This is a genomic window from uncultured Aquimarina sp., from assembly GCF_947500065.1.
Lineage (GTDB): Bacteria > Bacteroidota > Bacteroidia > Flavobacteriales > Flavobacteriaceae > Aquimarina.
The window spans coordinates 1-57,671 of record NZ_CANMQT010000007.1 but is presented as its reverse complement, the minus strand read 5'-3'; the positions used below and the strand labels follow the sequence as shown (position 1 = coordinate 57,671).

46 protein-coding genes and 1 tRNA gene (1 of these 47 running past the window's edge) are annotated in these 57,671 nt (G+C 31.9%); 23 read left to right on the top strand and 24 right to left on the bottom strand.

The genetic code is table 11. The annotated features are described in order from the left end of the window. The 3 genes from Q0975_RS19265 to Q0975_RS19255 all read right to left on the bottom strand — a co-directional run. A protein-coding gene (locus Q0975_RS19265; protein ID WP_299439668.1) for an InlB B-repeat-containing protein crosses the window boundary here: on the bottom strand, positions 1-2,990 show its 5' portion. 913 nt of this gene lie to the left of the window's left edge; 2,990 of the gene's 3,903 nt are visible here — the first part of the coding sequence; its start codon is at positions 2,988-2,990; the stop codon falls past the left edge of the window. Between the two features lie 104 nt (positions 2,991-3,094). Beyond that, positions 3,095-3,847, bottom strand: coding sequence for a LytTR family DNA-binding domain-containing protein (locus Q0975_RS19260; RefSeq protein ID WP_299439667.1), 753 nt, complete (start codon positions 3,845-3,847; stop codon positions 3,095-3,097). Positions 3,848-3,850: 3 nt separating this feature from the next. After that, a complete protein-coding gene (locus tag Q0975_RS19255) occupies positions 3,851-6,769 on the bottom strand; it encodes a sensor histidine kinase (RefSeq protein WP_299439666.1) in 2,919 nt (972 codons plus the stop codon). Between the two features lie 174 nt (positions 6,770-6,943). Here Q0975_RS19255 and Q0975_RS19250 point away from each other — a divergent pair, with 174 nt between their 5' ends. Continuing rightward, positions 6,944-8,401 (top strand): sodium:solute symporter, encoded by a 1,458-nt coding sequence (locus Q0975_RS19250; protein ID WP_299439665.1) that lies wholly within the window; start codon positions 6,944-6,946, stop codon positions 8,399-8,401. Here the strand turns inward: Q0975_RS19250 and Q0975_RS19245 are convergent. The 3 genes from Q0975_RS19245 to Q0975_RS19235 form a co-directional block, all read right to left on the bottom strand. Next, complete coding sequence (locus Q0975_RS19245) at positions 8,378-8,740, bottom strand: CoA-binding protein (RefSeq protein WP_299439664.1); 363 nt, start codon at positions 8,738-8,740, stop codon at positions 8,378-8,380. The two genes, Q0975_RS19250 and Q0975_RS19245, sit on opposite strands and share 24 nt — an antisense overlap. Before the next feature lie 293 nt (positions 8,741-9,033). Further along, positions 9,034-10,761, bottom strand: a complete 1,728-nt coding sequence (locus Q0975_RS19240) for a helix-turn-helix domain-containing protein (RefSeq protein WP_299439663.1) — start codon at positions 10,759-10,761, stop codon at positions 9,034-9,036. A 304-nt stretch (positions 10,762-11,065) separates the two neighbouring features. Beyond that, the gene (locus tag Q0975_RS19235) at positions 11,066-12,493 is read right to left on the bottom strand and encodes a M57 family metalloprotease (protein WP_299439662.1); all 1,428 of its coding nucleotides are present in this window, start codon (positions 12,491-12,493) and stop codon (positions 11,066-11,068) included. A 344-nt stretch (positions 12,494-12,837) separates the two neighbouring features. Here Q0975_RS19235 and Q0975_RS19230 point away from each other — a divergent pair, with 344 nt between their 5' ends. Continuing rightward, entirely contained in the window at positions 12,838-13,101 is a 264-nt protein-coding gene (locus Q0975_RS19230) for a hypothetical protein (RefSeq protein ID WP_299439660.1), read from the top strand. Positions 13,102-13,377: 276 nt separating this feature from the next. Then, positions 13,378-15,798 (top strand): TonB-dependent receptor, encoded by a 2,421-nt coding sequence (locus Q0975_RS19225; RefSeq protein ID WP_299439658.1) that lies wholly within the window; start codon positions 13,378-13,380, stop codon positions 15,796-15,798. 269 nt (positions 15,799-16,067) lie between these two features. On the opposite strand, the gene Q0975_RS19220 is transcribed toward Q0975_RS19225, so the two are convergent. The 4 genes from Q0975_RS19220 to Q0975_RS19205 form a co-directional block, all read right to left on the bottom strand. Then, positions 16,068-17,078 carry a beta-ketoacyl-ACP synthase III gene (locus Q0975_RS19220; protein ID WP_299439656.1) on the bottom strand — a complete coding sequence of 337 codons (1,011 nt, stop codon included), beginning with the start codon at positions 17,076-17,078 and terminating at the stop codon, positions 16,068-16,070. A 224-nt stretch (positions 17,079-17,302) separates the two neighbouring features. Continuing rightward, entirely contained in the window at positions 17,303-17,584 is a 282-nt protein-coding gene (locus Q0975_RS19215; protein ID WP_299439654.1) for a T9SS type A sorting domain-containing protein, read from the bottom strand. A 342-nt stretch (positions 17,585-17,926) separates the two neighbouring features. Beyond that, positions 17,927-19,234, bottom strand: a complete 1,308-nt coding sequence (locus tag Q0975_RS19210; RefSeq protein WP_299439652.1) for an AarF/UbiB family protein — start codon at positions 19,232-19,234, stop codon at positions 17,927-17,929. 44 nt (positions 19,235-19,278) lie between these two features. Further along, positions 19,279-19,944 carry a TetR family transcriptional regulator C-terminal domain-containing protein gene (locus Q0975_RS19205; RefSeq protein ID WP_299439650.1) on the bottom strand — a complete coding sequence of 222 codons (666 nt, stop codon included), beginning with the start codon at positions 19,942-19,944 and terminating at the stop codon, positions 19,279-19,281. 259 nt (positions 19,945-20,203) lie between these two features. On the opposite strand from Q0975_RS19205, the gene htpG reads away from it, so the two are divergent. The 7 genes from htpG to Q0975_RS19170 all read left to right on the top strand — a co-directional run bounded on the left by htpG (position 20,204) and on the right by Q0975_RS19170 (position 28,783). Then, on the top strand, positions 20,204-22,090 hold the full coding sequence (gene htpG, locus Q0975_RS19200; RefSeq protein ID WP_299439648.1) for a molecular chaperone HtpG: 1,887 nt from the start codon (positions 20,204-20,206) through the stop codon (positions 22,088-22,090). A 178-nt stretch (positions 22,091-22,268) separates the two neighbouring features. Beyond that, positions 22,269-23,252, top strand: a complete 984-nt coding sequence (locus Q0975_RS19195; protein WP_299439646.1) for a LuxR C-terminal-related transcriptional regulator — start codon at positions 22,269-22,271, stop codon at positions 23,250-23,252. 99 nt (positions 23,253-23,351) lie between these two features. Then, on the top strand, positions 23,352-26,627 hold the full coding sequence (locus Q0975_RS19190; RefSeq protein WP_299439644.1) for a DUF2723 domain-containing protein: 3,276 nt from the start codon (positions 23,352-23,354) through the stop codon (positions 26,625-26,627). 181 nt (positions 26,628-26,808) lie between these two features. Continuing rightward, on the top strand, positions 26,809-27,042 hold the full coding sequence (locus tag Q0975_RS19185) for a thioredoxin family protein (protein WP_299439642.1): 234 nt from the start codon (positions 26,809-26,811) through the stop codon (positions 27,040-27,042). A 69-nt stretch (positions 27,043-27,111) separates the two neighbouring features. Beyond that, entirely contained in the window at positions 27,112-27,834 is a 723-nt protein-coding gene (locus Q0975_RS19180) for a hypothetical protein (RefSeq protein WP_299439640.1), read from the top strand. Between the two features lie 8 nt (positions 27,835-27,842). Beyond that, complete coding sequence (locus Q0975_RS19175; protein ID WP_299439638.1) at positions 27,843-28,106, top strand: DUF2024 family protein; 264 nt, start codon at positions 27,843-27,845, stop codon at positions 28,104-28,106. A 68-nt stretch (positions 28,107-28,174) separates the two neighbouring features. Next, a complete protein-coding gene (locus Q0975_RS19170) occupies positions 28,175-28,783 on the top strand; it encodes a MarR family winged helix-turn-helix transcriptional regulator (RefSeq protein ID WP_299439636.1) in 609 nt (202 codons plus the stop codon). A 58-nt stretch (positions 28,784-28,841) separates the two neighbouring features. On the opposite strand, the gene Q0975_RS19165 is transcribed toward Q0975_RS19170, so the two are convergent. Further along, positions 28,842-31,154 carry a S9 family peptidase gene (locus tag Q0975_RS19165; RefSeq protein ID WP_299439634.1) on the bottom strand — a complete coding sequence of 771 codons (2,313 nt, stop codon included), beginning with the start codon at positions 31,152-31,154 and terminating at the stop codon, positions 28,842-28,844. A gap of 352 nt (positions 31,155-31,506) precedes the next feature. Here Q0975_RS19165 and Q0975_RS19160 point away from each other — a divergent pair, with 352 nt between their 5' ends. Continuing rightward, complete coding sequence (locus Q0975_RS19160; protein ID WP_299439632.1) at positions 31,507-32,358, top strand: DUF6503 family protein; 852 nt, start codon at positions 31,507-31,509, stop codon at positions 32,356-32,358. Positions 32,359-32,429: 71 nt separating this feature from the next. On the opposite strand, the gene Q0975_RS19155 is transcribed toward Q0975_RS19160, so the two are convergent. Continuing rightward, complete coding sequence (locus Q0975_RS19155) at positions 32,430-33,650, bottom strand: M12 family metallopeptidase (RefSeq protein ID WP_299439630.1); 1,221 nt, start codon at positions 33,648-33,650, stop codon at positions 32,430-32,432. Positions 33,651-33,939: 289 nt separating this feature from the next. Between Q0975_RS19155 and Q0975_RS19150 the strand changes: the two genes are divergently transcribed. From Q0975_RS19150 to Q0975_RS19140, 3 genes are read left to right on the top strand one after another with little or no spacing between them, the layout of a single operon-like run. Continuing rightward, positions 33,940-34,401: a hypothetical protein gene (locus Q0975_RS19150; protein ID WP_299439628.1), complete on the top strand. Its 462-nt coding sequence runs from the start codon at positions 33,940-33,942 to the stop codon at positions 34,399-34,401. Further along, the gene (locus tag Q0975_RS19145; protein WP_299439626.1) at positions 34,401-34,748 is read left to right on the top strand and encodes a MauE/DoxX family redox-associated membrane protein; all 348 of its coding nucleotides are present in this window, start codon (positions 34,401-34,403) and stop codon (positions 34,746-34,748) included. Before Q0975_RS19150 ends, Q0975_RS19145 begins: the two co-directional genes overlap by 1 nt. A 15-nt stretch (positions 34,749-34,763) precedes the next feature. Next, positions 34,764-35,366: an alpha-ketoglutarate-dependent dioxygenase AlkB gene (locus Q0975_RS19140; protein ID WP_299439624.1), complete on the top strand. Its 603-nt coding sequence runs from the start codon at positions 34,764-34,766 to the stop codon at positions 35,364-35,366. Between the two features lie 74 nt (positions 35,367-35,440). Here the strand turns inward: Q0975_RS19140 and Q0975_RS19135 are convergent, their stop codons facing one another. Further along, positions 35,441-35,854, bottom strand: a complete 414-nt coding sequence (locus tag Q0975_RS19135) for a DoxX family membrane protein (RefSeq protein ID WP_299439622.1) — start codon at positions 35,852-35,854, stop codon at positions 35,441-35,443. A 206-nt stretch (positions 35,855-36,060) separates the two neighbouring features. Between Q0975_RS19135 and Q0975_RS19130 the strand changes: the two genes are divergently transcribed. Then, entirely contained in the window at positions 36,061-36,921 is an 861-nt protein-coding gene (locus Q0975_RS19130) for an AraC family transcriptional regulator (RefSeq protein ID WP_299439620.1), read from the top strand. Between the two features lie 12 nt (positions 36,922-36,933). Here Q0975_RS19130 and Q0975_RS19125 read toward each other — a convergent pair whose 3' ends face one another. Beyond that, positions 36,934-37,716: a S1/P1 nuclease gene (locus Q0975_RS19125; protein WP_299439618.1), complete on the bottom strand. Its 783-nt coding sequence runs from the start codon at positions 37,714-37,716 to the stop codon at positions 36,934-36,936. 157 nt (positions 37,717-37,873) lie between these two features. Between Q0975_RS19125 and Q0975_RS19120 the strand changes: the two genes are divergently transcribed. From Q0975_RS19120 to Q0975_RS19095, 6 genes are all read left to right on the top strand, one after another. Next, a complete protein-coding gene (locus Q0975_RS19120; protein WP_299439616.1) occupies positions 37,874-38,809 on the top strand; it encodes an alpha/beta hydrolase in 936 nt (311 codons plus the stop codon). A gap of 37 nt (positions 38,810-38,846) precedes the next feature. Continuing rightward, complete coding sequence (locus Q0975_RS19115) at positions 38,847-39,653, top strand: Cof-type HAD-IIB family hydrolase (protein WP_299439615.1); 807 nt, start codon at positions 38,847-38,849, stop codon at positions 39,651-39,653. A gap of 23 nt (positions 39,654-39,676) precedes the next feature. Beyond that, positions 39,677-41,554, top strand: a complete 1,878-nt coding sequence (locus Q0975_RS19110; protein ID WP_299439614.1) for a peptidase M61 — start codon at positions 39,677-39,679, stop codon at positions 41,552-41,554. A 77-nt stretch (positions 41,555-41,631) separates the two neighbouring features. Next, positions 41,632-42,936: a DUF819 family protein gene (locus Q0975_RS19105; protein ID WP_299439613.1), complete on the top strand. Its 1,305-nt coding sequence runs from the start codon at positions 41,632-41,634 to the stop codon at positions 42,934-42,936. Positions 42,937-42,996: 60 nt separating this feature from the next. After that, positions 42,997-43,740: a DUF4369 domain-containing protein gene (locus Q0975_RS19100; RefSeq protein WP_299439611.1), complete on the top strand. Its 744-nt coding sequence runs from the start codon at positions 42,997-42,999 to the stop codon at positions 43,738-43,740. A gap of 128 nt (positions 43,741-43,868) precedes the next feature. Next, the gene (locus Q0975_RS19095; RefSeq protein ID WP_299439609.1) at positions 43,869-44,084 is read left to right on the top strand and encodes a hypothetical protein; all 216 of its coding nucleotides are present in this window, start codon (positions 43,869-43,871) and stop codon (positions 44,082-44,084) included. Between the two features lie 127 nt (positions 44,085-44,211). Here Q0975_RS19095 and Q0975_RS19090 read toward each other — a convergent pair whose 3' ends face one another. Beyond that, positions 44,212-45,975 (bottom strand): helix-turn-helix domain-containing protein, encoded by a 1,764-nt coding sequence (locus Q0975_RS19090; protein WP_299439607.1) that lies wholly within the window; start codon positions 45,973-45,975, stop codon positions 44,212-44,214. Positions 45,976-46,401: 426 nt separating this feature from the next. On the opposite strand from Q0975_RS19090, the gene Q0975_RS19085 reads away from it, so the two are divergent. Next, a complete protein-coding gene (locus Q0975_RS19085) occupies positions 46,402-46,587 on the top strand; it encodes a hypothetical protein (protein WP_299439605.1) in 186 nt (61 codons plus the stop codon). A 60-nt stretch (positions 46,588-46,647) separates the two neighbouring features. Further along, positions 46,648-47,520 carry a M50 family metallopeptidase gene (locus Q0975_RS19080; RefSeq protein WP_299439603.1) on the top strand — a complete coding sequence of 291 codons (873 nt, stop codon included), beginning with the start codon at positions 46,648-46,650 and terminating at the stop codon, positions 47,518-47,520. Positions 47,521-47,809: 289 nt separating this feature from the next. On the opposite strand, the gene Q0975_RS19075 is transcribed toward Q0975_RS19080, so the two are convergent. From Q0975_RS19075 to Q0975_RS19035, 9 genes are all read right to left on the bottom strand, one after another. Beyond that, a tRNA-Thr gene (locus Q0975_RS19075) sits at positions 47,810-47,883 on the bottom strand. A 57-nt stretch (positions 47,884-47,940) separates the two neighbouring features. Beyond that, positions 47,941-48,207, bottom strand: coding sequence for a hypothetical protein (locus Q0975_RS19070; protein WP_299439601.1), 267 nt, complete (start codon positions 48,205-48,207; stop codon positions 47,941-47,943). A 128-nt stretch (positions 48,208-48,335) separates the two neighbouring features. Continuing rightward, entirely contained in the window at positions 48,336-49,298 is a 963-nt protein-coding gene (locus tag Q0975_RS19065) for a type I phosphomannose isomerase catalytic subunit (protein ID WP_299440017.1), read from the bottom strand. Between the two features lie 7 nt (positions 49,299-49,305). Continuing rightward, positions 49,306-49,767: a peroxiredoxin gene (locus Q0975_RS19060; protein ID WP_299439599.1), complete on the bottom strand. Its 462-nt coding sequence runs from the start codon at positions 49,765-49,767 to the stop codon at positions 49,306-49,308. A 5-nt stretch (positions 49,768-49,772) separates the two neighbouring features. Further along, positions 49,773-50,183: a 6-carboxytetrahydropterin synthase gene (locus Q0975_RS19055; RefSeq protein WP_299439597.1), complete on the bottom strand. Its 411-nt coding sequence runs from the start codon at positions 50,181-50,183 to the stop codon at positions 49,773-49,775. Continuing rightward, a complete protein-coding gene (gene idi / locus Q0975_RS19050) occupies positions 50,180-50,698 on the bottom strand; it encodes an isopentenyl-diphosphate Delta-isomerase (protein WP_299440015.1) in 519 nt (172 codons plus the stop codon). The genes Q0975_RS19055 and idi overlap by 4 nt, the downstream gene beginning before the upstream one ends. 166 nt (positions 50,699-50,864) lie before the next feature. Beyond that, positions 50,865-52,823: an OmpA family protein gene (locus Q0975_RS19045; protein ID WP_299439595.1), complete on the bottom strand. Its 1,959-nt coding sequence runs from the start codon at positions 52,821-52,823 to the stop codon at positions 50,865-50,867. 90 nt (positions 52,824-52,913) lie between these two features. After that, the gene (locus Q0975_RS19040) at positions 52,914-53,873 is read right to left on the bottom strand and encodes a type IX secretion system membrane protein PorP/SprF (protein WP_299439593.1); all 960 of its coding nucleotides are present in this window, start codon (positions 53,871-53,873) and stop codon (positions 52,914-52,916) included. Between the two features lie 55 nt (positions 53,874-53,928). Then, positions 53,929-57,671 (bottom strand): gliding motility-associated C-terminal domain-containing protein (locus Q0975_RS19035; protein ID WP_299439591.1); only part of this gene is annotated, 3,743 nt, incomplete at its 5' end.

The window sequence follows — 57,671 nt, the reverse complement described above, 5'->3', positions numbered from 1 at the left end:
CTAAAGGTTGCTGTTACTGTTTTATCAGCATCCATAATAATCGTTAATGGATTCATAACTCCTGTAGCATCTCCGCTCCATCCATCAAATTGATAACCCGCATCTGGTGTTGCAGTAAGAATTATTGATGTTCCTTCATCATAAGTCCCTTTTGTTGGATTTGGATTCGTACTTACAGCTCCATTTGTAGCATTGATTGTTAAACTACGTTGAATAGCACTAAAGGTTGCTGTTACTGTTTTATCAGCATCCATAATAATCGTTAGTGGATTTGTGATTCCACTTGCATCTCCGCTCCATCCATCAAATTGCCATCCCGCTACTGGGGTTGCTGTTAAGGTGGCCGTTGCTCCATCATTATAGGTTGTACCACTTGCTGGAGTTACACTACCGCTTCCTGTAGTATTAATCGTTAATGTACGGTGAATCTGACTAAATATAGCTGTAACCGTTTTATCAGCATCCATAATAATCGTTAGTGGATTTGTGATTCCACTTGCATCTCCGCTCCATCCATCAAACTGGTAGCCTGCATCAGGTGTAGCTGTAAGAGTTACCGAGATACCATCATCATAGGTTCCATTAGTTGGGTTGGGATTAGTGGTTACAATCCCATTCGCCGAATTGATAGTTAATGTTCTATAAACAGGTGCTGACGAGCCAAATTCATAAGCTCCCATATCAACTGTTGTATTAAAAACTCTTTGATTTCCTAATAGGTCTAATGCACCAACTATGGAACTATTATCACCAGAATCTATTGCTGGTGATCCCGTTTGTACTGTAAAATCATTATTTACAAAATCCGTAAAAAGAGGATCATTACTTGATGAGTTTGTAGCAGTTACTCCCACAGGAAGTCCAGAAAAATTGTTTTCATCTATAGAATTGCTTACAGTCATGGTTGATGGATCATCAATAATTTCGTGTACCATAACGCTAGTCACTCCGCCTACACCTCTATTACCCCAAAAAATATTATTCGCTAGAGTGCTTACAGCAATAGTAGCTCCAGTAGCTTTACCAATACCAACCGTAGCTCTATTTAAATTATTTACAGAAGCACCTGTACCTAGATCTTCGTTGTTAACATATGTATTATTTGTTAATGTAACACTTATTGAGGAATTCCCTGCAAGATCTCTAAACCACCCTGCGCTTCCAGCAACCCCTAAAGACGAACCATTATCTTTTGCTATATTCCTATTAAACAATGAATTAGAAATTGAAAAAACTGCATTGGTTCCACTACTACCAGTTTGTCCATAAATACTTGACCCCCATCTAGCTAAATTTTTGGTAAAAACCGAGTTTTCGACAGTTACAAAACCTGTATTATTTTGAAATGATTGTCTATTAATGTTATTATAAATTCCTCCTGCAATATCAGAAGCTACATTGTTTTTAATAATACAGTTACTTACAGTAAGACCTAATGCACTAGATCTTTTGTATATGGCAGCACCGCTCTTTTCTTCAGAGTTTGTTCCGTTTGCATGCCCATTAGAAATTGTAAATCCATCAATAGAAATGTTGTTTGTTGCATTTTCAATCACAACAATATTGTAAGCATTTTCAGCTCGAGTTGTATTTGAAAAAGATAATACACTATCATCATTACCCATAAAATCTCCTGATAATATAGTTTCATTGTTCCTAAAATCTCTTTGAAAAACATCAGTTTCTGTACCTATAAAACCACCATACAACTTTGTTCCTGATCTTGAAATTAAAAAAGAATTGCTTCTATCAGAATTATCTGGTGTATAGGTTCCTTGTGCAACCCAAACTTCCTCATTACTTGTAATTACAGATAAAGCATCATATAAAGATGTAAAAGCATTTACCCAGGAAGATCCATTGTTTTCGCCTGTTGCATTTACATCTACAAATACTTTTCCTATAATCCTTAATGTTGTAAAATCTACAGGAATAGACCATGAACTGTTTATAGTACACTGCTCTCTTATGTACAGTTTATAATCTGTAAAAGAATCCAGGTTATTAATAGTAGTAGATGAAGCCGCACTTACATTTGTTATGATGGTTGCATTAGAAAAAGGTTCTGATGCTTTATGATATGCTATATCAAATGTTCCAGCTACTGAAACATCTACATTTGCAGAGTTAACGGTAATAGAAGATGTAGATACTATATTTGAATTTGGAGGTAAACAAAAATTATTATCTTCCGCAACTTGCAGTACTTCTGCATTGGATAATATTCTTGTATAGATATTGATATCATCGATAGCATCCTGATACCTGTTTATGTTAGGTAAATCATTCGTTCTATTATTTCCTATTGTTATGTTTACATTTGTATCATGAGATTCGGAAAGATATTGATTGCCTGCTGAACCATTCCGTATATCTCCTCCTGATCCCATACTGACACCATCGACATAAATTTCTCCAATATTTCTGGCTGTATCGGTCGCTCCTGATGATGATGTGGTAAGTGTGTTAGAAATTGTAAGTGCCACATGATGCCAATCTCCATCATTAATTAATTTATTGGCTAATACTCCACCTCCTCTATAACTTCCATTGCTACTATACCTAACACGTAATGAAAAACCTACCTTTCCATCTTTCAAGTAGATATAATATCCTGCCCAGGTATCGTCTGCCTGGTTACTTCTACCATTTGTATCTTCAAAAATAGTTTTCACATCACTATCATTGATAGTCGTTTTGACCCAAAAACTAATGGTTGCTGTATTTCCTAAATTAAAAATATCATTTGGGTAATCTATGTCTATTCTTGTTAAATGATCTCCTGCTAAATTTACAGCATTGTTCGGATTCAAAAATCGATCATCTACAGCTGTCAAAGCTGTTCCGGTTTGTGTGAAATTATTTCCATTTGCAGCATCAATAAAAGTACCATTGGTGAATTGGTATTGAGCAACTAAATTATTTGTAGGGATTTGGGCAAAAACTACACTGCTTATGAATAGCATTACATAAAGTATTCCTGTTTTCATATTCTGTCTTTTTAAGTTCGTATGAAACAAAAATGCTTATTATACTATATGATTAACTTGCTTTTTTTCTGAAAGTCCTATTTTTTTTTCTGAAAGTAAAAAAGTTAAAATACTTCTTTAACAACTCTTATAAATTCTTCTTTCTTGTCTTTAGCAATAGGTATGGTCTTATTATTCTCCATAACCAAATGATATCCATCTTTTTTAGAAAGCTCTTTGATATGTTTTAAATTAATTAAATATGACCTATGTGGTTTATAAAAAATGGATTTGGATTCTAGTTGAAGTATAAAGTGTTTTAATGGCTTACATATCAATTCAGTTTTATTATCCTGAAGATATACTTTTGTATACATCCCATCTGCTTCAAAATACAAAACATCATCATGAGAGACAAAAATAATTCCTTTAGGTATATCCAAAGCTAATTTATTCAATGACAACTGTTTAAATGATTGTTTTAGGTCTTCAAACTTGTCATTGATTGTCTTTTCTTTGGCTGAAATCACAGCTTTATTTACTGCAATTTTTAGTTCTTCTACATCAATGGGTTTTAATAAATAATCTATTGCAGAAAGTTTAAATGCTTCTACTGCATATTGATTATATCCGGTAGTAAAAATAATTTGAAAAGTAACTTTTTCATCTTCAAAAAAATCTAAAATTTGAAGTCCCGAATATTGTGGCATTTCTATATCTAAGAAAACAATATCCGGTTTTTCTGTTTTAATCATCTGTACACCAGACTCTAAATCTGGGGCCTGTACTATATCTGTAATATCATTACATTCGATTTCAATCAAAGCTTGCAATAATCTTCTTGCTTTATTTTCGTCATCTATTATTAATGCTTTCATAAGTTATTTATTTACTGGAATCTTTATCATAACCTTAGTTCCCATTGCTTTTTCTTCTTCGTATAAATCAACAATATTAACTTTTATCTTATGCTCTCGAGCTGTATTCAATAATTCTACTCTTTTCTGATTTGCGTTTGTTGCAAATGAAGCATGACGAACTCCATGTTTCAAGTTTATCTGTTCTGATGCTTTTCGACCGATTCCATTGTCTATAATAAGACATTGTAAGTTATTACCTTTGCTATCTAATTTATACGCTATTGTAAGTTTTCGATTATCTTTTTTGTGTAATAATCCGTGTTTTAAAGCATTCTCTACATAAGGTTGAATAAATAATGGTGGTACTTTTATAGTTTCTAGAGATAAGTTATCATCTATATCAATAACATATTCTAATATATCTTCAAAACGATCTTTTTCTAACTCGAGATAAATTTTTAATGCATTCAATTCTTCTTTTAATGAAATTTCGTTTGCTCTACTATGTTCTAAATACATTCGAATTAATCTAGAGAATTTAACCAAAAAAGCACTAGCTAAGTTTTTCTCATTCAACACTATATACTCTTGGATAGAATTTAATGCATTAAATATAAAATGTGGATTCATTTGCGAACGTAAGTTTTCTAACTGAGAAAGTACTAACTGCTGATTGATTCGTTCTTTATCCAGTAATACTTCTTGACGTTCTTTTATCTTTTTGATTTTTATTATAAAATATTTCCAAATAGAAAAAATGGTTACTAAAAGTACTCCTAAATAGAACCACCAAGTTTCCCAAAATGGTTTTTGTATAAAAAATCGTACTTCTCTTATAGTATCTTTATTAACATTACCATCAATAATTGGACGCACTTGAAATGTATACTTCCCCGCTGCTAGGCTATTATATTTTATAGTATTTTCTCCAGAATCGGTAGTTACCCAATTATCTCTATATCCAACTAACCTATATTGATAATTACCTTTTTGACTAAATGATATACCGTTAACATTAAAACTAATTTTTATTGCATTCTGATTATAATCTAGATTATACTTATCCAATATTTCAACTTCATTTTCATTAATTTCGATAGCATCAATATATATGTTTGCTGGGGATACTTTTTTAAAAACCTTTGTTTTATCAAATCCTATCAAACCTTTATTTGATGATAAAAAAACTTGATCATCAAACACTTCTATGCCGGATACTTTATAAGAAGGAATACCATCCGTTTTTGTAAGATTCTTAAATTCCTGAGAATTTGAGTTTAAAACCTGAACTCCTTTTGAGGTAGCAATCCATAGATTATTACTATCGGATTGTATGTATTCTATTTGATTAGAAAGTAAACCATTTGATGTATTATAATTCGCTATTACTTCTGTTCCTTTGATCGCATATACTCCATTTTTGAATGTACCTACCCAAATTGTTTTGTCTATTGTTTGTGTTATTGAAATAGCAAGAATCTCTTTGTCGTTATATGTGATTTCTTGTTGTTTTTGGTCTTTTAAAACTATCAAATTATCTACATAACCAATATACCCTAGCTTATTTTGTGTATCATAATATGTAGTATATGCTCTCTTTCCATCCGTTAGTATATTATTTTTATCAGTACTCTTTGAGAAGTATGAAACACGCCTATACGTGCAGTAAAGTAATGAGTCATTATCTATTTTAGAAAAACTTTTTACACCCTCAAAAAAAATGTTTTTTTCGTATTCAAATGTTTTTTTATTAATAAAAAAAGAATTCCTATCTGTTGCTACATAACTGTATTTTTTAGTAGCATCATACAAGACACTAGATATCTTAGCACCTAGGTTTATAGATCGTAAACTAGAATTATTAAAATCAAACACACTAACAACTCCATCTACTGTACCAAAAAATAAAGATGATGTACTTGCTTTATCAAGCTTGGTTATATTACTTATATTCTCAGGAATTTGATAATCAATAATTTCAATGTTTGGTATTACAAATATACCATTCGTTAATGTTGCAAGCCAATAATTTTTATCCTTGTCTATTATTACTTTAGTTATATTTTCATTTGAAAAAAAATGATTTATTAATTTGAAATTTCCACCAATATCTTTGTATATATAAGCACCAGTATTTGTTAAAACCCATATAGCATCTTTTATCTCATTTATGGCATTTATCTTTTTATTTTCAACTTCAGCAAAGCCATTTACTTTTTTTATGATTCCTTTTTTTTGATCTAGAATAGAGAAGTAATTTTTATTAAGTGAAGTTTCATGAACGATCTTTTTGTTTCCATACACTATCATTTGTGATCTACCTCTTGACTCTAATTTTATTTCATCAAATCCGTCATACGTTTTCAGGAATTTCTTTTCCTGTTCCTTAAGTTGCTTATTAAACTCCCAAATACTGTCATTACTGATAATTAAATATTGATTATTGATCTGTCTAATTTTACTAAGCCCCAAAGACATCTTAATTTTTTGCGAAACCTTTTTGGTATTCAGGTCTACTTCATACATAGAAAACCCGTTGGTAATTATAAGCTTTGTTTTCGTAACTATAAACTCTGCCAATTGCCCTTTTAGTTTATCTTTAAGATCTATAAATTGTATCAATTTATCTCCTTGTACATAAAAAAACTGACCCGAAATATTTGTACACCAAATACGACCAGATACATCTTCAAAAGGTTCGAATACCGAGAGCCCTCTTTTTTGTGGGTTTGTATACTGTTTGAACCCCTTACCATCATATCTAAAAAAGCCCTTATCAGCTGCTAACCAAACAAAACCTTTTTTATCCTCTATTATATTATAAAACTCAATATCAGGTAAGCCATCTTTTTCGGACAAATGTATTGCTACAGGTTGTTGAGCTATGACAACATAGCTATAACAAATAAGCACCCATAAAATGATTTTGTACTTTATCATAAAAGCAATTAGGTCTTCTCTAAATTACGACTTTGTTTAAAAACTATGGTTGTTTTCTTCTGAAAGGACTTCTTTTATTTCTAAAAGTGGTGGTATTAAAATTCTATATAAAATACATGTATTGATTAGAAACTTTTAATTCGTATTTTGGAGGTCTATTAAATCGGATTCTAAATGCAACCCATACATATTCTGCTTTTAATCGCCGCTTACTTTGGTGTATTACTTTTGATTTCATATTTCACAGGAAAAAGTTCAGGAAACGAAGCCTTTTTTAAGGCTAACAAACAATCGCCCTGGTATGTGGTTGCTTTTGGTATGATCGGGGCTTCGCTAAGTGGAGTTACATTTATATCTGTCCCAGGATGGGTTGAAGGTGCCCAGTTTAGCTATATGCAGGTAGTGTTTGGTTACCTGGTTGGCTATTTTGTGATCGCTTATATTTTAATGCCAATCTACTATAGATTAAATGTTACCTCTATTTATCAATATCTAGAAGAAAGATTTGGGGTAGTTAGTTATAAAACCGGAGCTTTCTTTTTCTTTATATCAAGAGTTTTAGGGGCTTCTTTTAGACTATACCTTGTTGCAATTGTATTGCAACAATACATTTTTGATGAATGGAAAGTACCTTTCGAAATCACAGTTATACTTTCTATACTTCTTATATGGATATATACTTTTAGAGGAGGGATCAAGACAATTGTTTGGACTGATACATTACAAACCTTATTTATGTTAATCGCTGTAGGAACAGCAATCTACTATATCAATGATCAATTAGGATGGTCATTCTCGGAATTTCTCTCTTCTGAAAAGCTAAAAAATTATGATCAAATATTTTTCTTTGACAGCTTTTTAGAAAAAAATCATTTCTTCAAATCATTTATAGGAGGTATGTTTATTGCAATCTGTATGACGGGATTAGATCAGGATATGATGCAAAAAAACTTAACTTGTCGTAATTTAAAAGAAGCACAGAAAAACATGGTTTCTTTTAGTTTGGTTCTGATAGTAGTCAACTTTATCTTTCTCTTGTTAGGTGCTTTATTATTTATATATGCAGATCAATTTAATATAGCCACTCCAATTGTAGATGGTGATGTAAAAACTGATTTACTATTTCCTGAAATAGCAATTAATGGTGGGTTAGGTATTGTATTGGCTGTTGCATTTATTCTAGGATTAGTTGCTGCGGCATATAGTAGTGCAGATAGTGCTCTGACTTCCCTAACCACATCTTTCTGTATTGATTTTTTAGGAATCGAAAAAAAAGATAAAAAAGATCAGGTAAGTATTCGCAAAAAAACTCATATCGCTATGAGTATCTTATTAATCATTGTTATTATAGTTTTTAAACATGTACTAACTGAAAATGTGATAAGTAATTTACTAACTGTTGCCACTTTTACCTATGGACCATTACTCGGTTTATTTGCCTTCGGAATTTTCACCAATTACAAAATAAAGGATCAATATACTTGGATTGTAGCATTGATCTCCGTTCTAATTATTATTGGAGTATGGAAAATACCTTCTGAATTACTTGGTGGTTATAAAATCGGTTATGAATTGCTTCCGTTAAACGGCTTACTGACCTTTCTAGGTTTAGTACTGATTCGTAGAAAGTAATACCAAGGTGCAAGCCACCTCAACTTCTATAGCAGCTTGCCTTAATATTTCATAAAATTCGGGATTTTCGGTTCCTGGATTAAAGATGACTCTTTTAGGGTTAAGATTAACTATATATTCATAGTATTGCTTTTGTCTAGCTGGATTAAGGTATAAAGTAATCGTATCAATATCCTCAAAATTAACTGAATCAGTTTCTATTGTAATACCAGAAACGACTCCTTCACGAAGCCCAATAGCAACCACATCTTGTTTATAAGTAACTAATCTATTTATCGCAAGATTAGAATATCGATTAGATTTTAAAGATGCTCCTAAAACCAAGGTTTTTTTAGACATAAACTAAATTATTTGATTGCAAAATAAAGTTAATACAAAGGTATTACATGGATTAAACGTTAAAAATAAACGCTAAAATGTTAAAAACAAAAATCACGTGTAACATATCCCTTACCTCTCACGTCTTATAAGAAAGAAATATGATTTTTCATAAATTTAGTTAGTTAGTTACTTAATAATCAAATTTTATTCATAGTTGATGGTTAGTGTTACTATTTGATTATTATAAGAAGACCGCTCCTTATCCAGGGGCGGTTTTTAATTATAACATTTTCTATTATCCAAACAGATATTTAACCATTCTCAAGTTCTGAATTTATCTTTTCAACAAATCCATAGGGCGTAATACCAGTATAGTTTTTAAAAATACGTGTAAAAGATCTTGCATTTTGGTAGCCTCCTAATTCTCCTATAGCTTTTGTAGTATATGATCTTACTTTTCTATCATGCTTCAAAACACTTACAATATGATTAATTCTTAATTCATTTGTGTATTCACTAAAGTTCATTTGTTTGTAATCTTTAATGATTTTAGATAAATACGTTGTATTAGTGCCTATTTTCTTAGCAGTATTATATAGGTTAAACTCTTTTTTCAGAAAATACTTTTTTTGTTCTAATTGTATTAGTTTTTCAATAATCTCCTGATGTTTATCGTCCTTTATTTTAAAATTATTTAATGTTATTTCTGGTTTCTCCCTCGAACTATTTTCCGAAATTACTTTTAACAGTTGCTCTAATCGATTTTTAGCTTTTTTCTTTTCTCTACTGTTTTTTATAACTAAAAGAAAAACAACTATCGATAGAATTACCAATAGTGATATGATTACCTGATAAATGGATGTGCTTTTACTGTTTTTTTCTTGTAATGCTCTAATAGCAATTTCCGTATCATTTGTCTTTAACTGGTCATTAGTACTTTTAATTTCTTGAATCTTACTTTCTGTTGCTTGGTCCAAAAACCTAGTAGCAAGGTTATTATAATACATTGTTGAATCTAAATTCTGCTGAAATAAATATATATCTCTGAGATATTCATGAGAATGCACATAGATGAAATCAATGTTGTTCCCCTTGTTAAGACTAAGAGTTTTATGAAAAAAGAGTTTTGCTAATTCATATTTCTCTAAACTATAATAGTTAAAGCCAGCATTATAATATACTTCATATAATTTTGATGATTCTACATCATGAAAAAGCTCTAAGCTCTTCTCATAATAAGGAATAGCTTCAGCATAAGATAATTTTCTCGTATAAACAATTCCCATTCTAAAATTAAGTTCTCCCAGATCTTTTATATTTAGATTAGGTTGCTTAAAACATTCTTTATAATAGTAAAAAGCTGAATCAACTAAATGATGAGAGCGTGACCTATCTTTTTTTAACAGGTCGCTATATACACTTCCTATATCTAATAATACTTTTTTAGAAAACTTTGTATAAATTTCATCCGAAAGAAGATCTTTATTCTTGTCAAGAAAAGAACGCATTGTTTTTAATTGACCTAATGCTTGTTCTAATTGGTGCACATCTTGCTTAATTAAAGCAATATTACCCATTGTCTTTATCTGTACTTCTATATTACCACTCTTTTTTGCATAATCATCAGCTTTTAAGTAGTACTCTAATGCTAAATTATAATTCTCTTTTCTTTTATAAGAACCTCCCATAGTTATATACACTTGAGCAAGAGTTGTATAATCCGTGGGATTTCTTTCTGCTTCTGCTAGATATTTTTTCAAATTTTTAGCAAAGAATATGGTATCGTAAACTCTTTTATCTTTAATATGTAGGTATTCTTTTGCTGCAAACCCAAAAACTTTATAAGCAATTACATCCGATGTAATCAATCTATCCATGTAATAAATGGCGCTATCAGTTCCTATCTCACGGTTTTGATAGTACTTCTCCTTAAAATTATTTAGTTCTTTGAGATTAAACCTCCTTACTTTTTCTTGTTGAGAATGACATACTACACAACCAAATAGTAATAAAACTAAAAAATAAAGAATTCTATGCATGATGATCAATAAAGCTAATATGTAGAATAAGTGAGATTAATCTCAAATATTAATTAAAAGTATTAAATATATCAAAACCTAGATAGCTTCACCCTTTTTTATTACTAAATGATACTTACTGTTTTTAACGTATAAAAAAATTAAAATCTTTTGAAATTGAAAGACAATAAGTTAATTGGAGTTTAAATATGACTTTCAACTATAACTTTCAACTATGACTTCTACAAGTCATAGTTGAAAGTTATATATAAAAATGAGCCGTCTTTTTGGACGGCTCATTTAATTAGATATACTAAGATGTTTATTATAGATCAAAGATCTCCGCCACACCTTTTTTCACCGTAAATACTTTATCTATATAATATGTTCCACAATTATTACTTACTCTACATTGTGCTGTATATTGTCCTTCTGGTGCAGAAGGTAACACTTCAATCACTCTATAAAACTGGTTATTTCCTGCTATATTTATTTGAAAATGTTGTGAGGCATTTGGAAATGCGTAACTAAAAACTGTCCAGTCTACACCCGTATAATTAGTAAAATTATTACTCGAAGTATAAAAAATACCAGATTGATACGTTTTTAGTAAACTAGGCCCCGTTACTACTGGTGGTTGATTAGGAGAAGGGATTCCGGCTTGAATATTTTTTCGGACAGTTTCTCCATTAGAAAGTACAGCTTCGACATATGTGCCTCCAATCGGAGCAGTACTACTGCCAGCAGAAGATACAGTAATACTAGTACTTGTACTAGAAACAACGTATAAGTTTGATGATGTAACCCAATTAATTGCCTGACCTTCTTCTAAGGTATATACTCCACTACCTCTACATATTGTTGATGGACCAGAAAGAGAAGCATTAGTATTATTAACGGTGCAACCTCCATAAAGATAGGTAACCGCTACGCTATCCATAGTAGAAAAAACATTTTCATTATCAATAAACTCTAGACCATCACGCATTAGAGAACTTGGATCTTCCGCAGTACCTGTACCTGGAATTGGATTACCATTATTATCATCCGTGTGTTTAAAACCAATACAATGTCCTAATTCATGAGCTATTATATTTCGCTTTTGAACAAGTGTTGTCGAATTTAGATCAATTGGAATATTTGATATAGAAGAATTTGGGTATTTCAAATTAATCCAAACAGTATGGAAAGGAGCTCCATCTATAGTTGGTTCACCTGACCATCCAAATTGACCAGCTCCTAAAGGTCTAACGATACCATCCACTATATTTATATCGGCAATAGATGCATCAGTGGTTAACTGAAATTGAACACAGCTACCCTCACCAATAGTATTCCAAGCAGTGATGGCTTGATTAATAGCAGTTCTCCACGTATTACCAGATGGTTCAATAGTAAATGGCATAGGTAACTCGGAAAACACATAAATTATATTATTATTACCTATATAATCATCACTAACCAAATTATTCGATTGATAATGCGTTTTAGCTTCTAAGGATATATAATCGTCAATATTTTTTGAAAACACCAGATCTCCTTCAACCAAATAATAGGTGTCAAATTCGATAATATCCTTTATATCATATCCTTTTTCGATAAGTTTTTCGACAACAGGAGTCATTTTTAAAACTCCTTCTTGTAACTCAAGTGATAATTCTTGCTCTTCAATACTATCTTGTGTACAACTTTGAAATAACAGTGACACCGCTAGTAAAATGGAAAATGTAATTCTTGACAAACTTTTTTTCATAACGTAATAATTTAAGGTTAAAAATTTATTCGATTTTTTTAAAATTGATGATGTTATAGACATTTATAACGTATGTCTATTACTTAATCTAGAAACCTATTTCGGCCTTCTTTTTCTATTTAAATAGGTTACAAATATTTAGGTTTTAAGAGTTAATTAAAAACATAGTATGTCATAAATTATAAAAAGAGGTATACATAATTTTTAAAAAATGAACTCATAAATCAAACATAACCACCTGAAAAACAATGTTATAATTTACAAAAAATCTTACACTCAATAGCGTTTATCATTTGAAGTACTTAATCTATATACCTTTGTTTTGAAAATAAAAAACAAGAATCATGAATGAAAAATGGAACAGTGAATTATTAACTTTAGAATTGACCAGAGAAGCGCAAAAAACTATTGGTGCAGGAACAGGAACTGTCAGTCCACCTAGCACTAAACCGGACAAAGTAAAAACCACATCAGGGGGAACTACAACGGGATCAGACCCATATGAATCATGTGGTAATGAGCCTGTCCAATATATTCCCCCTGGAAACCATCTGAATCCAGAATGGATTATCTGGAATGATTGTTTTTCAACTTTTGGACTGCAATAAATCTATAAACTTTATAGTTTGAAAAATATGAATCCAAACGGAACCAATAAATTGGTTCCGTTTTTTTTATAAAATACTATAGCATATAAAATAATTAAGAATCCTTATTTTTTAAAATAATGTTAAAACCTAAATAGAGGTGTAACACAAATCACACTGGATCGTCATATAACAAACACGCCTAATCAACGTGTATAAACTGGTAAAAACTGCACTGTTCTATTGTGTAATACAAAGTGCGGTGTTTACATAAAAATCAATCAAATAAACGTTAAAATGAAAAAAATCAATCTACCTGGTCGACAGACCGGTCAAAAAACAATTCTATTCTTCTTATTATTATGCTGTGCATTCGTTATGGGGCAACCTAGTAATAATGCAGTTGTGGGAACCATTCAAGGAAAAGTTATCGATAAAAACTTAAATGAGCCTATCCCCTACGCTACAATAATTATTAATGATGGATCAGACAAATTAATAAACGGAGGTATTACCAAAGAAGATGGAACATTTTTAATCACTGATGTTCCTAAGGGAAATTACACATTAAAAATACAATTTATAGGATACACAAGTTATAGCCAACCTATCGAAATTTCCAGAAAAAACAAAGATATTAACGTAGGCATTATATCTCTGGAAGAAGAAGCTCAGGCATTAGATGATGTTACCATAATAGCGGAACGTACTACAATTGAGCAAAAAATTGATCGAAAAGTTATTAATATTGGAAAGGATTTAACAACTACCGGAGGTACTGCTGCCGAAATTATGCAAAACATTCCATCGGTAAATGTAGATCAAGATGGAAATATAGCATTACGTGGTAATCCTAATGTACAAATACTTATAGATGGTAAACCTACTAACATTTCTCCAGCTCAATTATTAAGACAAATTCCTTCTACATCTATTAAATCGGTAGAATTAATTACCAATCCATCCGCTAAATATAATCCTGAAGGTATGAGTGGGATTATTAATATCGTATTGCGTAAAAATGCAAACATTGGTTTTAATGGAAATATAAATCTAGGATTAAACTGGGACAAAAATGCACGATTCAATAGTTCAATTGACCTGAACTATAGAACTGGTAAAATAAATGTTTATGGAAATTATGGTGCTAATATTACAAAAAATCTAAATCAAGGTTTTGTGTTTAGAGGAGACCAAAACTATAGAACTGATTTTCGTTTTCAAGATAATAACAAATCTCATTTATTTAAAGTAGGTTTTGATTATTATATCAATGACCATAATACAATATCGCTTTATACGAATCAAAATTTATTTGATGGAACTACAGCAGGAGCAACGGATATCCTGTTTTTTGACACTCCATCAGACAATATTTTTCAAGACCTTATAAATAATAGTGAAAATCTGGGATCTACCTATAATTTTGATTATAAGCATGATTTTAAAAAAGAAGGTCATAATATAGAACTAGAAGTTGATTATAACGTTTTTGATAGCGATAGTGATGATGACTTTAATTTTGTTGGAGGAACAACATTAGATTATAATGATGTATTAAATAATGAAAGAACAAACACTACTATTAATTTAGATTATGTAAACCCTTTGTCCGAAAAGACAAAACTAGAATTAGGGTATGAAGGGCGATTAAGACGTACAGATAATGAATACCAATCCACATTATTTGATGATTCTCAATATCGTTATGATAGAGATATCCATGCATTATATGCTACATATGGGAAAAATTATGAAAAATGGTCATACCAATTGGGAGCTAGACTTGAAAGTTATCAAGTAGAAGCTATCTTTAATAACGAAAAGATATTCGAAGATGATATTTTCACAATTTATCCTTCAGCATATTTAACGTATACACCAGGAGAAAAGAACACCTATCAATTAAGTTATAGTCGAAGAGTAGACAGACCTGGACTAAATCAAGTAAATCCAATTAGAGAGTGGAGTACGCCAAGAATTACTTCTAGAGGAAATCCTGAATTAGATCCACAATTTACAAACTCAATCGAATTAAATTATACACGTAAACTAAAAGGAGGATCCATTACCGCCGGAACTTTCTACCGCTTAATTAATGACGAAATTAATCAGACTTTATTGGCCGATCCAACGGTAGAAGAAGGTCAGATACTTACTTTTGAAAATTTCGACAATAATACTGCTTATGGGTTAGAAATTTCCAGCAATTATCGCCCAACCAAATGGTGGAATTTTAATGCCAGTTTCGATCTATACGCTCAAACTCAAAAAGGTATTGTAGAAGATATTGTAGAAGTTAATGGAGTTGATGAGATCATTCAAGTTTCTAGCGAGGTAGATGCTGTTGTTTATAATTTTAGGATGAACAACAATTTTAAAGCAACCAAAAACTTGACTTTTCAGGTATTTGGATTTTACAGAGGAGAACAAGAAGGAATTCAATTTAAAACCAAACCATTTTATTTTGTAAATACTGGAGCTCGATATAATTTCTTACAAGGAAAAGGAACTGCAAGTATCAACTTTAATGATATATTTAACACCATGCGTTTTAGATTTTCTGGAGATTTCCCTTTTGAACAAAGCGGACAATTTCAAGGTGAAACGCAAACTATATTTCTTGGATTGTCTTATCGTTTCGGTAGCGGGAAAAACAGAAAGGTTTCTAGAAAAAGAAGGGATAAAAATGAAAAATCCGGCGGAGGAATACTTTAGATTAATCAAATAATATGTTAATTTCATAAAATATTCACATATTATTTGTTAAATTTAAATATTATGCAAATAAAACAGTGCTAAGTTAAAAAAATGTGAAAAACACAATCTTTTTGTAACACTATACGATTTGTTACGTCTATTATAGTACCATTACGGTTATAATTTATTTGAATTAGCCTTTAAAGAAAAAAAATAACCTGGTAACAACAAATCGCGAAACTATTTTAGTTTCGCGATTTTTATTTTATATAAATTTTACTTTTATTTTACCATCTAATAATTGCACTTCCCCAAGTAAAACCACTTCCAAAAGCTGCTAATACAACTAAATCACCTTCTTTAATTTTTCCTTCTTCCCAAGCCTCAGTTAATGCAATTGGAATTGAAGCAGCGGTAGTATTACCATATCGCTGAATATTATTATACACCTGATCATTAGATAGTCTAAATTGTTTTTGTACAAACTGAGAAATTCTAAGGTTAGCCTGATGCGGTATTAACATATTTATATCAGTAGCGGTAAGATTGTTTTTCTCTAATCCTTCATTTATAACTTCAGAAAAACGAACCACTGCATTCTTAAATACAAATTGTCCATTCATATAAGGATAGTAAGGTATATTCTCTTGATCATTTTCTGCAATAATCTCTGGAACCCAATGCTCAGTACTTGGTCCATCTAAGGATAATTCTTTAGCGTGAGCCCCTTCACTATGTAAATGTGTAGATAATACACCACTTCCATCTTCTTGTTCATTTCTAGATAATATCATTGCACCAGCTCCATCTCCAAATATTACAGAAACTCCTCTACCTCTGGTAGTCATATCTAAACCACCACTATGATTCTCACTCCCTATAATCAAGACATTCTTATACATACCAGTTTTGATAAACTGATCTCCAACTGATACAGCATAAACAAATCCACTACATTGGTTACGCACATCCAGCGCAGGAACCGTACTCATATCCATCATATCCTGAACCCTAACTCCTCCTCCTGGAAAATACATATCAGGACTAAGCGTTGCAAAAATGATAAGATCTATATCATCCTTTGTTAATTTTGCTCTTTCTAAAGCAATTTTTGCTGCTTTTACTCCCATAACAGAAGTACTATTTCCATCTCCTTTTTTGATATGACGTCTTTCTTTTATACCAGTACGTTCCTGAATCCAGGCATCATTGGTATCCATTACTTTAGAAAGATCATCATTAGTTACAACATTTTCAGGAACATAACTTCCTAATCCCGTTACTTTTGAAGTATACATATATTATAATATTGAGTGTGTATTGTGCATAATTATAGCTCATTACTTAAAATGCTAAAAAACCGCAAAGCAAGATATGTATTCTAATGTTTTTGATAAAAGAAACTGAGACCTTATTGTATGCACGCATAACAAAAAACATCCTTTTTTTCTCTTCAAAAATAAAAAGTAATAATACCAAGAGAACTCAAAAGGTAAATTCCTCCGCTAGTAAAATAAAATCTCTAAAACTTCAATACCTTTTTAACGACCTTATGAGCTCTGTCATTAATTTCTATAGTATATAAGCCAGAAGGAAAAGGATTTAGAGATAATGTATTTCTTCTGGACAGGTCATAATCCTCTTTAATTACTTGCCCTTTTATGTTATACACAATATAAAAGGCTTTAGAATCATCAGTATGTAAATCAATATAAATAGCGTTTAACAGTTCATTTGAATATACTGAAAAAGTATGCTCTAAGGCATCTACCAAATTGTTATGACGTTTTGATTCTCTATCCATATCTAAATCCTTTACTGTCCTGACCTAAGCTATATAACAACTATCTCATAGCTATAACGGACTATTCTACATATCAAAACTAAGTAATCCAAACATCCAAAAACTAAAATGACTCTATAGAAATTTGTCTTTTCCCGATTAATTGCAAATAAAAGCTACAAAAGCATTCCCTATGTCTTAGTAACTAATGAAATCATTTGATAACGGATAATAAGTTTTTTAGTTCTTATTTTTTTATCAATCTACAGTACTTCTTAAAAAGCGAAAGGCACACCAACCACAGCATGCCTTTCTAACAACCTAACCAATAAATAAACAAACCAAAGTCAGTCGGTTAACTGACTAATGGTACTTTTCAAAATTTTTAACACGGATCTTTGATTTCAGATCATGTAGTAAATTATATAAGCCAAAAAATGTTCTATTGATATACAAGAAGTGTTTACTACCTCTATTGCCATTCATCTTTCTTAGCTCCGTATCCTTAGAATATTTCTCACTTAACTCCGTTATTTCACCCCAAAAACTTTCATCAGCAAAATCAAAAACCTCTTCTTGAAATGGTTTTGTAAACAGACTAAGCATTTCGTAGAATAACCCCGAGAAAAATGCTTTTTCTTCAGAAGAATCATCTTCTCGGAGTATTTCCAGCTCGAACATCTTTAGGGCAAAAAAATCCGGATTATCTATATTTTCTTTTTTAGCTAACTCAAAATATGGATTATAAAACTCTAAGGGAACTTTCTTTACACAACCAAAATCTATTGCTATTAAATTATCATCTTTATCAATCAGGAAATTTCCGGGATGCGGATCCGCGTGCACCGCCTTAAGAATATGCATCTGATACATATAAAAATCCCAAAGCGCCTGACCTATTTTATCAGATTTTTTCTGATCCGTGTTCTGTTTTGCAAATTCACTGATATGAATTCCATCCATCCAGTCCATTGTAATAATACGTTTACTAGATAAATCTTCATAGTAATTGGGAAATTTAAGATTCTCAATTTTTGCGCAAGCTCCAGTAATTTCCTTACTCTGTTTTACCTCTAGCACATAATCTGTTTCCTCTAGAAGCTTGCCCTCCAATTCCTGGAAATATTTATCAGAATCTTTACCTTTTAAATTAAACATTCTGATGGCGATGGGCTTAACCATCGCCAAATCAGAACTTATACTGTCTGCAACTCCAGGATATTGAATTTTCACAGCAAGTTTTTTCCCATCTTTAGACGCCTTATGTACCTGTCCGATACTGGCAGCATTAACAGATTGAGTTGCAAACGTATCATATAATTCTTCCGGATATTTTCCGTGATATTTTTTAAACGTTTTTCTAACTAAGGGTGCAGACAATGGAGGAACACTAAATTGTGCTAAAGAAAACTTTTCTACATATGCATTAGGTAGTAAATTTTTCTCCATTGAGAGCATCTGTGCAACTTTTAAGGCACTACCCTTCAGGTTTTTTAATCCATCATAAATGTCAGCAGCATTATTCTCATTAAGCTGTTCCCTAGTTGTACTAGGATTAACAGCCTTCTTACCATAATACTTAAGATAATTCCCACCCACTTTCACACCAGTTTTGACTAGCTCAGTAGTACGACCTATTTTTGTGATTGGTATTTTATCTATTGTCTTCATTCTATATTTTTATTTTTTTAACTAATTACTTCTTCAATAAAGTTTTAGTTCCACATTGCCTTTTCTTTCCACAAGAATTTTCCAAAATCTAAAATACTACTAAGAGATATATTATCAATTAAATCAAAAATTGTATTTACAGACTTCTCTATTGCTATATCGGTCTTTTCAAAACCAGAAGATTCATCTTCCATCCAAAATTTTAAAAGAAATAATAATTGAAACCAAGCTCCTTCTGAATATACTGAAATCGGGTTATTAGCTATTGTAAAAATTTCATTATCATTATCTATCTCTATTATTTCCTTTGCAAATTCTCTAATATGCTTTCTTAATCCTGAGAGTTGTCCAACATTCTTGAGAGGCATTTCGTGATATTTCAAAGTCAATAAAACATAGCTTCGATTTAATGTAAGCAACTCAAAAAATGTATAAAAGAATGTCAGCATTTTATCTTTACTAGATAACCCCAAATATTCAGCGCTATTATTCATCGCATCAATAGTAGTACTAAAAAAAGTATTCCAAATCCCCTTATTTAGACTATCTAAGCTACCGAAGAATTCATAAAACTCTTCTTCCTTTATTTTTGAGTCTTTACAAAATTTATATACTGATTTAGGGAAATTATCATGCTCCAACACATAATTCATGTATTGTGTTATGATATACTGACCATCAATTGTTTGTTTTTTATTTGAAGAAGACATGAATAAATTATTTAATTATGTAAATATAACGATTGTTTAATCTTTTTAATTAAAACTTAAACAAAAAAAACTGTTAAAGTTGTTTCACAAAAAATGAAACTTATTACAAGTGTTTTACAATAGACGAAACATCGGTATCATACTTACGATTTACCGATTAAAAAATCATTTCAGTGTCAGTTTGTCAGCAATGTACAATTGGTATTTTTTTTGACTATAAAAACTTCAGAAGTGATAATTAAAATTAAAACATAATAAAATGGCAACAGGAAGTATTAATGTATCTGTAGAAAACATTTTTCCTTTGATTAAAAAATTCTTGTATTCTGATCATGAGATCTTTTTACGAGAATTAATATCTAATGCAACAGACGCAACTCTTAAACTAAAACATTTAACAAATATTGGAGAAGCCAGCGTAGAATATGGTAATCCCACAATTGAAGTTAAAGTTGACAAAGAGAATAAACTACTACATATTATCGACCAAGGAATCGGTATGACAGCTGAAGAGGTTGAAAAATATATCAATCAGGTCGCTTTTTCTGGTGCTGAAGAGTTTTTAGAAAAATACAAAGACAGTGCAAAAGATTCTGGAATCATTGGACATTTTGGACTCGGTTTTTATTCAGCATTTATGGTAGCGGAGAAAGTGGAGATCATTACCAAATCTTACACAGATGCACCAGCAGCCCATTGGACTTGCGATGGTTCTCCAACGTATACTATAGAAGCTCATGACAAAACAGAGAGAGGTACTGAAATCATTCTTCATATTGGAGAAGAAGATACTGAATTCTTAGAAGAAAATAGAATCAGTGAATTATTAGTAAAATATAACAAGTTCATGCCTGTTTCGATCAAATTCGGAACGAAGACAGAAACATTACCAAAACCAGAAGGAGCAAAAGAAGAAGATCCTGCACCAACTCAGGAAGTGGATAATATTATCAATAATCCGAATCCTGCCTGGACCAAACAGCCAGCTGAGCTGAAAGACGAAGATTATAAAGGTTTTTACAGAGAGCTATATCCAATGCAGTTCGAGGAGCCTCTATTTAATATTCATCTTAATGTTGATTATCCATTTAATCTGACAGGAATTTTATATTTCCCAAAGCTTGGTCAGGATATGAGCATGCAAAAAGACAGAATCCAACTATACCAAAATCAAGTTTTTGTAACAGATAATGTAGAAGGGATTGTACCGGAATTTTTAACGATGTTACGTGGTGTTATTGATTCGCCAGACATTCCATTAAATGTTTCCAGATCTTATTTGCAAGCGGATGGTGCTGTAAAGAAAATCTCTAGCTACATCACTCGTAAAGTGGCAGATAAATTAAGTTCTCTATTCAAAAATGACAGAGAAGATTTTGAGAGCAAGTGGAATGACATAAAAGTAGTCATTGAATACGGAATGCTATCTGAGGATAAATTCTTCGAAAAAGCAGATAAATTTGCACTATATCCTACAGTTGATAACACTTATTTTACTTTTGAAGAGTTACAGGAAAAAATCAAAGAAAATCAGACTGACAAAGACAATAAGTTAGTAGTTCTTTATGCGTCTAACCAAGATGAGCAGCACGCATATATTTCTGCAGCAAAAGATAAAGGGTATGAAGTTTTATTATTAGACTCTCCTATCGTTTCTCATTTAATCCAAAAATTAGAAACGAGTAAAGAGAATATCACTTTTGCTCGTGTGGATGGAGATCATATTGATAATTTAATCAAGAAAGATGAAGAAACAATTTCTAAATTATCTGATGAAGAGAAAGAAAGCCTTAAGACTGATCTGGAAAAAGTAATCCCAGCGGATAAATATACCGTGCAATTAGAAGCAATGGATAGTAATGCATCGCCATTTATAATTACACAGCCTGAGTTTATGCGTCGTATGAAAGAAATGCAACAAACTGGCGGTGGCGGAATGAATATGTTTGGTAATATGCCAGAGATGTTTAATCTTATTGTGAATACTAATCACGAGTTAATAGGCCAGATAAAAGACACTAAAACTGACAAAAAGAAAGAACGCCTAATCAAGCAATCTTTAGATTTAGCAAGGCTTTCTCAGAACCTATTAAAAGGTGAAGAATTGACCGATTTCATCAAACGTAGTTTCGAGATGATAAAGTAAGGTTAGAAGCACTTTTACTTTCGGATCTTTAGTTTTATTTTAGAAAGTTGTGCTTTTAGAATATAGATATAAAACCGCTTCGCTGTAAAATCAGTTGAAGCGGTTTTCTTATTTCCACTATATCTAACATATTTTATTATTTTTACAATATTACTTTTCCATCTAGATCATAAGACAAATGAGAAATAACATCTTTCTTTTCGTATTAACACTATTACTTTGTTTAAAGACGAATAGCCAAGAAAGTGTTTCAGGTTATTTACAGTTGGAAAATCCAAAAGACTGGGAAGAAAAGGTGCTGTTAAGTAAAGTAGTATTAAACGATACTGCTAATGGCCATACCTATATACCTATAACTTCTTCTAGTATTTCTGAAAAAGGATACTTTTCTTTTGACCAAAAATGGTTTGATAACAATGATCATATATACAGAATTCATATCAATCCAATCAAAACAGCATCCAAACTTACTGAAGTTATTAAAAATTTTAAGCTATTCATTTTATCAAAAAATGATTCTATTTATTTTGAAAAAGGAACATCACTGTTTGACTCTTATGTTACTAATAATAAGGCTGACAAAGAATGGCAGCAACTAAAAAAATTCGAATCTAAATTTGATAGTTTACACGATGATTTTGATACAGAAAAGTACTTACTCAGGACTAAAGGGTATGTAAAAGATTCTTTACAAATACTTTTGGTAAAACTAATAAGTATTAAAAAACTTGATGATAAGAAATTATTAGAAAAAGATATTAAAGAAAATACTGCATACTATACTGATTTATTAGAAGAATTAAAATCCAGTGAAATCGATCCTGCTCTATTCTTATATCTTGAAAATAAGCTTTCATTAATTTATCAGGAAAATACACATCAAAAATATTCAATTAGTATGTTACTAAATGGTATCGCCGGATTCGTTATACTAATTCTTCTTTTTTTTATTATTAGAAAACGAAGAAATCGTAGAAACAATAATTCAGTGCCTTTAAGCAAACAAGAAAATACCATTAAAGAATTAATTATTTCTGGAAAGAGCAATAAAGAAATCGCCAATGAATTATTTATTAGTATCAACACTGTAAAGACTCACATCTCTAACATTTACAGCAAATTACATATCTCTAATCGAAAAGAATTACTGCTGAAAAAATAAAATCATACCGGTACTAGTACTTTATTACAACTTATAAAACCTCATCGTTTTTAATTTTTATTATTCATTTGATTACTTATAAAAACGTAATCAATATAGATGAATACATCTCTTTACAAAAAATGGAATCTTATACTAGGTTGGACAGTATTTACTATTTCTCTCGCTGTTTATGTAAGCACTGTTGAACCAACAAATAGTTTTTGGGATGTCGGAGAGTATATCGCTACATCTTCAAAACTACAAATAGGGCATCCTCCAGGCGCTCCTTTATTTCAGATGATTGGAGCATTTGCTTCGGTTTTTGCAACGCATCCAGAACAAATAGCATATACTTTGAATATAACATCCGGAATCGCTAGTGCATTTACCATACTTTTCATGTTCTGGTCAATTACTATGTTACTCACTAATCTAGCAATAGCCAGATCAAGTCTTACAAAAAGTTCTTGTATAACAATATTAGGAAGTGCTCTTACGGGTTCCTTAGCTTTTGCTTTTACTGATAGTTTTTGGTTCAATGCTGTAGAAGCCGAAGTATACGCAATGGCTACTTGCATTCTGTCTGTTCTATTCTACTTGGGGTTATTATGGCAACGCGATATGAATCAACCAAAAGGAAATAAATGGATTATTTTAATATCTTTTATCATTGGACTATCCTTTGGCGTACATTTTATGGGATTGCTCTCGATTCCTGCTATTGGTTTACTTTATTATTTCAAAAATTACAAGAACATAACTTTCAGAAATTTCATAATAGCCAACCTTGTTGTAGTTGCTATATTGTTGTTCATTTTTAAATTGCTACTACCCTATACCCTAGCGTATTTTGGCGCTACAGAAATATTTTTTGTCAACGCTATAGGATTACCATTCCATTCAGGAACCATCATCGCCGGAATAAGTTTGATACTGTGTTTTTATCTAGGATTAAAATATACTAGAAAGAAATCTTATTATTTACTGAACACTTCTTTACTCTGTACTCTTTTTATATTAATAGGGTTTTCTAGCTGGTTGATGATCCCTATTAGAGCAAATGCAGGTACCGTAATTAATGAGAATAACCCAAATAATGCTAGAGAATTACTAGCGTACTACAACCTGGAACAATATCCAAAAACACATTTATTTTATGGACCTCAATTTACCGAAATCTATAGCAATCTTGATGAAAACGAACCATATCTTGATGACAAACCAAAATATGAAAAAGATATAAGCACAGGTAAATACATAGTTGTTAATGATTGGAAAAATGCGAGACAAAATTTAGACAATAATCACAAAACCTTATTACCAAGGATGTGGAGTTCAGAACATATAAGTAACTATATGCTATTTAGTGGATCCCTACAATTCTCTATCAAAGCGGAATACCAAGATGAAAAAGAATTAGTGGACACCGTAATTGATTTCAGGAAACAATATGCCTCTGGCAAAGTAGACAATACCGATTATCATAAATTTTTGGAGTCCTTTAGTAAATTTTTAGATGTAAAACCTCCTTCGTTTTTGGATAACGTATCGTATCTGTTCCAGTATCAAATTAACTATATGTATTGGCGTTATTTTATGTGGAATTTTGTTGGCAGACAAGATGACGTTCAGGGTAAATTATCTTCTTTGCATGGTAATTGGCTTAGTGGAATTTCATTTATCGATGAATACCATCTAGGATCACAAAGTAACCTACCAACTGATGTAGCAAAAAACAAAGCTAGAAATACCTATTATTTTATTCCTCTTATTTTAGGTCTTATAGGAGTATTCTTCCAGTTCAAATATGATAAAAAGCACTTCTGGGTATTGCTTGTTTTTTTCTTGTTTACCGGATTATCATTAAAAATATATCTCAACGAAAGACCTTTTGAACCTAGGGAAAGAGATTACGCCTTAGTTGGTTCTTTTTATGTATTTACAATATGGATAGGGTTTGGAGTATACGCGCTTTTCGATATTCTAAAAACTCATATTAATTCGAAAAAAGCGGCATATATTACTATTCTAATTTCACTTTTAGGAGTACCTTCTTTATTAATTGCTCAAAACTGGGATGATCACGATCGGTCTAATAGATATACCGCTCAATCCTCTGCAAAAACATACTTATCCTCTTGTCAGAAAGATGCCATTCTATTTTCTATTGGTGACAATGATAGTTTCCCATTGTGGTATACTCAAGAAATAGAAGGATACCGAACAGATATACGTATTCTCATCACCAATTTATTAGCAACTGACTGGTACATAGATCAAATGAAAATGGCTGCTTATAATGGTAAACCTGTACCCTCACAATTAGAACATAGCTTTTATACTTACGGAAACAATGATGCCGTTTTCTACAAATCAGTAACAAAAGACACCATGCTCATCAAAAACTGGATGCGTTGGGTTACATCAGATGATCATAGAACAAAAGCAGAACTCATGAACGGTAAAATAGTATCTACTTTTCCAACCAAAAACATAAGAATACCTGTAAATAAAGAAGCTGTACTTAGAAATGGAATTGTTTCTAAAAAGGATGCTGATAAAATAGTTCCGTATATAGATATCCACCTAAAAGGCGGCTACATTCCAAAACATAGACTTGTAATGCTTGATATTATTGCCAATAATAATTGGGAGCGACCAATTTATTTTACAGGAGGCAGTTTTGGTGATGATGATTACGTCTGGATGAAAGACTATTTACAACTAGATGGAATGACTTATAAACTTGTACCTATTAGGAGTGAGGTCAATCCTAACAATCCATATCAAATGGGAAGAATCGATACTGATGTGATGTATAAAAATGTTAAAGGATGGGATTGGGGGAATGGAGAAAGTTCAGAAATATATCACGACATAGAAACCAGAAGAAACGGCATCTCATATAGAACTAATCTTAGGAGACTTGCTGATCAATTAATTAAAGAAAAGCAGCTACTTAAAGCTGAAGAAATCTTAGATTTAGGGATAGAAAAAATGCCTTTGGATATCTATGAATATTATACACCATTACACTCTTTTGTAGATAATTATTATCGAATTGGTAAAAAAGAAAAAGCGAGATCTCTCTGGAAACAATTAACCAGAAAATATCAAGAACAACTATTATACTTCGAAAGCTTATCCTACAAACGACAACAAGAACATTTTGAAAGCATCATGGATAATGTAACGTATTATCGGGATCTTGTGAATACCTTAGTTAAAAATCAGGACACAGAACTTATGGATACAGAAATAGACACTTTTAATCGATACATTAATTTGTTTCCCAGATTCTTTGCTAAACAGGAAAAACCTCAACCTAATACTACATTAGAAAATGAAGAAAATTTATTGAAAGAACTAAGGTCGAAGCAGGAAATTAAGTAATTTAAGGTTAAATCAAAATCTTGGCGCCCCTAGATAGTCGAGCTTCCATACTATGGAATATTATCCTTTTTTAAATGAATCAATAGTTATTTTGTGTTAAAACTTATTAAAATTATTTTATAGTTAGGATTCCTTACTATATTTGTGTAAGAATTTTATTAAACTTTAAAAAATCATTAAAATGAGTAAATCAATTTTTTATCATGCAGGATGTCCCATTTGTGTCAACGCCGAACAAGACATCGTAAACCTAATTGGAGCTTCGAATGTAGATATCATCCATCTTGGAGAGAAACAATCACTAATTAATAATGCGAAGAATGCGGGTGTTCAATCCGTTCCGGCTGTAGTAACTCCTAATGGAAACGTATTACATATTAATTTTGGCGCGTACATATCCGATATAAAAAAGTAAAAAAATTTAAATCAAATAGTGAGGATTCCTAACTAAATAAATTCTAACTATTCTAAAACTAATAAAATTATGAAACATTTATTTTTTTTAATAATTATACTATTGAGCAACACATTATTTGCTTGTGATGAATGTAAGAAATACGATAATGATAACTTAAAAATTACCGCAGTTAGTGTTACGCATCTAAAGGATATATCCAGTACTATTTGGGAAATTAAAGTAAAAGGAAAAGCTGGAGAAACAACTCCCGATCCGGCTGGGCAACTTAATGGTGCTCCGGTTTTGGGATATGTTTTTCCAACTACATTAAATCCTACTGATGTTGGTTTTAATAGTACTGAAGGAATTGTAGCTCTCGCATTAACATCCCATCCAGATTTTGATGACACTCCATTATGGGATGAAAATTATGACAAAAAGTATGATAATGATGGTATAATATGGCACCCACATTGGGTAGTTCTTCATCCAGACAAAAGAATAAAAGGAGGATTATCTGTAAAACAATTTAAAAAGGGTGACACCACAGTAAAACTTCCTCCTACCAATCCCGGGATGCCTATGTATATGGATTCTCCAGGTTTTCAGGTTATTACTAAAGGAAATTCTATCAAAGTGGTTATCCCTGATTATAGAATAAGTAATCAAACTAATTTTAAGTTTGATGCTGTCTCTGCCTATATGCAGGTAAATACAGAAAAAAACGATCTTCCAATGCTTGGTGTTTATGAAGTATATAGTGTTCTAAGTACCGATCTATCACTACCCTATAATGTTAAATTCAAATAATCGAAAAAATGAAAATAGCTGTTTGGGATACTTATGTTAATCGAAAGGACGGATTGCTAATGCATTTTGATATTCTTGTTTCCGATAAAATCAAAGATAAAGATCAAATTTTTGAATATGGTAAAACGTATCTAAATACTAAACCTTTCGAAACTTTTAATATAACATCCGATGAATGTAGATTTTGTCATATTGAAAAAGCTTCTTCAGAAGTTACTAATCTTATAGAAACTAAAGGGTATGCCATTATCGAAATGGAAAATTGTCATTAGAAATGAAATAATTAATTAGGATTACTAACTTTGCTGCTAAGAAAGCTAAACTTTCTTAATAGTTTTATATGGATAAGAGTATTTTCAACATACCGTTTCAACATGATGATATCAATGCAAAAATAGTTATTAGCTTAGAACGTATTTCTGAAGTTTTCCGTGTTTTATTATGGGAATATGCAAAAGAAATCAAACTAAGTCCTATACAGATACAAATCATGATTTTCGTAGCGTATCACAAGGAAAACTTATGTACTGTTAGCCAGTTAGCAAAAGAATTTAATCTTACTAAGCCTACTATTAGTGATGCTGTTAAGGTTTTAGAACAAAAAAAAATGATTTCCAAAAAGAAAACATCTACAGATAGTAGAAGTTATTATATCGGTTTAACCGCTGATGGAAAAAAAAGTGTTTCTGAAACTGAGCACTTTGCGAATCCTATAAGAAAACAAATTGACAACTTCAATCAGGAGGAGCAAGAATCACTATTAAAAACTCTTAGTTCTTTAATCTATAAACTTAATAAATCCGGAATTTTATCTGTTCAGAGAACCTGTTATGCATGTAAATTTTACGAAAAGAAAACTGAAAACAATGATTTCTGTAATCTTATTCAAACAAATCTAAGTACTAAAGATATCCGATTAGATTGTCCTGAGTTCGAAAAAAAGTCATAAAAAAAACCTCCTGACCCAAGTTTTCAGGAGGTTTTTACTACATTCTAAAAAAGGAAAACTATCCTTTAACAGGTTTTGTAGTTTCTTTTTTACCAATATGTTTTGCATAGAATCCCATCATAGCTTTATACATAGCAATTGAGTTTTCTTCTTTACCAAAACCATGTCCTTCATCATACCGTACCATATAAGGCACATCAAATCCTTTATCACGTAATGCTTTTACGATCTGGTCAGATTCATCAATATTAACACGAGGATCGTTTGCTCCCTGTACCACAAACAATGGTTTTTTTATCTTATCGATTTGATATACTGGAGATACTTCTTCCATAATAGCTTTTTCTTCCGCTACATCTTCATCATACCAGATTTCTTTAATAATCTTTAAGTATGGCTTCCAGTATGGTGGAATCGTTTTCATAAAAGTAAATATGTTCGATACCCCTACATAATCCACACCACAAGCATACAAATCTGGTGTTTTGGTTAATCCACGTAATACCGCATATCCACCATGACTACCTCCATAGATTGCTACTCTGTCTTTATCTACCCAACCTTGATCAATTACATATTGTAATCCATCTTCTACATCATCCATTGCTTTTCTCCCGATTTGTTTGAATCCTGTTTCTAAGAATTCTCTACCATATCCTCCAGAGATTCTAAAGTTTACTTGTAATGTTGCATACCCTCTACTGGCAAACAATTGCGATTCTGGATTAAATCCCCAAGAATCTCTTATACCTTGTGGTCCACCATGTGGATTTACTACCAATGGTACTTTTTTACCTTGTATAGCTTCTTTAGGAAGTGTGATGTATCCGTGTATAGTCAATCCATCTCTACTTTTAAAAGTAATAGGACGCATCTCTGCCATATCATTCTCCTTAAGCTGTGGCATTAAATTATACAATAGCTTAAATTCATCCTTAATAGCATCATATGAATAGTATACTCCATATAATTTGTCACTTTGAAAAAAGATCAAATACTTGTCTTCTTCATCCGTTTTCCCAGCAATTGAGTACTGATGATCAGGAAATTCTTTGGTAATTCTTGTATGTAATTTTTTATAATAATCACTTACAGGAATGACTACTCTTTTTTCACCTTGATATGAGAAATAATCTAATTCATATCCTCTTTTTCTTGATAACGAAAGATTAGAAACATCATACTTATCATTAGAGAAAACTTTTTTAATTACTTTATCAGCCTTAAGATCATATAAATATATTTGAGATTTATCTGTATCTAAATTAGAAACCACATAGGCATCGTGAGGATTTTCTGTAGAATAATCATAGTTTAGAATAGAAAAAGTATCTTTCCAATTCATTTTTTTGATAACCTCGTATTTACCATCTTCTTTAGCATAATAAAAATCTACGTTTACGCCATCTCTTATTTTACCGTAACCTCTAAGATTACCATCTTTATCAAAACTATATCCTGCAATAGGGTTAGCCGCATCTTCATTCTTAAATAATTGCTTAATTTCTCCAGTAAGTATATTAATTTTATAAGGTTCAAAGATTTGCTTATTATTCTTATTCATCGAGATGATCATATGATTCACATCTTCTTTCAAGCCTTCTAGAATATTTACCTGTACACCTTCATAAGGAGTCAATTCTTTTTGATCTGTCCCATCAATATTAGCAGCAAATAAATGATAGTCTTCATTTCCTCCTTTATCCATTACATACACCAATCGCTCATTATTAGCCCAACCATATCCTCTGATTAGTTCTTCTTTCTCTTCTATTACACGGGTAACCTTATCCGTAGCAATTTCTTTTACATATACGTGGTTTTTACTATTCTCATCTTTCTCTCTATAAGAAAGATATTTTCCGTTTGGAGAAAACTGAAAACTTCTTGCTTTTGGTCTTGCAAAATAATCTTCAACAGAATACTTATAATTCCCTTGATCCAAACTTGCTATTTTTTCTAATTCTGTATCAGAAGAAACCAATGCTGGATTTCCTGGTATTGTTTTCTCTGATTTTTCCATTTCTAATGGTAGTTCCATTCCGCCTTGATAAAAAGTTCCTTTTAGTTTACTATTTTCCAGAGATGCTACATATTTGATCCCTCCTTGTTTAAATGTCAAAGTTAATTGATTGTTTTCAAAAACTGTTGAATCCATTGGAATTCCAGTTGCACCTTGAGAAGGACTATCCATTGTAGAAGATAAAGTACCTTCTTTTTCTTCAACATTGAATACCAAGGGAATTTCATTTCCTTGAACTGATAGTTTTCCTTTCCAGGTTCCTTTAACTTCTTGTCCATACGTTTGGGTAAATGATATGCATAACACAACTAAGAATGCCCCCCATACTGTTTTAAATAATTGTTTCATTTGATTATTTTTTGATTTTTAAGGTTAGATGGAATTCGCTTTTAATTACTCTAATAATTTATTAGTCTAATTTTAACAGCTCATTTCATCTGTTTATAAAATTGATTATGAAAAAGTGAATGTATACGATGTTAGTAATCAACATTAGTTTTTTGTTACATTATTTGCCAACTTTTAACAAGAAAAAAGAACACAGCCATCTGGTTTTTAGACTTAAAAATACACAAAACCAGTGTTTTGTTTGGCCCCAATAACAGAATCAACCTGTTATATCTGTTACAATTTTCATAAAGATTACATCACTATTTTAAGGTTTTTAGTACATTAGGCAAGTAACACAAATAACCTCATAATGAAAAGATTTTTTATAGCACTACTAACTATCTGTATTCTTAGTTGTAATCAAGACAAAAAAGAAGAAAGTAAAGAACCCGAAGTAATAGAAAACAATGAAATGATTCCTGTAGAACCCAATAGTGGTATTGGAGATGGAGCTTTATCAATTACAGATAATTTTATCAAAAGAGTAGAGAAAACTCATAAAAAAGACAGATTCTTAACTCACAAAGCGGTTAGTTTTCGTATCAAAATCCTTTTTGGTGGTAAAGAGCATTTGGATGGTAAGATTACTATGCTTACCAATTCATCAAAGATAAGAATTGACAAAAAAGATAATAGCAAGTTAATCTATGATGGTGAGAATGTATATCTATGTCCGGCTGATGCCAATGATAAAGGAGCACGTTTTGATATGTTTACTTGGACATACTTCTTTGGATTACCTTATAAACTAAGTGATCCCGGAACCAAATGGGAAATGCAAGATGACAGAACTCTTAACAATATTCCTCATAGTACTGCTAAGCTTACTTTTGAAGCTGGAACAGGAGATGCTCCAGATGACTGGTATGTTATCTATGCGGATCCTGTTGCTAAATCACTACAAGCCGCAGCATATATTGTAACTTTCGGAAGTGATGGTGATACTTCTAAAGCAGAAGCAGATCCACATGCCATACATTATAAGGAATTTACAACTGTAGATAATATTCCTTTTGCTACTAAATGGGATTTCTATGGATGGACTTCAGAAAAAGGAATGACGGATACTCTGTTAGGAGAAGCGACTATTACTGATATTACTTTTTTAGAAAGTGAAGGAGCACTATTTGACGATCCAGAAAATTCTAAAATAATCGATTAGATCGAATTATTTCTAAATAAAAAAACACCGCAATATGAGCGGTGTTTTTTAATTCATAAATTCGATGAAATTTACAATCCCAAAATTACGAATTCCTCCCAGTTCCCTATTGATGTTCTATTACAGGTCATCGATTTAGCTCCATTTTCTGAACTTATATATTTACCGTTATTACCTTTTAACGCATATTTATTTCCTCCTCTACTAACCAAAGTAAATTGTTCCCACGAACCAATTTGAGATCTATTACAAATAATAGGGTTAGCACCGTTTTCGGAACTTATGTATTTACCATTATTCCCTTTTAATGCTACTTTCCCTCCACTAAGTGTGACTACTTGAAATTTTTCCCATCCTTGGGCAGATGTTCTATTACAATTCATGGGTTTACTACCATTTTCACTACTCACATACATACCATTACTACCTCTTAGTTCTATTGTATTGCCTGATGTAATTGGCGGGTACATTTTATCGATTCCGGTTACATCACTATTGGATAACCCAGTACGCTGCGCATTATAAGTACTTCCATTTACACGAGTAATAGTAGGCTGACCATTTTTAGAAAATGCATAAGATCCATACATCATGATACTTCCTAAATCTAGATTAGAGGTATATTCATTACCATCCTGTCCTTGTTCGATATACGTTCTAAAATTAAATTCTTTACCGCTTTGTATATTTTCGAACAATACCTTTATATACTGATCTCTATCTTTTCTACTTTGTTCATGCCATAATCCTATTGCATGACCAATCTCATGAATAGTATTACCTGTAGAACAACCATTTGCTAAGGTGATGTCTTGTCGTCCCCCAATACGTCCAACATAAGAAGAACATCCGGATCCATTCCTAAAATACACATAGTCAGATTGGTTGGTACGCTTTACAAATTTCAAAGCAGTTTTAGATTCCCAATGAGTAATCGCATTTGTTATACGAGCCTGGTTAGGCATTCCGCTTTGAATAGCGTAGTATACGGTATTATTTGGCCATCTTCCTCCTGTTCTACCTACTCCCTTATCAGTATCAGAAAGCAGAACTTTTATATCTCCTTCTAATATGTAATGTTTATTGATACTCTCTACATCTACCTCTTCTCCATTAAGTATTATCCTTAGCAATTCTCCAATTTCATCAGGATATGCCTGCTCTAACATAAAATCCTCATTTAAATCTTGTTGTTCGTTAGATTCAAATTCTTGTGATTCGCAGGAAATAAATAGCACACTTATTATTAGCCCCAATAATAAGTGCATCGAGAGTTTAGAACAATTTTTCATAATTGAGTTTGTGTTAGTTTTAAAAGCCAATACTATATTAGTAATTACTTTTCTTTCTATTCTATATAAAATACTAAGTGCTTTCAATTTTTTGAAAAACGATGTAGATAAAAAAGTATTCGTTTTCCATTAATAATAAAAAGTTTAATAAAAATGTTGAATGGGAAACTTTACAAAATTTTATATTCGTAGAAATCTGCACAAAGGGATAACGTTAAAATGAACCATCTTAATCGTATTTTTTTGTATCTTTAGTAAACACAAGTTTTTCAAATTAAAATTCACTCACATGACTGCGCTATTTAAAAAGTTACAGCTTCCTCCTTCCCTTGATGAGATATTGATATTGAATGAACCGGAAGGGTTTTGTAAAGAGTTGGATTGTTTAAAGGGTATTACTATTAAAGAGTCTTTGATACAAGTATCTGAAGTTGATTTTGCGTTAGTGTTTGTTACAGAAAAAAAGCAAATTGAAAACCGAATTGAAACTGTATACCCTAAACTAGTGGGTGATGGAATACTTTGGTTTGCATATCCTAAAAAAAGCTCTAAAAAATACACCTCAGAAATTACTAGAGATCATGGCTGGGGCGTACTTGGTGACTATAACTTAGAACCTGTTAGACAAGTAGCAATCGATGAAGATTGGACTGCTTTACGTTTTAGAAAAGTAAGTTTCATAAGAAATATGACTCGAATTAAAGATTTTGCACTAAGCAGCGCAGGTAAAGAAAAAACTACAGGAATTTAATGAATTGGCATTTATATATTCTATCAGCTATTTTTATAATAGCGGGTATTTTTCATTTAATTAAACCAAAGGCATTTATGAGAATTATGCCTTTATACATCCCATATCACAGACAGCTAGTATACCTAAGCGGTATAGCTGAGATAGTTGCTGGTTTAGGTCTTCTTTTTTCACAGACAAGATTTTTTTCATTATGGACAATGATCGGGATGCTTATCCTGTTTTTTCCCGTTCATATACATATGCTGGTTAATAAAAAAGCGAGTCTTAAATTACCAAAACCGGTTCTTTTTTTTAGACTATTACTTCAATTTGGCTTAATATATTGGGTACATTTGTATCTTTAAATCAAAGAATTTACGTTGAACTTATTTGCCTCAGAAAATGACTGCATCCCATTAAATATGATAGATGGAGATGTACTGTATTATCCTACTTTTTTTGACACTAATCAAGCCAATCGTTTATTCCAAATCCTAAATGATTCTATTCAATGGCAACAAGATGATATTAAAGTCTTTGGCAAAATATACAGACAACCTCGTCTTACTGCCTTATATGCTAATAATAAAAATACTTACTCCTATTCTAATATTACCATGAAACCTTATCAGTTTACAGAAGAGTTATTAATGATTAAAGAAGAAATAGAGAACATAAGTTCAGGAACATTTACTACTTGTTTACTTAATCTTTATAGAGATGGTCAAGACAGTAACGGCTGGCATGCAGATAATGAAAAAGAGCTTGGTCCAGAACCAATAATAGCTTCTGTAAGTTTTGGAGAGGAAAGGTGGTTTCACTTTAAGCATAAAACGAAAAGTCTAAAACAAAAAATCTTATTGCAACATGGTAGCTTACTAATAATGCGGGGGAAAACTCAGGAAAACTGGTTACATCAATTACCAAAGTCTAAAAAAGTCATAAAACCACGTATTAACCTTACCTTTAGAACTATTCATTAAAAACCCTTATTAAAAGCTACAAGAGTTTCTATAATAAAACAGAAAACGCTATAAAATGGGTGTTAACTATTCGCCTATATCACTAGATACGAATTCCTTAAATAATCCATGGACTTCAGGTTATAATTTTCTTTATGCCAAAGTATTAAAATAATAAAGAAAAAAACTAGATGTACTAAGGCTAGTTCAAGTGAATTAGCGTCTAATAGGAAAAATGCCAGAAACAGAAATAATAAAGCCGCTCCCATGAGTACTTTCCTTGTAAAAAAACCTAAAGTTAAAAACATTCCTACTATAAACTCTTCAAAGGGAACCAAAGGAGCAAGAGCTTCTATAAAATTATAGTTAAACAATGTAGCTTTGGTAAAGTAGGCATCTATCTTCTGTAAAAACTCAGAATAAAAAAACACATTGTAGGTACTGTGCAATGCTAAAAATATACCAAACAACACTCTTACAAGCGTGTATAAATAAATCCTAAATTTCATTTCCGATTTGTGTTAAAAATTCGAATTGCAAAAGTATATACTAACTCATTTTATTTACTTGTAGAATTACAGCAACTACTTGTACAAAAACACACAACTAACTAGCTATCAAACAAATCAAACGTTTTCGTTGAAAAACACTAGTACAAAAAGCACTAATTTTTGTTTGGTTTTATTTTTGTAACTTTAAAACAAAAGAGTTGATTATGAACCGTTATACCTTACACGAGACTTTTGTTGTACATCAATATTCATTTGATAAATGGGAAGCGGAACCACACAATCACAATTATTTCGAGATTATCTTTGTTGAGAATGGAAGTGGTTATCATACTATCAATGGTATTAGATTTCGCTATAAAAAAGATGATATATTTCTATTAGCACCAGAAGATACTCATCATTTCGAAATAGAAAAACATTCTTCTTTTACGCATTTTAAGTTCACTGAACTTTTGTTTTCCAGTAAAGTGAACTTACCCGATAGGAAATATTGGTTGCAAAGAATTGAGCAACTTCTTCATCATCCTAATATTATTCCTGGAGATGTAATTTCTCATGAAGAAGACCGAAGAATTATTTGGGATATTCATAATGTAGTTATGGAAGAATTCAAAAACGAGAAAATATATTATCAGGAAATTATTTCTAACGCTATTAGTACAATATTAAGTATTATTGTTCGCAATATTTCTGCCAAATACAGTTCTAATAATAGAAACGTATCACTAAATGATTCTCGAATAGATCAAATACTGGGACATATCAGACAAAATGTATATGACAATGACCTAACCAAAATAAGCTATATGGCGGATAAATTCAATATGTCTCAGAGTTCAATCAGCACATATTTTAAGAAAGCCACAGGAGAGTCAATCCATCAATATGTAACAAAATACAAAATGAAGCTCGTTGAATATAGGTTACAAAATACAGAGTTCACTATTGCAGAAATCGCATATCAGTTAGGATATACTGACGAAAGTCATCTTACCAAAACTTTTAAGAAGTATTTCTCCATGTCTCCTAAACAATATCGGAAGGACCTGGTAATAAGTGATTAGCCAATATATTATTTACCCAAAAATATCATTTAATATTTTAGCTAATCGTATTCCTCCTTTTTGTAATTGAGATCGCACAGTAGGAAAATGTTCATACATATATTTATAACCCAACTTTTCTCCTACGTTAGCAGAGGCGTATACTTTTTTTGCAAGACTTTGGGACTCATAAATCCAATCCAGAACTTCTCCTTTTCGTATTTCTTCTAACTGTAAGGTAGATAACTCATTAGCATTACTGGCTAATTCTGTATAACTCATATTATAATAATCAATCATTTCACTATCCCAAACTCTATGTAAATTAGATCCATCTCTAAACCAACGTACCTGGATATCATTTCCACCTTTATCTTCTCCTCTCCCTACGTGTAATGGTTGATGTAAATCTCCAACAAAATGTATCAACATTTTAAGGTAAAATTCTTTATCTTCTTCAGAAGAAGTATCACTTTTTAAAACCTCTATACATTTTTGTATTCCTTGAACTAAGTCTCCACGTTCGTTAGGAGTATCTTCTCCGTACTTTTTATCAAAATCGAAATTAACATAATGCCAAGGGCCATATTTTCTATATCGTTCATCACTTTTTATTTCATCTGCATAAACAGAAACAAATGCCAATCCTTGTCCTTTAAGAAGTTTAGTAATATTTCGTTTAGCCTTTTTAGTAAGATAACTATCTGCTATTTCACCGGTAACTCTATGCCCCGTTTTCCCCCAATCTTCTGTTATAGAAAATCCATTAAAAGAAATAATTGTTAATAATAAAAGTATGACGTATCGAGTATTCATTAGTTTATATTTTGAAGCAAAGATAAAAAAGGGTATGTTAGTGAATCGTTAATTATTATTTTAATAGAAAACATTTAACAGGAAAAGAATTAAATTCTAAAAATATGCCCGCGTATTTGTCGTTTCATAAATACACATCTTTTAAACCCCAATGTATATGAAAATACGGTTTTCAATTTTACTGATTGCCATTACAACATTTTGTTTAGCACAAGAAAAAGAAGAAAAAGAATATAACTCTGCCATTGTTAGAGTAAACCGCTTTATTGAAGGAACTTTGGCTACGCCGTATTCAGATGATAGTGTTCCTCTGGTAATCTTTATTATGGATGCAGGAGCAATCAACAGAGAGGGAAATGACAGAATGTCTAAGAATGACGCTTTCAAATTATTAGCTATAGATTTAGCAAAAAAAGGTATAGCTACATATCGATATGACAAAAGGCTTTTTAAAATTGATGCACTCGGTATTCGGGAACATGAAGTTTCTCTAGATCACTTTATTCAAGATGCGCGATCGATTGTGGAATATTTTCGAAAAAACGGAAACTACACTAAGATTATTTTAGCGGGCCATGGTCAAGGTTCCTTGGTTGGAATTATTGCCGCTAAAGACAATGTAGATGGGTTTATATCCATCGCAGGAAACGCGCAATCCGTGGATCAAATTGTTATACAACAATTAGAAAAACAAGCACCTGGATTGGATAAAAGTGCTGCTGTGGCTTTTGCAGATTTAAAAGAAAAAGGAAGAGCCATGAACTATGATCCGGCATTGGAATCAATTTTTAGTTATAAGCTACAGTATTTTATGAAATCCTGGATTAAATACACTCCATCAGAAGAGATAAAAACCTTAGACATTCCTATTCTAATACTACAAGGAGATAAAGATCTACAGGTAGAAGTTTCTGAAGCAGAAAAGTTAAAGGAAGCCGTACCTAATGCTGAATATGTAATTATAGAAAACATGAATCATATTCTCAGAGAGATAAAAGGCAGTAGACTAGAGAATCATAAATCCTATAGTGAATACTGGCTTAAAATTATGCCTGAAGTTACAAGTACTATTATTAACTTCGTGAAAAAATAAAAAGTTCCTATAATTTAGTAACACAAACCGAATATTCTTGAATTCACACCGCATTGTATTTTCTGATATAGATGGAACGCTTCTTAATGCCAAAAGAGAGCTTTCTGAATTTACTATTTCTGAAATAAAACGTATAAAAGATACCATTCCTGTTATATTGATTTCTTCTCGTATGCCAAGTGCTATGACACATTTACAAGAGGAATTAGATATTACTCATCTTCCTTTAATTTGTTATAATGGCGGATTAATTCTGGTAGAACAAAAACCAATTCACTCTACCTTTATTACTCCAGATATCATACAAGAACTCCACACATTCAATAAGGATAATTTGTTTCATATTAGCCTATATCATAATGACGATTGGTTTGTGCCACAAATGGATTTCTGGGCAAATAGAGAAGCTCAAAACACAAAAGTCACTCCAACGGTAAAATCTACCAAAGAAGTTATTGATCTATGGAAAACCGAAAGTAAAGGTGCTCATAAGATCATGTGCATGGGAGATGAACAATATATTGATGACGCATTTAATTTTTTAAACACTAATTATAGTGATACGCTTCATTTATACCGATCCAAACCAACATATATCGAGATTGCCCATAAAAGTATTTCAAAATTAACTGCTATCGAATTACTACTTAACACACATTATGAAATTTCTCTTTCTGATGCAGTAGCTTTTGGAGATAATTATAACGATATTGCTATGATAAAAGCTGTTGGTATAGGAGTTGCCGTTGCCAATGCTAAACCCGAAACTTTAAAAATTGCTGATGTAGTTACCCTTGCTGGTAAAGAGGATGGTGTCGCTACATATATTAAAAACAATATCTGATACTTGTGCTAAGAAAAATTAAATTGATTAGAATTCTAATCCTTTACGTCCTCATATTAAATTGTGTAGTAGGTTGTAAAACTACAGAATCTGCACTGACAGTAGATCACACACCTATTATAGCTTCCTTAGACTTAGTGGATATTATTGATGATAAAATAAAAGTAGAAATAAAAGTAGCTAATTTAGACACAGATACCATAAGTTATTATTTACCTAAAATTGTTCCGGGTACCTACCAAAATAACAACTATGGAAAATACATTGAAGAATTTAAAGCTTTTGATCTTCAAGGAAATGAATTACCTGTAAAGAAACATGGAGATAATCGTTGGAAAATTAATAATTCAAAACAATTAAATACCATAACGTATTTGGTTAATGATACTTTCGACTCAGAAAATACACATCAAATATTTTCTCCAACAGGAACAAATATCTTAAAAAATGAAAATTTCGTCTTAAACCTGTATGCTTTCGTTGGGTATTTTCATCAAATGAAAGAAAAAAAGTACAATCTTTTTATTATACATCCTTTGGATATGGAAGCTTCGACTTCTTTATCCGAATATTTACCAAAAGAACCTCAAGCAGGTGATAAGTATGATACTGACCTTTTTGTATTTAAAAGATATGCTGACTTGGCAGATTCTCCTATTATGTATTCCGTTCCTGACAAAGTAACCTTTAATATTAATGAAATCGAAGTTTTGTTAAGTGTCTATTCACCGAATAAAGTGCATCGTGCGGCACAGCTGATGCCACAAATGGAAAGAATGATTCGGGCACAAAAGAATTTTTTAGGGCAGATAAATACCACAAAAAAATACAGTGTTTTGTTATACCTTTCTTCTTCTAAAAGTAATGATGCTAAAGGTTTTGGTGCACTAGAACATAATACTTCTACCGTAGTTGTGCTTCCAGAATCTATACCATTAAAAAAACTAAATGAATCACTAACAGATGTTGTGTCCCATGAGTTTTTTCATATCATTACACCTCTAAGTATACACTCTGAAGAAATTCATGATTTTGACTATAACAATCCTAAAATGTCTGAGCATTTATGGTTATATGAAGGAACTACAGAGTACTTTTCGTTACTATTTCAAATTAATCAGGCTCTTATAACCAAAGAAGATTTTTTTGAAAGAATTCTAGAGAAAATAAATACGTCCAAAACATTTGATGACACCTTGTCTTTTACTGAAATGAGTAAAAACATTTTACAAGATCCATATTTAGAAAATTATCGAAATGTATATGAAAAAGGCTCTCTCATTTCTATGTGCATCGACATCATCATGCGTGAAAAAAGTAATGGAGCTTATGGTATTGTAGACCTTATCCAAGGATTGTCAGGTAGATTTGGTAGTGAAATCCCTTTTAAAGACGAAGAACTTATTGATGTAATAAAGGAGATATCATATCCAGAAGTAGCTAACTTTTTAAAAACTCACGTAGTAAATAACACCCCTATTGATTATGGTTTTTATCTAGAAAAAACTGGCTTGACCTACAATACAATAGAAATCCCTTCGGCTTACTTTATACACGAACAAGAGCCCTTTATAAAAGGTTCTGAAGCTACTAAAAAAGTAGTCTTTACTAATGGTGCTGAGCGTAATAATTTTCTAAAAAAAGTAGGAATAAAAAGCGGCGATATTTTACTTGCTATCGATAACAAAACATATTCTATTAAGAATATATATGATCTTTTTAGCGATTCTAACAAATGGAAAATTGGCGATGATGTTGTCTTTAGTATCGAACGAAATCAAAGCGTATTTAAACTAACTTCTAAGGTGATTGCTCCTGCAGTAGAAAAGATTGTCTTAAAGCAAAATCCTAATGCTTCAAAAAAACAAATTGCGATCCTGAAGAGTTGGATTAATGATTAGCTCTATTCGGCATCGAATTTAGCTTTAATCCAAAAATTGTATTTTGCATCACATCTCACAATAAATGAACTCATACTATGGAAAATATTCCTTTTTTTACCAATGACACTATCGTTTTTGGAATTCTATTATTATGTCTAGGATTGGTTTTTTATACATCTTCAATTAAAACAAGTTTTTGGCAAGGGTTCTATAAATTTGTTCCTGCCTTACTGCTTTGTTATTTACTTCCTGCAATATTTAATTCTTTAGGAATCATTTCTCCGCATTGGAACGAAATAGATACAAATGGAGAAATTATAGAAAAATCATCAAGTGTTTACTATATCGCCAGTAGATATTTATTACCTGCTTCTTTGGTACTAATGACACTTAGTATTGATCTTAAAGGAATTTTTAATCTAGGACCAAAAGCACTAATTATGTTTGCGACAGGAACTATTGGTATTATTATCGGTGGTCCCATAGCTATTTTACTGATCTCTTTGGTTTCGCCTGAAACTGTTGGTGGAGCAGATTTTGATGCTGTCTGGAGAGGATTATCTACCCTTGCTGGTAGTTGGATCGGTGGAGGCGCTAATCAAGCGGCAATGCTCGAGATTTATGAATATAATCCTGATAAGTATGGAGGTATGGTATTGGTAGATATAGTAGTCGCAAATATTTGGATGGCTATTTTGCTTATTGGTATTGGAAAAAGTGCTAAAATCGATCGATGGTTAAAGGCTGATAATAGTGCCATTGAATCCCTTAAAAAACAAGTTTCTAAATATGCTGAAAGTGTGACCAGAAATCCAACATTAACAGACTATATGGTTATGCTTTCTATCGCATTCACAACCGTAGGATTAGCACATTGGGGAGCTAATGGAATGTCGGGATTTTTATCTAATAACTTTGAAGTGTTTAATGATAAAAGCTCTGCTTTGTCTTCATTTACTTCTCAGTTTTTCTGGATGATCACTATAGCTACTTTTATCGGAATTTTATTGTCTTATACAAAAGCGAAAAAATATGAAGGCGCAGGAGCCAGTAAAATAGGAAGTATCTTTATTTATATACTGGTAGCCACCATAGGTATGAAGATGGATTTGAAAATGATCCTTGAAAACCCAGGACTTATCGCTATTGGATTGGTATGGATGACTATTCATGCGTTTCTGCTCATTGGTGTTGCTAAATTAATTAAAGCACCTTACTTTTTCCTTGCTGTAGGAAGTCAGGCCAATGTAGGTGGAGCAGCCTCTGCTCCAGTAGTTGCAGCTGCTTTTCATCCATCGCTCGCTACGGTAGGTGTACTACTAGCAGTTTTTGGATATGTCGTAGGAACATACGGTGCGATTCTGTGTACAATATTAATGCAAATTGCATCTGGAAGTTAGTTTTTCAATCTAATTTATAGCATCTTTGTACTCCTATTTTTTAAAATTAAAAATCCATCAATGCAACGATTTTCTGTCACACTATTTCTTCTATCCATTCTTGTACTAAGTTGTAGTACTCCAAAGAAAAAAGGAAACGTTTCGATAAGCGGAACGGTACAAGGATTAAAAAAGGGAACCTTATATCTTCAAAAGATACAGGATACCATTTTAGTAAATCTAGATTCTTTAGTAATTGATGGCGATCCACAATTTGCTTTTCAAACTGATGTTCAAGAACCTCAGATACATTATTTATTTCTGGATAAGCATGATGGTGCTCAATTTAATGACCGAATTGAATTTTTTGCAGAACCAGGAGAAATTGTCATCAACACTTCTTTAAATAGTTTTGAAAGAGACGCCTTAATAGCTGGAGGTAAAAATCAGGCAAAATTAGTAGAGTATAACAAAATGAGTAAAAGATTTAATGAACGAAATCTGAGAATCATAAAAGAAGATTACGAAGCTAAAAAACAAAATGATGAGGAAAAATTAGCAGAAAACGATAAAGCTTATAAAAACTTGCTAAGACAAAAATACCTTTATACCATTAACTTTGCTATTAATAATAGGAAACTAGAGGTAGCTCCTTACATAACATTAAATGAGGTTTTTGACGCTAACATCAAATACCTTGATACAGTAGTAAAATCTTTATCTCCAAGAGTAAAGAAATCCATCTATGGAAAGCAACTTTCTGAATATCTAAAGGAACGAAAAACCAAAGAAGCAGAAAGAGCTAAGAAGAATAGTGAAAACTAGTAATCAATCTACTATTTTAAAACAGATAATTATACAGAAGCCAAACAACAAATATTTGGCGGTAAATCCACAGCTGTGACAAAACTCTTTTCCTTAACTTAATTGACTAACAATTAACTCTTTAAATCATGTTAAAAAACATTTTAAAATTAGAAGGAAGTCAGCAATTAAACAGAAATGAGCAAAAATCAATTACTGGTGGAGACAGACGTAAACCATCAAGGTGTTGCGATCCCGCACAACGATGTTGCACAACTTCTCACCTAGCACAAAACAATTCTTCTTGTGGTGGAACATACATATCAGGATGTTTATATCATCCTTCAAACGGATGTTGCATATAACACTTAAAAAACACAGAGGGTATATATGAATGTCATTATACCCTCTGTATTATATACTATTCCCAAAAATCATAACTTCTTATAAAATCAGAATATAGATTAGTAGTATACAAAGGAAGACAAACAACTACTCCATCGTATTCAATTTTTTTATATAAAAAGAAGGTAACAAACCAGTATGTTTCTTAAAATATTTAGTAAAAGAATCGGCGCTTTTATAACCTAGTTCTTCTGCAATACTCTGTATACTATAGGCTCTAAACCGTCTGTCGTTTTTAAGTTTTACAACAGCATAATTCATTCTTAGATCGTTAATATATGTATTGAATTTTTTTAGATACTGACTTTTAATTACCTTAGAAAGATATGACGTATTCGTCTTTAGTTTTTTGGCCATTGTATATGCACTACATTCCTGTTTCAAAAAGTATAGTTGTTGTTCTAGTTTTTCAAGACCTTCTAATATACTGGCAGTTGTTTCTTCATTAACTGGGTTACTTATTTTCTTTTCTTCAATATCCTTATTCTTATTAGGATTTATAGTTTTTTTATGCTCTTCAAGTTTTTCCACATGTTTCAGTAGCTCCAAAAACTGCTCTTCATTTTTATTTTTCAATTTATAAAAACGAAATAATAGAATAAGCAAACCAAGTATCGTTAAAGATCCTGCAAAAACAAGATACTTTAGAATAGAATCCTTAGATTCTTTTTCTACTTGTAATGCCTCTAATTCTTTCTTAAACTCTGCAACTTCTCTTTTCCTGATACTAAGCGATACCGAATCCATTATTTTATCAAAACCAGTATTTGCTTTCTCGAAATGTTCATAATAATAATTAGACCGTTCATATTCTCCTAGCATTTTATAAGACTTAGCTAAAAATTTAAAATCATATTTCAACCATGGATGATGACTTTTTGGGATACTATCTGCATTTCCAAAAATTTCTCGAAGTTCTATCCCCTCCTTATACTTTTTTTCATGGAAATATATCTCAGACTGAACCAAATTCGTGAATGAATATTTTCTTATTCTAGTTTCTTCATTACTTACACTATCTAGATACTTCTTAGCGCTTTCAAAATCTTTTTTTAGTACTGCAGTATACGCCACAGTAATATACATCCTAGGGTATTCTAATGGTTCATTTACTAATCTTATCCTTTTCTTATAATAGTCGCTATACTTTGATAAAGAATCTATTTCTGCTGTGTTATTAAACCAATAAAACCTACAAATTAATTCTAAAGTTTTTATTTTTATCAAAGGAATATCTTTTCTAAAAGATTCAAAGTTTTCTGGATTATTATCTAATTCGTAAAATATATTTTTTAGTTTAGATAATCCCGTTTTTTGTTCACCCGTATACGTACTTATATATGCAGCATGCTGATTACTAATAGCATTGATAAGCAAATCATTTTCTTTTTTAGCTAGTGCAGATGCTTCTTCAAATAGCGTCAAGGATTCAGTCCAAATTCCTTTATAAAAACTAAGATACGCTTTCAGCATTTTTTGTTTTCCTAAATAAGGATATTCTCCAGGATTATTGACCACAAAAAGATCATAATTCTGTATAGCAACTTCATATTCTGAAGGTATAAATACCCGCAGAGACACCATTGCTTTTATAAACAATAAATCCGCTTGTAAGGCAATATTGCCATTGGTCATTGCTTTATCTAATAATAACTGTAATTCCTTATTAGTTTCTTTAGGGTCTATTTCAACTGTATGCGAGAAGTAATTGGTTAGCTCATAAAAAGTTTTTCCTGTTAAGTTTTCAAATCCTTTCTGATTATGTGTTTCTGAAGAGATCTGTTGCCCATATATAAAACTGCAACTACATAAATAAAAAAAAGATACCAAACAAAGTATTAATTGCTTCATATAAGATAAGTGTTTGTCTCCTTAAAATGGTAACAAAATCAAATATACTTTTTTAATAACAAACAATAATAAAAGACGGGTTTGGATATGATGTATTCGTTTAAATCATACCTAAATTCATAAAAATAGGGAACTCACAATTTGCTTTACTAAAATCCTGCTTAAAACAAACAAAACCTTTTAAATAAAGGGATACAAAGAATTTATGCTTCCCTAATTTCCTAAAACGAGGTATACCTTGCTTGTTCTACCCACTCATTTATCTGTTCTTTGAACTCAAGAAACAATATCAAAAAAATTACGGTATGAAACAGATCAAGCTATCCCGAAAAATTAAACTGATTAAAATTTTAATAGGCATGGTTACCCTAATTACTATATACATCGCTTATAAAGCATTCTTTTAAAAAATAATAAATAACATACATGAAAACTATTATAAAAATATTAATAACACTTACGATTAGTTTAATAAGTAAGATCAATAATGTACAAGAACATAATGGATCCTGGAAAGGTACATTGAATGATCAAAGAACTGAAGCAGAAATGATTTATAATCAGGCAGAACAAAATACTTCCCTTAACCCTATAAAGAATTGCGAAAAGTAACACTAAGGAATAAGCATAAAATCGTTAAACACATCAACGCTCACATTTAATTAAATCGTAATGAAAAAAGAATCAAAACTTATTCCATACCTTGAATGGATCACGTTATTTATTTTAATTCTAGGGATCATACTTTTGACAAATAAACTGGATTTTGCAAGAAATCTAAAACCAGATACAACAATAGGAAAATACGCAATGGTGATCGGAATCTTCTTGTCTTCTTTCGTTGTTTTAGGATTTCATGAATTAGGGCACTTAATTACAGGAATGATTCAAGGGTTTAAATTTGAGTTGTTTGTAGTTGGTCCATTGGGAATAAAAAGGGAAAATGACAGAATAAAATTTTATCTCAACAAAAATTTAGGGTACTATGGAGGTATTGCTGCAACAATTCCTAAAGATGATCATCCTGATAATGCAAAGAAATTTGCAAATGTACTTTTAGGTGGCCCGGTTGCATCCATAGTTTTTGCAATTATTTGTTTTTTGATTTCTTATTTTATTGGCAAACCATTAGGAATTATTTTTTACACTGGCGGTACTATTTCAATCGCAATTTTCTTCGCTACAACTATTCCATCCAAAACAGGAATGTTTTTTACTGACAGGAAAAGATATCAACGATTAACCAAACCAGGAAAGGATCAAGAAGTAGAATTGGCGATCTTAAGAATCTTGGGTAATTATTCTAAAGATAATTCTTATAAGAATATCTCTAAGAATGATATTGACATCCTAGTTTCTGACGACATCCCTTTTATTCATTTTTTTGGTTTATCCAGCCTTATATGTTACCAGCTAGAAAAAAATAAGATTATTGAAACTCAAGTATTAGAAGATTATAGAGAAGCTTCAAAAAATATGTCCAAAAACATTGTGAAAGCATTTGATAAGGAAATAGAAAAATATAAAGAGAAAATACTTAACTAATATGTAGAATTATTCCACAAAAAAAACCTAAATTCTTATGAATCAAGGGTTTGTAATTTCTAGAGCCGATGGAGGGACTCCCTTCGACTACACTCAGGACAGGCTTCTCGCCCATCATAAATATATTCCATAAAAAAAACCCAACTTCTTATGAAGCAAGGGTTTTTAATTTTTAGAGCCGATGGAGGGACTCCCTTCGACTACGCTCAGGACAGGCTTCTCGCCCATCATAAATATATTCCATAAAAAAACCCCAACTTCTTATGAAGCAAGGGTTTGTAATTTTTAGAGCCGATGGAGGGACTCGAACCCACGACCTGCTGATTACAAATCAGCTGCTCTAGCCAGCTGAGCTACATCGGCAAAACGGTTGCAAATATAATTTCTGTAATCATATTTGCAAACACTTTTTAAAAAAAATTATAATGAATTTACTTTTTCAGCTAAAGACTTTGCAGTTTTTTCTAAATCTTCTTTGATCGATTTAAAGTGTTTTGATGCATTTTCTACATTACGCTCACTTACTCTCGCCATAAATGTATCAAAAGATGTGATAGCTTCATCTATAATAACCTCTCCTGCTTTTTTATCCTTGTCAGGATTATTTCCTTCCCAGATATACACTTCTTCGATTATATCGCCTAATACGTAGTTAATATCTTTCTTTAGATTTCTTTTATTTGCCATTTCTAATATATTTTGTGCAAAATTAGTCTTTTAACCCTGTTTGTGCAATAGAAAATCTATTACATACTGAAACATTTGCAAAATAAAACGTTCACTGCGTTTAAAACATTTATCAAACGGTTTTAGTTTTAGATATAAGTCTGTAAAAGTTTTACTCCTCCAGAAATTACTTTAATTTCTTTTATAGAAGCAGGAACTAAAATAGTTTCTCCCAATGTTATAGTCATTTTTTGTTCTCCACTTTCTATTTTTGCTTCGCCTTCTACACACATATATATCACAAAAGAATCGAAAGTGCTATGTGATACTAAGACTTCTTTATCAACTTCAAGAAGATTTGTTATAAAATGAGGGCAATTAACTAAATCTGTTGTCTGATTCTTTTTGGGATGGTAGCTAACCTTATAATCAGTATTATTATTAAAATCAATAGCTTCTAAAGCATCTTCCTGATGAAGTTCTCTATAATTTCCTTCTGCATCGGTACGATCCCAATCATAAACCCTATATGTAATATCAGATGTTTGTTGTATCTCTGCTAACAATACGCCTTTTCCGATAGCATGTATCAATCCTGAATAAACAAAAAAAGTATCTCCAGCAACTACTGATTCATAATGTAGAATATCTTTAATTGTTTTATTAGCAACATGTTTTTGATATAATTCTGGATTTACATTTTGATTAAAGCCAACAATAATGTTAGCATTTTGATCAGCCTGAGTAACATACCACATCTCGGTTTTACCAAGAGAATTGTGCTTTCGTTTAGCTATTTCATCACCTGGATGCAATTGTACAGAAAGATCTTCTTTAGCATCAATAAATTTTATGAGTAAAGGAAACTTAGTTCCAAAACGTCTAAAATTCTTCTCTCCTACTAATTTTTCTTTATAGGTACTTAAGAGTTCTTTTAAAGTTTTTCCTTTGAATACTCCATTAATCAATACAGAATGCTCTCCTTCTACATCACTTATTTCCCAGCTTTCTCCAATAGAAGAGCCTTTTGGGTCTTTGTCTAAAAGATTATTTAATTTAGATCCTCCCCATATTTTTTCCTTTAAAATAGGTTGAAACTTCAATATGTACAGTGAATCTTTATTCATTCATCATTTCTTTGACTGTTTTAATAGCTTCTTGTAAATGTTTTGATGCATTGATACTATTAAACTTCAGTCTAATTACTCCTTCTTTATCTATTACAAAAGTTTCTCTACCTGGCAACATTCCGAACAAACCTGGTTTTACTCCAAAGAGTTTTCTTAGGCTGCCTTTGCTGTCCGATAAAAAAATGAAAGGTAATCTATATTTATTTTTAAATCTTTCATGAGATTTTACACTATCTGAACTTACTCCTATTACTTCGACGCCCATATTTTTAAAGTCTTCATAACTATCCCTAAAGTCACAAGCTTCTTTTACGCATCCTGGAGTAAAATTTTTAGGATAAAAATAAATTACAAAAGGATTCTTACCTGAAAGTCGACTACTATGAAAATCTTCTGCATTATCCGTTTTAGCCGTAAATTCAGGAATCTTGTCTCCTACTTCTAATCCCATAATTGTTATTTACCGTTATATATTACATAATTCCGCGGAGTCTCAAATAAAGTAACTTCTATTTCATATTTTGATTCCAATTTGTTCCGAAGTCTATTCCATATAACTACGGCAATATTTTCTACTGTAGGATTCAGGTTCTTAAACTCTTTAACCTCTTCATTTAAGTTCTTGTGATCCATATAATCTTCTATCTCGGATTTAATATAATCCTTTAATATCTTTAGATCAATTAAAAAACCAGTTTCCGGGTCTATATCACCAATTACTGCAACTATTAATTCATAATTGTGTCCGTGATACAAAGGGTTGCTACATTTACCAAAAATCTGAACATTTTTTTCATCACTCCAATCTTTTCTATATAGTCTATGCGCTGCATTAAAATGCGCTTTCCTGCAAGCCTTTATCCTCATAATGTGATATGTGAGTAAAATTTATCAAAAATAATCTTGAACCAGGCTGTATAGTTATTAGGATTTACAGTCATGTCTTTCTTTATATCATCAATCGGCATCCATTTCCAATCAGCAACTTCTTCTGGGTTGATAGCAGGATTTTCTTCATAATGTCCCACCAATACATGATCCAATTCATGTTCTGTAAGACCATTATCAAAAGGAGCTTTGTATATAAATGATATCGTTTCTCTAAGTGGGGTTATAAATCCCATTTCTTCCTGCAATCTCCTAGTTCCTGCATCAATATTATTTTCTCCTTCTCGTTGATGGCTACAACAGGTGTTGGTCCATAATCCTGGTGAATGATATTTATGATGAGCTCTTTGTTGCAACATTAATTCCTGTTTATTATTAAGAATAAAAACAGAAAATGCCCTATGTAATAGTGCTTTTTCATGTGCTTCAAGCTTAGGCATCAGTCCTATTTGCTCATCATTTTCATTAACTAAAATGACTTTTTCTTCTTCCATTTCTTTGTATTGGCTCAAAACTACGAAATCGTAGTAGCAATTCATAATCTATCCTATTTTTGACATAAAATAAAGAATTGTTTAACTACTAAAAAAAAACACCTTAACTAGTAAGGTGTTTTAGATAGACAATAATTTATTATTAATCTATAAAGGTTATTATATATTACTTAACAATGATAAATTCGCTTCGTCTATTTAACTGATATTCCGATTTTTTACAATTAGATTCGTTTCCACAATCATTTACAGGTTGTGTTTCTCCATATCCTTTACCAGTTAATCGGTCAGCAGAAATTCCTTTAGCTATCATATATTTAACTGTGGATTTTGCTCTCTGATCTGATAACCACAGGTTATAATCATCATTTCCGTGACTATCGGTGTGTGATCTTACATCAATTTTCATGTCTGGATACTGATTCATTACTTCGATCACTTTGGCCAATTCTACGGCTGCATCAGAACGTATATATGATTGATCAAAATCAAAGTAAATAGGATTGAGAGATAATACCTTAGCCAAATCATCTCCTACATCAGCAGATTTCACCTTTTTCTCCAATAATAAAGGAACATCTACTGTTTCTGTATCTCCTGGAGTACTTACTAATTTTTCTAAAGTTGAATATTCTTCCTTTTCTGCACGTACAAAATATTTAGAACTACATTTAACTACATGACTATATGCTGCATCTTCTCCCACAACAAAACTCTCTAGTAAATTATTACTGCTATCATATATCGAAACTTTAGCTCCTGGTAGTAACTCTTGTGTATCTTTATCTTTTACAACACCAGCAATTGTGATCTCACAAAAGCTTTTAAGATCTTCTAACTGAAGAAAGCTATAGATGTCATCTTTTCCTCTTCCTCCATCTCTATTCGAAGAAAAATAGCCTCTTTTGGATTCGTCATCTACAATAAAAGCAAAATCATCATCTGGTCCATTTACTGGTTTACCCACATTAACTACTAATTTTTCTTCATCCGACTGTGGATTAAGCCTTGTAACATAAACATCTAATCCTCCTAGACCAATATGTCCGTCTGAAGCAAAATATAAATCGTTATTAGCACTCACAAAAGGAAAGGTTTCTTTTCCTTCAGTATTAATTCTATTTCCTAAATTTTTTGGTTCTCCAAAGCTTCCATCAGAGTTGATGGCAACTTCATAAATATCAGACTGACCTTCTCCACCTGGCATATCTGACGAAAAATATAATGTCTTTTCGTCTACACTCAATGCTGGGTGCGCTGTAGAATATTGATCACTATTAAAAGGTAAGTTCTGCGGTGTTGTCCAACTTCCTTGTGTATTCTTATAAGAACGATATATTTTTAATCGGTTAGTACCTTTTTTATCATTTCCATATTTTCTACCATCATAGTTATTTCTAGTAAAATATACTGTCTGACCATCTTTAGCAAAAACAGGTGTGGATTCGTGAAACTTACTGTTTATCTTACTATCAAGCTTCTCTATTTCCGAAAGTTCTCCATTAGTAGGGTTGTATTCCGCTCTAAATAAATCTAAAAAAGGCTCTTCATTCCATTGATGTATACTTTTTTTGAATAAAAGTGTATCTCTAGAAGAACTAAAAACTACAAACTTTCCAAAAAAAGCTGAACCAAAATCAGTGAACGAAGAATTAATAGAAGAATTTTCTATTTCAAATCTTCCTGACTGGAAGTCTATTCGTTTTAGGTAATTCGGCTCATCTTGAAACAATTGAGCTCTTTGATCATCAGAACTAGCCTCTACAAACTTTTTCATATACACATCTGCATCCTCATATCGATCAACAGATTTTAATGTTTGTGCATACCTAAAATAGTATTCTGGTTCTACTTCATTAGGATATGAGTTTACTAACTCTTCGTACCACTTTGAAGCTTCCTCAAACTGACTATTAAAATAATAACTGTTTCCAAGATTCTTATAAAGATCTGCGCTCTTATATCCTTTCTTTACAACTTTGAGATAAGTTTCCTGTGCATTAATATATTCGTATTTGTCATACTGATTCTGTGCTGCTTTTAATTTTCTTTCCTGAGCAAACATCATGTTTACAAAGAAAACTCCAACAAAAACAAATAATAACTTATGTAATAATTCCTTCATTTTATTTTAGCTATATTTTATGTAATCAAAAATTAACTTATCTGAACTTTAATAGTACTCAAAAAACTTAATCCTAGAATGTATCATTGATTAAAAGAAACGTGGTGTTAACATCCTATTATATTTTCTAAATAATTCAAAACGTAGCATCACTTCGTAACTTCCATCATTAAATTGAGTTCTTCCTAATTCTGTAGATTCCTTGTCATAAGCAAAGCCTATCATCAAAGAGTCTGACACCTGAAATCCAGCCATAGCACTAAATGCAGCACTCCATCTATATCCAACACCAAAAGTTAGCTTATCATATAACAAGAAATTAGCTGAAATATCCACCTGCAACGGTGCTCCAAACACTAATTTACTTAATACGGCTGGCTTAAATTTTACGGTATCGCTTAGATCAAATACATGTCCTGCTATCAAATAATAATTAATTCGTTCTTCTGCTATAAATGAAGAATTACCATTACTATCTATTGAGGCTTCTTCATCAAAATGATCTGTTTCTAATAAATTAGGAGCACTCAATCCTACATAGAATTTATCTGTATGATAGTAAATTCCAGCTCCTACGTTAGGGCTAAATTTATTATCGATATTACCATTGCTAAAAAGAGGATCTCCAGTTTCAAATTGCGATAACTTATCAAAATCAACATTTAACAAATGACCTCCTGCTTTTATTCCAAAACTTAACTTTCCTGTATCAGAAGTAGGAATTGTATAAGAAAAGTCAATATCAAAATATGTCTCATCGGTTGGACCTATCTCGTCATTCACTATAGATAGTCCCAATCCAACTCTATTGTTATCGCCTATTGGTGTGTTTAATGTTAATGTTTGGGTTCTTGGAGCTCCATCCAACCCTACCCATTGACTACGATGTAATCCCATTATACTCATTACTCCTCGACTACCAGCATAAGCTGGGTTTACGCTAATAGTATTATACATATACTGAGTATACTGAGCATCCTGCTGGGCAATAGCACAATTGGAAATCAAACCAAACGCTGCCAACATAAATATTGTTAATAGTCTATTCATAAGTATCATTATTTGATTTAGGGAATAACAAATATATACTATTCCAAATATAAATTTATCTGTTAATGTATAAGTAACCTGCTTTATACGTATTCACTCCTCTGGCATTTATGTATTCTAAAGCATAATAATATGTACCTACAGGTAACTTATTGTTCTCAGAAATAGTAACTCTTCCATTACTAATCCCTTGAAATAATTCCACACCCGGTTGCTCATAACCATCTTCTTCGAATACCTGTACTCCCCATCTATTATAAATTCTTAACGTATTGTCTGGGAAGTTTCTTAATCCTACAATTCTAAAGTCATCATTAATGCCATCTCCGTTAGGACTAATTCCAGTGTATATAATGATAGGGTCATCTTCATCTGTAAACACACCTTCTATAACAGTTACTGTTTCGTCTTCTCCGTCACCATCATTATCAATATCTACATCCTCAGTATTTATAGGGTCATCCGATACATCTATAACATCATCTCCATTCGGATCCTGACCTGTAACGATAGCTTGATTAACAACTTCTCCTAACAAAACATCATCAGCTGTTAAAACGTAAGTGGCTGTAAACGTAGTAGTATCTATCTCACCAACCAATAAATTAATTGGTCCACCTGTCACTACAACGCCTATTAATGGATCAGTGAGAACAATATTTGTGATATCTACATTACCCGTGTTTTCTACTGTAAAGGTATATCGGATCTCATCTCCTACATTAGGTAGATCATCTCCATTAACATCCACATAAATACCCGTTTTAGTCAAAGCTAGATTAGGCAATTGCTCAATATCTGTTATTGTTTCATCATTAGTTGGATCACCATCTCCATTATCATCAACAGTTTCGTCTCCATTATCAGATACATCCATAACATCATCTCCATTAGGATCTTCACCTATTACCGTTGCACTATTGATTACTTCGCCATTATTAATATCAGCTTGTGTAATCACATATTCTGCTGTCACAGTACCTTGCTCTCCTGGAGCTAAACTAGATGGACTAACAGCAAGGTTACTACTTCCTGTAAGCATGTCATCTATGAAAATGTTATCTATTGTTGCATTTCCTGTATTTGTAACAGTAAACATATAAGTAATTGTATCACCTACTGAAGAACCATTTACTTCTCCTGTTTTAACCAATGTTAATTCAGCATTTATATCTAAAATAGTAACTGTTGGATCATTTGTAGGGTCCATATCTGTACTACCATCACCATTCGGTGTCTCAACTCCTTCATCTCCTGCATCAGAATCATCACTAACATCATCTGGACCATCCAGTGGACTGTCTCCAGTGACTGTAGCACTGTTCTCTATAAATCCTGCATCAATATCTGCCTGAGTGATTGTTTGATTTGCTGTTACCGTTACACTAGCTCCTGGTGCTAAACTCGCAATTGGACTTCCTACGATACTACCTGCATCTGCATTAGCATCAGTAACTTCTATATCAGTCAAGGTAACATTACCCGTATTGGTAACTACAATATCATACTCGATAACATCATTCAATACACTTCCTGAAATTCTAACTGTTTTTATAACACTTAAACTTGGATCTGGTGTAATCGTAGTAACCGTTGGATCGTTTGTAGGATCCATATCTGTACTTCCATCTCCATCTGGAGTCTCAACTCCTTCATCTCCTGCATCAGAATCATCACTAACATCATCAGGTCCTCCTAATGGACTATCACCTGTAGCTGTAGCACTATTCTCTATATAACCAGCATCAATGTCTGCCTGAGTAATCGTTTGATTTGCTGTTACCGTTACACTAGCTCCTGGTGCTAAACTCGCAATTGGACTTCCTACGATACTACCTGCATCTGCATTAGCATCAGTAACTTCTATATCGGTCAAGGTAACATTACCCGTATTGGTAACTACAATATCATACTCGATAACATCATTCAATACACTTCCTGAAATTCTAACTGTCTTAATAACACTTAAACTTGGTGCTGGAGTAATAGGAGTAACTGTTGGATCATTTGTAGGATCCATATCTGTACTTCCATCTCCATCTGGAGTCTCAACTCCTTCATCTCCTGCATCAGAATCATCACTAACATCATCAGGTCCTCCTAATGGACTATCACCTGTAGCCGTAGCACTATTCTCTATAAACCCTGCATCAATATCTGCCTGGGTGATTGTTTGATTTGCTGTTACCGTTACACTAGCTCCTGGTGCTAAACTCGCAATCGGACTCCCTACAATACTACCAGCATCTGCATTAGCATCAGTAACTTCTATATCAGTCAAGGTAACATTTCCGGTATTGGTAACTACAATATCGTATTCGATAACATCATTCAATACACTTCCTGAAATTCTAACTGTTTTTATAACACTTAAACTTGGATCTGGTGTAATCGTAGTAACCGTTGGATCGTTTGTAGGATCCATATCTGTACTTCCATCTCCATCTGGAGTCTCAACTCCTTCATCTCCTGCATCAGAGTCATCACTAACATCATCAGGTCCTCCTAATGGACTATCACCTGTAGCTGTAGCACTGTTCTCTATAAACCCTGCATCAATATCTGCCTGAGTGATTGTTTGATTTGCTGTTACTGTAACACTGTCACCAGGTGCTAAATTAACTATCGGACTCCCTACGATACTGCCTGCATCTGCATTAGCATCAGTAACTTCTATATCAGTCAAGGTAACATTACCCGTATTGGTAACTACAATATCGTATTCGATAACATCATTCAATACACTTCCAGGAACTCTAATCGTTTTTATAACACTTAAACTTGGATCTGGTGTAATCGTAGTAACAGTTGGATCGTTTGTAGGATCCATATCTGTACTTCCATCTCCATCTGGAGTCTCAACTCCTTCATCTCCTGCATCAGAATCATCACTAACATCATCAGGTCCTCCTAATGGACTATCACCTGTAGCTGTAGCACTGTTCTCTATAAACCCTGCATCAATATCTGTTTGAGTTATTGTTTGATTAGCTGTAATCGTAACACTGTCACCAGGTACTAAATTAACTATCGGACTCCCTACGATACTGCCTGCATCTGCATTAGCATCAGTAACTTCTATATCAGTCAAGGTAACATTTCCGGTATTGGTAACTACAATATCGTATTCGATAACATCATTCAATACACTTCCTGAAATTCTAACTGTTTTTATAACACTTAAACTTGGATCTGGTGTAATCGTAGTAACAGTTGGATCATTTGTAGGATCCATATCTGTACTTCCATCTCCATCTGGAGTCTCAACTCCTTCATCTCCTGCATCAGAATCATCACTAATATCATCTGTTCCTAGTGGACTATCTCCTGTAGCCGTAGCGCTGTTCTCTATATATCCAGCATCGATATCTGTTTGAGTTATTGTTTGATTAGCTGTAATCGTAACACTGTCACCAGGTGCTAAATTAACTATCGGACTCCCTACAATACTACCAGCATCTGCATTAGCATCTGTGACCTCTATATCCGTAATGAAAGTGTTTCCTGTATTTGTTACGATAATATCATATTCAATAATATCATTCAATACACTTCCAGGAACTCTAATCGTTTTGATAACACTTAAACTTGGATTAGCAGGATCATCATCGATGATCGTACCAATTCCCTGAGCATCACTCGCTGTAATAGGAGTAGCAGTTGTATCAGTCTGTGCATTTGTAATATTAACCTCAAAAGTCTCGGTAAATTCAAAAATCAAATCTTCAACAGTAGGAACTGTAACATTTACCGTAGTGCTTCCTGCTGGAATCGTAACTGTTAAGGTAGCGGGTTCTG

Bases quoted from the DNA above. Each gene is read 5' to 3' on its own strand.
- Q0975_RS19260 (WP_299439667.1), bottom strand. From the start codon at position 3,847: ATGAAAGCATTAATAATAGATGACGAAAATAAAGCAAGAAGATTATTG.
- Q0975_RS19255 (WP_299439666.1), bottom strand. From the start codon at position 6,769: ATGATAAAGTACAAAATCATTTTATGGGTGCTTATTTGTTATAGCTAT.
- Q0975_RS19250 (WP_299439665.1), top strand. From the start codon at position 6,944: ATGCAACCCATACATATTCTGCTTTTAATCGCCGCTTACTTTGGTGTA.
- Q0975_RS19245 (WP_299439664.1), bottom strand. From the start codon at position 8,740: ATGTCTAAAAAAACCTTGGTTTTAGGAGCATCTTTAAAATCTAATCGA.
- Q0975_RS19240 (WP_299439663.1), bottom strand. From the start codon at position 10,761: ATGCATAGAATTCTTTATTTTTTAGTTTTATTACTATTTGGTTGTGTA.
- Q0975_RS19235 (WP_299439662.1), bottom strand. From the start codon at position 12,493: ATGAAAAAAAGTTTGTCAAGAATTACATTTTCCATTTTACTAGCGGTG.
- Q0975_RS19230 (WP_299439660.1), top strand. From the start codon at position 12,838: ATGAATGAAAAATGGAACAGTGAATTATTAACTTTAGAATTGACCAGA.
- Q0975_RS19225 (WP_299439658.1), top strand. From the start codon at position 13,378: ATGAAAAAAATCAATCTACCTGGTCGACAGACCGGTCAAAAAACAATT.
- Q0975_RS19220 (WP_299439656.1), bottom strand. From the start codon at position 17,078: ATGTATACTTCAAAAGTAACGGGATTAGGAAGTTATGTTCCTGAAAAT.
- Q0975_RS19215 (WP_299439654.1), bottom strand. From the start codon at position 17,584: ATGGATAGAGAATCAAAACGTCATAACAATTTGGTAGATGCCTTAGAG.
- Q0975_RS19210 (WP_299439652.1), bottom strand. From the start codon at position 19,234: ATGAAGACAATAGATAAAATACCAATCACAAAAATAGGTCGTACTACT.
- Q0975_RS19205 (WP_299439650.1), bottom strand. From the start codon at position 19,944: ATGTCTTCTTCAAATAAAAAACAAACAATTGATGGTCAGTATATCATA.
- htpG (WP_299439648.1), top strand. From the start codon at position 20,204: ATGGCAACAGGAAGTATTAATGTATCTGTAGAAAACATTTTTCCTTTG.
- Q0975_RS19195 (WP_299439646.1), top strand. From the start codon at position 22,269: ATGAGAAATAACATCTTTCTTTTCGTATTAACACTATTACTTTGTTTA.
- Q0975_RS19190 (WP_299439644.1), top strand. From the start codon at position 23,352: ATGAATACATCTCTTTACAAAAAATGGAATCTTATACTAGGTTGGACA.
- Q0975_RS19185 (WP_299439642.1), top strand. From the start codon at position 26,809: ATGAGTAAATCAATTTTTTATCATGCAGGATGTCCCATTTGTGTCAAC.
- Q0975_RS19180 (WP_299439640.1), top strand. From the start codon at position 27,112: ATGAAACATTTATTTTTTTTAATAATTATACTATTGAGCAACACATTA.
- Q0975_RS19175 (WP_299439638.1), top strand. From the start codon at position 27,843: ATGAAAATAGCTGTTTGGGATACTTATGTTAATCGAAAGGACGGATTG.
- Q0975_RS19170 (WP_299439636.1), top strand. From the start codon at position 28,175: ATGGATAAGAGTATTTTCAACATACCGTTTCAACATGATGATATCAAT.
- Q0975_RS19165 (WP_299439634.1), bottom strand. From the start codon at position 31,154: ATGAAACAATTATTTAAAACAGTATGGGGGGCATTCTTAGTTGTGTTA.
- Q0975_RS19160 (WP_299439632.1), top strand. From the start codon at position 31,507: ATGAAAAGATTTTTTATAGCACTACTAACTATCTGTATTCTTAGTTGT.
- Q0975_RS19155 (WP_299439630.1), bottom strand. From the start codon at position 33,650: ATGAAAAATTGTTCTAAACTCTCGATGCACTTATTATTGGGGCTAATA.
- Q0975_RS19150 (WP_299439628.1), top strand. From the start codon at position 33,940: ATGACTGCGCTATTTAAAAAGTTACAGCTTCCTCCTTCCCTTGATGAG.
- Q0975_RS19145 (WP_299439626.1), top strand. From the start codon at position 34,401: ATGAATTGGCATTTATATATTCTATCAGCTATTTTTATAATAGCGGGT.
- Q0975_RS19135 (WP_299439622.1), bottom strand. From the start codon at position 35,854: ATGAAATTTAGGATTTATTTATACACGCTTGTAAGAGTGTTGTTTGGT.
- Q0975_RS19130 (WP_299439620.1), top strand. From the start codon at position 36,061: ATGAACCGTTATACCTTACACGAGACTTTTGTTGTACATCAATATTCA.
- Q0975_RS19125 (WP_299439618.1), bottom strand. From the start codon at position 37,716: ATGAATACTCGATACGTCATACTTTTATTATTAACAATTATTTCTTTT.
- Q0975_RS19120 (WP_299439616.1), top strand. From the start codon at position 37,874: ATGAAAATACGGTTTTCAATTTTACTGATTGCCATTACAACATTTTGT.
- Q0975_RS19105 (WP_299439613.1), top strand. From the start codon at position 41,632: ATGGAAAATATTCCTTTTTTTACCAATGACACTATCGTTTTTGGAATT.
- Q0975_RS19100 (WP_299439611.1), top strand. From the start codon at position 42,997: ATGCAACGATTTTCTGTCACACTATTTCTTCTATCCATTCTTGTACTA.
- Q0975_RS19095 (WP_299439609.1), top strand. From the start codon at position 43,869: ATGTTAAAAAACATTTTAAAATTAGAAGGAAGTCAGCAATTAAACAGA.
- Q0975_RS19090 (WP_299439607.1), bottom strand. From the start codon at position 45,975: ATGAAGCAATTAATACTTTGTTTGGTATCTTTTTTTTATTTATGTAGT.
- Q0975_RS19085 (WP_299439605.1), top strand. From the start codon at position 46,402: ATGAAAACTATTATAAAAATATTAATAACACTTACGATTAGTTTAATA.
- Q0975_RS19080 (WP_299439603.1), top strand. From the start codon at position 46,648: ATGAAAAAAGAATCAAAACTTATTCCATACCTTGAATGGATCACGTTA.
- Q0975_RS19070 (WP_299439601.1), bottom strand. From the start codon at position 48,207: ATGGCAAATAAAAGAAATCTAAAGAAAGATATTAACTACGTATTAGGC.
- Q0975_RS19060 (WP_299439599.1), bottom strand. From the start codon at position 49,767: ATGGGATTAGAAGTAGGAGACAAGATTCCTGAATTTACGGCTAAAACG.
- Q0975_RS19055 (WP_299439597.1), bottom strand. From the start codon at position 50,183: ATGAGGATAAAGGCTTGCAGGAAAGCGCATTTTAATGCAGCGCATAGA.
- idi (WP_299440015.1), bottom strand. From the start codon at position 50,698: ATGGAAGAAGAAAAAGTCATTTTAGTTAATGAAAATGATGAGCAAATA.
- Q0975_RS19045 (WP_299439595.1), bottom strand. From the start codon at position 52,823: ATGAAGGAATTATTACATAAGTTATTATTTGTTTTTGTTGGAGTTTTC.
- Q0975_RS19040 (WP_299439593.1), bottom strand. From the start codon at position 53,873: ATGAATAGACTATTAACAATATTTATGTTGGCAGCGTTTGGTTTGATT.